Annotated in this window: 42 protein-coding genes and 1 pseudogene; 35 read left to right on the forward strand and 8 right to left on the reverse strand. The window is 31.3% G+C overall.

What is annotated here, in order from left to right; all coding sequences use genetic code 11:
- Positions 1–131 precede the first annotated feature (131 nt).
- Both LFT63_RS00470 and LFT63_RS00475 read left to right on the forward strand, forming a co-directional pair.
- On the forward strand, positions 132–959 hold the full coding sequence (locus LFT63_RS00470; RefSeq protein ID WP_017638285.1) for an alpha/beta fold hydrolase: 828 nt from the start codon (positions 132–134) through the stop codon (positions 957–959).
- A gap of 363 nt (positions 960–1,322) precedes the next feature.
- Entirely contained in the window at positions 1,323–1,724 is a 402-nt protein-coding gene (locus LFT63_RS00475; RefSeq protein WP_017638284.1) for a transcriptional regulator, SarA/Rot family, read from the forward strand.
- Between the two features lie 51 nt (positions 1,725–1,775).
- Here LFT63_RS00475 and LFT63_RS00480 read toward each other — a convergent pair whose 3' ends face one another.
- Positions 1,776–2,345, reverse strand: a complete 570-nt coding sequence (locus LFT63_RS00480; protein WP_017638283.1) for a tRNA (mnm(5)s(2)U34)-methyltransferase — start codon at positions 2,343–2,345, stop codon at positions 1,776–1,778.
- Positions 2,342–3,295, reverse strand: coding sequence for a TIGR01212 family radical SAM protein (locus LFT63_RS00485; RefSeq protein WP_340767744.1), 954 nt, complete (start codon positions 3,293–3,295; stop codon positions 2,342–2,344). The genes LFT63_RS00480 and LFT63_RS00485 overlap by 4 nt, the downstream gene beginning before the upstream one ends.
- A 105-nt stretch (positions 3,296–3,400) precedes the next feature.
- Between LFT63_RS00485 and LFT63_RS00490 the strand changes: the two genes are divergently transcribed.
- From LFT63_RS00490 to LFT63_RS00515, 7 genes and pseudogenes are all read left to right on the forward strand, one after another.
- Positions 3,401–4,582 (forward strand): MDR family MFS transporter, encoded by a 1,182-nt coding sequence (locus tag LFT63_RS00490; RefSeq protein WP_340767745.1) that lies wholly within the window; start codon positions 3,401–3,403, stop codon positions 4,580–4,582.
- 289 nt (positions 4,583–4,871) lie between these two features.
- On the forward strand, positions 4,872–7,286 hold the full coding sequence (leuS, locus tag LFT63_RS00495; RefSeq protein ID WP_029055637.1) for a leucine--tRNA ligase: 2,415 nt from the start codon (positions 4,872–4,874) through the stop codon (positions 7,284–7,286).
- 24 nt (positions 7,287–7,310) lie between these two features.
- Positions 7,311–7,622 carry a rhodanese-like domain-containing protein gene (locus LFT63_RS00500; RefSeq protein WP_017638279.1) on the forward strand — a complete coding sequence of 104 codons (312 nt, stop codon included), beginning with the start codon at positions 7,311–7,313 and terminating at the stop codon, positions 7,620–7,622.
- 318 nt (positions 7,623–7,940) lie between these two features.
- Complete coding sequence (locus LFT63_RS00505; protein ID WP_340767746.1) at positions 7,941–13,712, forward strand: SasC/FmtB family protein; 5,772 nt, start codon at positions 7,941–7,943, stop codon at positions 13,710–13,712.
- 246 nt (positions 13,713–13,958) lie between these two features.
- Positions 13,959–14,046, forward strand: a pseudogene (locus tag LFT63_RS12620) (YSIRK-type signal peptide-containing protein); the annotation flags it as partial.
- A gap of 491 nt (positions 14,047–14,537) precedes the next feature.
- A complete protein-coding gene (locus LFT63_RS00510) occupies positions 14,538–16,838 on the forward strand; it encodes a DUF1542 domain-containing protein (RefSeq protein WP_445684202.1) in 2,301 nt (766 codons plus the stop codon).
- A gap of 18 nt (positions 16,839–16,856) precedes the next feature.
- Entirely contained in the window at positions 16,857–19,532 is a 2,676-nt protein-coding gene (locus LFT63_RS00515) for a DUF1542 domain-containing protein (RefSeq protein ID WP_340768198.1), read from the forward strand.
- Between the two features lie 90 nt (positions 19,533–19,622).
- Here the strand turns inward: LFT63_RS00515 and LFT63_RS00520 are convergent, their stop codons facing one another.
- Positions 19,623–20,885: a BaiN/RdsA family NAD(P)/FAD-dependent oxidoreductase gene (locus LFT63_RS00520; protein ID WP_029055640.1), complete on the reverse strand. Its 1,263-nt coding sequence runs from the start codon at positions 20,883–20,885 to the stop codon at positions 19,623–19,625.
- Positions 20,886–21,205: 320 nt separating this feature from the next.
- Here LFT63_RS00520 and LFT63_RS00525 point away from each other — a divergent pair, with 320 nt between their 5' ends.
- The 10 genes from LFT63_RS00525 to LFT63_RS00570 all read left to right on the forward strand — a co-directional run bounded on the left by LFT63_RS00525 (position 21,206) and on the right by LFT63_RS00570 (position 31,197).
- Positions 21,206–22,867, forward strand: a complete 1,662-nt coding sequence (locus tag LFT63_RS00525) for a putative polysaccharide biosynthesis protein (protein ID WP_017638275.1) — start codon at positions 21,206–21,208, stop codon at positions 22,865–22,867.
- Positions 22,864–23,556 carry a pseudouridine synthase gene (locus LFT63_RS00530; protein WP_046466830.1) on the forward strand — a complete coding sequence of 231 codons (693 nt, stop codon included), beginning with the start codon at positions 22,864–22,866 and terminating at the stop codon, positions 23,554–23,556. Before LFT63_RS00525 ends, LFT63_RS00530 begins: the two co-directional genes overlap by 4 nt.
- Positions 23,557–23,576: 20 nt before the next feature.
- Positions 23,577–24,002 (forward strand): YtxH domain-containing protein, encoded by a 426-nt coding sequence (locus LFT63_RS00535; protein WP_017638273.1) that lies wholly within the window; start codon positions 23,577–23,579, stop codon positions 24,000–24,002.
- Positions 24,003–24,174: 172 nt separating this feature from the next.
- Positions 24,175–25,584 (forward strand): dipeptidase PepV, encoded by a 1,410-nt coding sequence (gene pepV, locus LFT63_RS00540; RefSeq protein WP_017638272.1) that lies wholly within the window; start codon positions 24,175–24,177, stop codon positions 25,582–25,584.
- Between the two features lie 3 nt (positions 25,585–25,587).
- Complete coding sequence (gene dat, locus LFT63_RS00545) at positions 25,588–26,436, forward strand: D-amino-acid transaminase (RefSeq protein ID WP_017638271.1); 849 nt, start codon at positions 25,588–25,590, stop codon at positions 26,434–26,436.
- Positions 26,437–26,795: 359 nt separating this feature from the next.
- Positions 26,796–27,587 (forward strand): phosphotransferase family protein, encoded by a 792-nt coding sequence (locus LFT63_RS00550; RefSeq protein WP_017638270.1) that lies wholly within the window; start codon positions 26,796–26,798, stop codon positions 27,585–27,587.
- 12 nt (positions 27,588–27,599) lie between these two features.
- Positions 27,600–28,265, forward strand: a complete 666-nt coding sequence (gene trmB / locus LFT63_RS00555; protein WP_017638269.1) for a tRNA (guanosine(46)-N7)-methyltransferase TrmB — start codon at positions 27,600–27,602, stop codon at positions 28,263–28,265.
- 247 nt (positions 28,266–28,512) lie between these two features.
- Complete coding sequence (gene scdA / locus LFT63_RS00560; protein WP_046466827.1) at positions 28,513–29,178, forward strand: iron-sulfur cluster repair di-iron protein ScdA; 666 nt, start codon at positions 28,513–28,515, stop codon at positions 29,176–29,178.
- 18 nt (positions 29,179–29,196) lie between these two features.
- Positions 29,197–29,958: a class I SAM-dependent methyltransferase gene (locus tag LFT63_RS00565; RefSeq protein WP_029055643.1), complete on the forward strand. Its 762-nt coding sequence runs from the start codon at positions 29,197–29,199 to the stop codon at positions 29,956–29,958.
- A 402-nt stretch (positions 29,959–30,360) separates the two neighbouring features.
- Positions 30,361–31,197, forward strand: coding sequence for a YtnP family quorum-quenching lactonase (locus tag LFT63_RS00570; protein WP_046466826.1), 837 nt, complete (start codon positions 30,361–30,363; stop codon positions 31,195–31,197).
- Between the two features lie 89 nt (positions 31,198–31,286).
- Here LFT63_RS00570 and LFT63_RS00575 read toward each other — a convergent pair whose 3' ends face one another.
- Positions 31,287–31,601, reverse strand: coding sequence for a PepSY domain-containing protein (locus LFT63_RS00575; protein WP_037555526.1), 315 nt, complete (start codon positions 31,599–31,601; stop codon positions 31,287–31,289).
- Positions 31,602–31,686: 85 nt separating this feature from the next.
- Between LFT63_RS00575 and LFT63_RS00580 the strand changes: the two genes are divergently transcribed.
- From LFT63_RS00580 to ccpA, 10 genes are all read left to right on the forward strand, one after another.
- On the forward strand, positions 31,687–32,763 hold the full coding sequence (locus LFT63_RS00580) for a M42 family metallopeptidase (RefSeq protein WP_029055646.1): 1,077 nt from the start codon (positions 31,687–31,689) through the stop codon (positions 32,761–32,763).
- A gap of 16 nt (positions 32,764–32,779) precedes the next feature.
- Positions 32,780–33,091, forward strand: coding sequence for a thioredoxin family protein (locus LFT63_RS00585; RefSeq protein ID WP_017638263.1), 312 nt, complete (start codon positions 32,780–32,782; stop codon positions 33,089–33,091).
- Between the two features lie 99 nt (positions 33,092–33,190).
- Positions 33,191–34,051 carry a DUF1444 domain-containing protein gene (locus tag LFT63_RS00590; protein ID WP_340767748.1) on the forward strand — a complete coding sequence of 287 codons (861 nt, stop codon included), beginning with the start codon at positions 33,191–33,193 and terminating at the stop codon, positions 34,049–34,051.
- A gap of 36 nt (positions 34,052–34,087) precedes the next feature.
- The gene (gene ytpR / locus LFT63_RS00595) at positions 34,088–34,687 is read left to right on the forward strand and encodes a YtpR family tRNA-binding protein (protein ID WP_017638261.1); all 600 of its coding nucleotides are present in this window, start codon (positions 34,088–34,090) and stop codon (positions 34,685–34,687) included.
- A 20-nt stretch (positions 34,688–34,707) separates the two neighbouring features.
- Positions 34,708–38,634 (forward strand): DNA translocase FtsK, encoded by a 3,927-nt coding sequence (locus LFT63_RS00600; protein WP_340767749.1) that lies wholly within the window; start codon positions 34,708–34,710, stop codon positions 38,632–38,634.
- A gap of 21 nt (positions 38,635–38,655) precedes the next feature.
- On the forward strand, positions 38,656–39,969 hold the full coding sequence (murC, locus tag LFT63_RS00605; RefSeq protein ID WP_017638259.1) for a UDP-N-acetylmuramate--L-alanine ligase: 1,314 nt from the start codon (positions 38,656–38,658) through the stop codon (positions 39,967–39,969).
- A gap of 74 nt (positions 39,970–40,043) precedes the next feature.
- A complete protein-coding gene (locus LFT63_RS00610) occupies positions 40,044–40,535 on the forward strand; it encodes a DUF948 domain-containing protein (protein WP_002467416.1) in 492 nt (163 codons plus the stop codon).
- Positions 40,536–40,612: 77 nt separating this feature from the next.
- Positions 40,613–42,283, forward strand: coding sequence for a smooth muscle caldesmon (locus LFT63_RS00615; protein ID WP_340767750.1), 1,671 nt, complete (start codon positions 40,613–40,615; stop codon positions 42,281–42,283).
- Positions 42,284–42,628: 345 nt separating this feature from the next.
- The gene (locus LFT63_RS00620; protein WP_029055650.1) at positions 42,629–43,720 is read left to right on the forward strand and encodes a bifunctional 3-deoxy-7-phosphoheptulonate synthase/chorismate mutase; all 1,092 of its coding nucleotides are present in this window, start codon (positions 42,629–42,631) and stop codon (positions 43,718–43,720) included.
- A 280-nt stretch (positions 43,721–44,000) separates the two neighbouring features.
- Positions 44,001–44,990, forward strand: a complete 990-nt coding sequence (gene ccpA, locus LFT63_RS00625; RefSeq protein WP_017638256.1) for a catabolite control protein A — start codon at positions 44,001–44,003, stop codon at positions 44,988–44,990.
- A gap of 69 nt (positions 44,991–45,059) precedes the next feature.
- Here ccpA and LFT63_RS00630 read toward each other — a convergent pair whose 3' ends face one another.
- A complete protein-coding gene (locus tag LFT63_RS00630) occupies positions 45,060–46,223 on the reverse strand; it encodes an acetoin utilization protein AcuC (protein ID WP_218047229.1) in 1,164 nt (387 codons plus the stop codon).
- 21 nt (positions 46,224–46,244) lie between these two features.
- A complete protein-coding gene (locus tag LFT63_RS00635) occupies positions 46,245–46,877 on the reverse strand; it encodes a GNAT family N-acetyltransferase (protein WP_017638254.1) in 633 nt (210 codons plus the stop codon).
- A 171-nt stretch (positions 46,878–47,048) separates the two neighbouring features.
- On the opposite strand from LFT63_RS00635, the gene acsA reads away from it, so the two are divergent.
- Positions 47,049–48,758 (forward strand): acetate--CoA ligase, encoded by a 1,710-nt coding sequence (gene acsA, locus LFT63_RS00640; RefSeq protein ID WP_119622806.1) that lies wholly within the window; start codon positions 47,049–47,051, stop codon positions 48,756–48,758.
- Between the two features lie 259 nt (positions 48,759–49,017).
- Entirely contained in the window at positions 49,018–50,685 is a 1,668-nt protein-coding gene (locus LFT63_RS00645) for a formate--tetrahydrofolate ligase (RefSeq protein ID WP_340767751.1), read from the forward strand.
- 52 nt (positions 50,686–50,737) lie between these two features.
- Here LFT63_RS00645 and LFT63_RS00650 read toward each other — a convergent pair whose 3' ends face one another.
- Complete coding sequence (locus tag LFT63_RS00650; RefSeq protein WP_340767752.1) at positions 50,738–51,649, reverse strand: transglycosylase domain-containing protein; 912 nt, start codon at positions 51,647–51,649, stop codon at positions 50,738–50,740.
- A gap of 576 nt (positions 51,650–52,225) precedes the next feature.
- Here LFT63_RS00650 and tyrS point away from each other — a divergent pair.
- The 3 genes from tyrS (at position 52,226) to LFT63_RS00665 (ending at position 55,575) form a co-directional block, all read left to right on the forward strand.
- The gene (gene tyrS, locus LFT63_RS00655) at positions 52,226–53,488 is read left to right on the forward strand and encodes a tyrosine--tRNA ligase (protein ID WP_017638250.1); all 1,263 of its coding nucleotides are present in this window, start codon (positions 52,226–52,228) and stop codon (positions 53,486–53,488) included.
- 61 nt (positions 53,489–53,549) lie between these two features.
- Positions 53,550–54,014 carry a MarR family transcriptional regulator gene (locus tag LFT63_RS00660; protein ID WP_017638249.1) on the forward strand — a complete coding sequence of 155 codons (465 nt, stop codon included), beginning with the start codon at positions 53,550–53,552 and terminating at the stop codon, positions 54,012–54,014.
- Between the two features lie 133 nt (positions 54,015–54,147).
- Positions 54,148–55,575 (forward strand): MDR family MFS transporter, encoded by a 1,428-nt coding sequence (locus LFT63_RS00665; protein ID WP_340767753.1) that lies wholly within the window; start codon positions 54,148–54,150, stop codon positions 55,573–55,575.
- 24 nt (positions 55,576–55,599) lie between these two features.
- On the opposite strand, the gene LFT63_RS00670 is transcribed toward LFT63_RS00665, so the two are convergent.
- Positions 55,600–56,856 carry a S1C family serine protease gene (locus tag LFT63_RS00670; protein WP_017638247.1) on the reverse strand — a complete coding sequence of 419 codons (1,257 nt, stop codon included), beginning with the start codon at positions 56,854–56,856 and terminating at the stop codon, positions 55,600–55,602.
- 171 nt (positions 56,857–57,027) lie between these two features.
- Between LFT63_RS00670 and LFT63_RS00675 the strand changes: the two genes are divergently transcribed.
- The gene (locus LFT63_RS00675) at positions 57,028–57,645 is read left to right on the forward strand and encodes a lysophospholipid acyltransferase family protein (protein ID WP_340767754.1); all 618 of its coding nucleotides are present in this window, start codon (positions 57,028–57,030) and stop codon (positions 57,643–57,645) included.
- The last annotated feature ends 26 nt before the right edge of the window (positions 57,646–57,671 follow it).

The following is a 57,671-nucleotide window of genomic DNA, read 5'->3' on the forward strand; positions in this document are numbered from 1 at the left end:
ATTACAAAATTACATCAAAAGTAAATGGTTTGATACCAAATAAATAAGTTGATTATTTAAAATGGCATTCAATTGTTATGTTTTGCTATAATTATGATACTAAAGACTTTTGATAAAGGGGCAATTATAGAATGTGGAAGTGGGAAACTGAAAATGACGCGAAAGGCGTTGTTGTCATTGCTCATAATATATTAGAACATACAGGTCGATATGCTTATGTCATTACGATGTTAAGAAGAAATGGTTATCATGTTATTATGGGTGATTTACCTGGACAAGGACAGACATCTCGAGCAAATAAAGGTCAAATTGAAGATTTTAATGAATATCATGAAAATGTTCTAGAGTGGATTAAGATAGCCAATGAATATAAAATTCCAACATTTGTACTTGGAGTTGGTTTAGGTGGGTTAATCTTATTAAATTTACTTGAACGTGTTGAATTACCTATTGAAGGACTAATGTTAATTTCACCACTATTAGAATTTAATCAATCAGGCAAAGGTAGAAAGAATAAATTGCTTTCTAATGTTGGTAAAGCATCTAAAGATACTCGTTTTAAAATTGGTATCACAGCACAAGATTTAACACGTAATGATGAGGTCATTGAAGAAACTGAAAATGATGCTTTAATGTTAAAAAAAGTGACATATCATTGGTATAACTTAGTCAGTGAAACAATGAAAGAAACAATGGAACACATTAAAGATATTAAATCACTACCGACATTAATTATGTTTGGTACAGAAGATATTATTTCTGATATTTCTGCCACAAAAGAACTAAAAGATAAGCTTGCTACTAATGAATTATATTATAAAGTATGGAATGGTCTGTATCATGAAATACATAATGAACCAGAACGTGATCAAGTCATGCGTTATGTACTTACATTTTTAAATAATAGTGTTAACACAATGGGCTTCATCGTTGAGGAAGAAGAGATAGAAGATATATAAACACCTACTTAAATAGTAGGATATTAATTCACTTTTTTATAAGGTTGATAGGCAAAAATACGTAAAATGTTTTTTAATTTGTAGTTGCAATTTTATTGTAGTATTGATATATTTTGTTTGGATAAAAAATATAATTTTAATATGTAAAGAGGCTATGTGTATTAAAGTGTTTCTAATTTTTACAAAATTATATTTTTATTTATAACATATGCATATGTCTCAGTTAATCATTTCATTTATTAAGCATTCAGTTAAATTTGTACAAGCTATAAAGCATATTTTTTGATTAACCGATAGCGTCATTTCGGGGATCGGTTACTTTAGGAAATATTAATTTATACTTGTAATTTGGGAGAGTTTACTATGAATCAAAGGGAAAATGAAAGAGTTTACGGTATTTTGCAATTAGACAAACTATTATCAGATGTTAGCTCTATTTTTGAAACAATTCAACGAGAATATGACATGTCAAAAGAAGAAATTTTAATTTTATTAAACCTATGGGAAAAAGGTTCAATGACGTTAAAAGAAATGGATGAGTTTGTTGAAATTAAGCCTTATAAACGAACAAGAACTTATAACAATTTAGTGAATTCAGAATGGATTTATAAAGAACGTCCACAAGATGATGAACGTACAGTAATTATTCATTTCAACGAGAAACTTGCTAAACAAAAAGATGGATTGCTAGATTTTATTGCTAAGACGATTACAGGCAAATCAGAACATATGCAGACAAGTTTAAATTCAATTTTATCAGTTTAACATCTGAATAGTAAAAAAGGGTCCGAAGTAACTTCGGACCCTTTTACTATATTAAACGTTAGCACGTTTTTCTAATGCACATATAAAAGGCGCATTGTTTCTTTGATTAATGAACTGATATTGTAAAACGTGTGCTTGATTTTGATCTATTTGTACTAAATAATCCATTAAGGCATCACGTTCAATCTTACCTTCATCATGTCCATGATATATCACTAAAATAATAATACCTTCGTCACTTAAAATATCAAATATATTATTAATAGCACTAATAGTTGTATTAGGTGTAGTGACTATCGATTTGTCACCTTTAGGTAAATAGCCAAGATTAAATATAGCTGCATCAATTTTACCAATATGTTCAGCCTTAATATATTGTTTTACATTGTTATGACTATCTTTAATTAATTTTACATTAGAAAATGTAGCTACTTTCTGCTCTGTATTTGTGATTGCTAATTGTTGAATATCAAAACCATAAACAAAGCCGTTAGGTACATTTTGTGCAAGGAATAAGGTATCATTACCGTTGCCACAAGTAGCATCTATAACAACACTTGATTCAGTGATATGGCTTTGAATTAAACTTTTAGAAAAAGGTAATATACGTTCTAATTTCATGAATTCACCTTTTGCACAAATTTTTTACCTTGATAAGAATCACGACGTGCTAGTTCATTATCAATTTCATTTAAAACTTCCCATTTATTAACACTCCACATTGGACCTACCATTAAATCAATAGGGCCATCACCGGTAATTCGATGAATAATCATTTCTGGAGGTAAAATTTCAAGTTGATCACATACGAGATTAGTATAATCATCTTGTGACATAAACTCTAACATACCTTTTTCATATTGTTTCACCATTGGTGTACCTTTTAATAGGTGGAGTAAATGAATTTTGATACCTTGAACATCCATTTGTGCAACTTCTCGAACAGTTTCCATCATCATTTCATAATCTTCCCCTGGTAAACCATTAATGATATGCGTACAAACATTGATATTGTGTTTACGTAGCTTAGCTACACCTTCATAATACGTTTGCATATCATGTGCACGGTTTATTAAATCAGAAGTGGATTGATGAACAGTTTGTAATCCAAGCTCTACCCATAAATAAGTTCTCTCGTTTAATTCAGCTAAATATTCTACAACATCATCTGGTAAACAATCTGGACGTGTTGCAATTGATAAACCAACAACACCTTCTTCTTTTAATACTGGCTCATATTTTTCTTTTAATACTTCTACAGGTGCATGTGTATTTGTAAATGCTTGGAAATAGGCGATATATTGACCTTCGCTCCATTTTTCATGCATACGTTCTTTAATTTGTTGGAATTGAACTTCAATTGGGTCAGCACGATTTCCTGCAAAGTCACCACTACCTGCAGCAGAACAGAATGTGCAACCACCATGCGCTACAGTGCCATCTCTATTGGGACAGTCAAATCCACCGTCTAAAGCTACTTTGAAAATTTTGCGACCAAATTTATTTTTCAAATGATAGTTCCAAGTATGATATCTTTTATCTTCAAAAGCATACGGGAAGTAATTACCCATAAGACATTTTCCTTTCTATTTTGTATCTAAGTAAAGATTTTAACATACTTTAATGTTATAGTGTCTATTATAGATTGAGAAAAATATAAATAGGGGACTCAATAAATGAATATACCAAAATCAGTATGGTGGCTTGTAATTGGGATGGCTCTAAATATTACGGGCGCCAGCTTTTTGTGGCCATTAAATACGATTTACATGAAAGAAGAACTTAATAAAAGTTTAACAATTGCTGGTGTAGTTTTATTAATTAATTCTTTAGGTATGGTTGTAGGCAACCTACTTGGCGGTGTATTATTTGATAAACTTGGTGGTTATAAAACAATACTTATTGGTACATTTACATGTTTATTTAGTACGACGTTATTAAATTTATTCCATGGTTGGCCTTGGTACGCTGTATGGCTTGTGTTGCTTGGGTTCGGTGGCGGAATGATTATACCCGCTATTTATGCCATGGCCGGAGCTGTTTGGCCTAATGGTGGTAGACAAACCTTTAACGCAATATATTTAGCTCAAAATATCGGCGTAGCATTAGGTGCAGCGTTAGGTGGATTTGTTGCTGAATTTAGTTTTAATTATATTTTTATGGCAAATTTAATTATGTATCTTCTATTTGCATTAGTTGCAATCACACAATTTAATTTAGAAATAAATGCTAAACTTAAGCGACAAGATAATATTGATTTGAAAAGTCAAGAGAACGTTAGCCGATTTGTTTCATTAATTTTAGTTTGTATTGTCTTTGCTATTTGTTGGATTGGTTATATTCAATGGGAAACAACTATAGCGTCATTCACACAATCTATCCATATTTCTATGTCGCAATATAGTGTGTTATGGACAATAAACGGTATTATGATTTTAGTTGCACAACCATTAATTAGACCAGTAATCGTTCTTTTAAAAGGTAATTTAAAAAAACAAATGTTTGTTGGTATTATTATTTTTATGTGTTCATTTTTAGTTACTAGTTTTGCGCATCAATTTTCTATATTTGTTATAGGTATGGTTATTTTAACGTTTGGTGAAATGTTTGTATGGCCGGCTGTTCCAACGATAGCTAATCAATTAGCTCCAGAAGGCAAAGTGGGACAATATCAAGGTATAGTCAATTCAGCTTCTACAGTTGGTAAAGCACTTGGACCATTATTTGGTGGGGTGTTAGTAGATATGTTTAATATGAGAATAATGTTTTTAACAATCATTTTATTACTTGGTATTTCAATTATTATTTTAAGTTTATTTACTAAAAGTAAAGCAGCCAAAAAATATCTGGATTATTAATATATCTACATTAATTAAAAATTAATAGTAACCTCTTGCAATCGAACGCATAATCACATACTATTAATTTGTAATAACATGTTATTAGACGCTTTTCTACAGAGAACTAGTGTGGTGAGAACTAGTGTTAAGGACTAAAATAACATTATAAAATATAACGAATTTAATTATGACATCTCTTACTATTGAATGAAGTGCGCTGAAAATGCGAAAAAGGGTGGTAACGCGGCTTAGGTCGTCCCTTTATCATTAGTGAGAGGTGTCTTTTTATTGAATAGGAGGAAACGTATTGAATTACAATCACAACGAAATTGAGAAGAAATGGCAACAATATTGGGAAGAGAATAAAACGTTTAAAACACAGGATAATTTAGGTCAAAAGAAATTTTATGCATTAGATATGTTTCCTTATCCATCAGGTGCAGGTCTACATGTAGGTCATCCTGAAGGTTATACTGCAACTGATATTATTTCACGCTATAAACGAATGCAAGGATATAATGTGCTTCATCCGATGGGATGGGATGCATTCGGATTACCTGCTGAACAATATGCATTAGACACAGGTAATGATCCTCGTGAATTCACTCAACAAAACATTCAAACATTTAAACGTCAAATACAAGAATTAGGCTTTAGTTATGATTGGGATAGAGAAGTTAATACAACTGACCCAGAATATTATAAATGGACACAATGGATATTTATACAATTGTATAACAAAGGTTTAGCTTACGTTGATGAAGTAGCTGTAAACTGGTGCCCAGCTTTAGGTACTGTTTTATCAAATGAAGAAGTTGTGGATGGTGTATCTGAACGAGGAGGTCATCCAGTTTATAGAAAGCCTATGAAACAATGGGTACTAAAAATTACAGAATATGCGGATCGTTTATTAGAAGATTTAGAGGATTTAGATTGGCCTGAATCAATTAAAGATATGCAACGTAACTGGATTGGACGTTCAGAAGGCGCTAAAGTTTCATTTGATGTTAAAGGTATTAATGAAAAAATTGAAGTTTTTACAACTAGACCAGATACAATTTACGGAACTTCATTTTTAGTATTAAGTCCAGAACATGAGCTAGTTAATAAAATTACTAGTGATGATAAAGAAGAAGAAATCAAAGCTTATCAAAAAGAAGCTTCAAAAAAATCTGATTTAGAACGTACAGATTTAGCTAAAGGAAAAACAGGTGTGTTTACAGGCGCTTATGCGATTAATCCTATTTCTGGTGACCAACTTCCAATTTGGATTGCAGATTATGTATTATCTACGTATGGCACAGGTGCAGTTATGGCAGTACCAGGTCATGACGAACGTGATCATGAATTTGCTGAGAAATTCGAATTACCTATCATTGAAGTGATTGAAGGTGGAGATGTTCAAACTGAAGCATACACTGGCAATGGTCCACATGTTAACTCCGGTGAACTTAATGGATTATATAATGAAGAAGCAATTTCTAAGGCTATTGAATTATTAGAAAATCATCATGCAGGAGAAAAGAAAGTTAATTATAAATTACGTGATTGGTTATTTAGTAGACAACGTTATTGGGGTGAACCAATACCAATTATCCATTGGGAAGACGGTTCTATGTCTACAGTACCTGAAGAAGAACTGCCATTATTACTTCCAGAAACTGACGAAATCAAACCATCAGGTACTGGTGAATCTCCATTAGCTAATATAGATGAGTTTGTAAATGTTGTTGATGAACAGACTGGAATGAAAGGTCGTCGTGAAACGAATACTATGCCTCAGTGGGCAGGTAGTTGTTGGTATTATTTAAGATATATTGATCCTAAAAACGATAAAATGATTGCTGATCCTGAAAAATTAAAACACTGGTTACCAGTAGATTTATATATTGGTGGCGTAGAACATGCAGTATTGCATTTATTATATGCAAGATTCTGGCATAAAGTACTTTACGATTTAGGTGTTGTCCCTACAAAAGAACCATTCCAAAAATTATATAACCAAGGAATGATTTTAGGTGAAGGTAATGAAAAAATGAGTAAATCTAAAGGAAATGTTATTAACCCTGATGATATAGTGAATTCTCATGGTGCTGATACATTACGTTTATATGAAATGTTTATGGGACCATTAGATGCAGCTATAGCATGGAGTGATAAGGGACTAGATGGTTCACGTCGCTTTCTAGATAGAGTATGGCGTTTAATTGTTAAAGAAGACGGCACTTTATCTGACAAAATTGTTGACACTAATAATAAATCTTTAGATAAATCATATAACCAAACTGTTAAAAAAGTAACAGAAGATTTTGATAGCCTAGGTTTCAACACTGCTATTAGTCAATTAATGGTATTTATCAATGATTGTTACAAAGCAGAAGAAATTTACAAACCTTATATTGAAGGATTTGTAACTATGTTAGCACCAATAGCCCCTCATATCGGAGAAGAGCTATGGTCAAGATTAGGTCATACTGATACTATTACTTATCAACCTTGGCCAACTTATAATGAATCGCTACTAGTCGATGATGAAGTAGAAATCGTGGTCCAAGTTAATGGAAAATTAAGAGCAAAAATTGAAATTCCTAAAGACTTATCTAAAGAAGAAATGCAAGATTTAGCATTAGCAAATGATAATGTTAAAATGAGTATTGAAGGTAAAGAAATTAAAAAAATAATTGCTGTACCACAAAAATTAGTCAACATTGTTGCTAAATAGAATATTTTAAAAGGAGTTTTAATAATGGAATCAATTACAATTGATGAGTTGAAAGAAAAAATATTGGATTCAAATCCAATTAATATTGTAGATGTACGTAATGATAATGAAACTGCAATGGGGATTATTCCTGGTGCAAAGACTATTCCTATGAATGAAATTCCTGATAACTTAAAAGAATTCGATTCAAATCAAACTTATTATATAATTTGTGCTGCTGGCGCACGCAGTGCTAGAGTTGTTGAATATTTAGAAGATAATGATATTCATGCTGTTAATGTAGAAGGTGGCATGAATGAATGGGGAACAGAAGGATTAGAAATTAAAAACATTTAATATTGGAAAGTGATTTTTAAGAGTTAGATTTTGAATGCCTTTTATATTAAGGTATTCAAATCTAACTCTTTTTTTATGAAATCTAATTTGATAACGTTGAAAAATTTACATGACAAATATGTTAAAAATAAATTAAAACGTGTACTATAATATTTAATTTATGTATACTAGAATTTGAATAAAATTGATGATAAAATCAAAGTGAATATCAATTCATTATATTGGTTAAAATAGCAAATTGATTCATTTAATACATATGCATCATAAACGCTCATTAATTATAAACAACAAAGACGATACAACTAGGAGGAACAATTAATGAATTTATTTAGGAAACAGAAATTCAGTATTAGAAAGTTTAACATAGGCATTTTTTCAACTATTATTGGTACTACACTTTTTTTAAGTCAAACTCATCAAGCATTAGCAGAAGAGAATAAATTAAATACCAATAGTGATACGCCAAATACTGCATTAACAGGTGAAACAAATACTAATGAATTAACAACTGTTAATCAAAATAATGTGACAAATACTAATGTCGCTAATACATCAGATGGTACGATAGACAATCAAGTTAATGATAATCAACGTAATGCAAATGACTTACTAGGAAATGAATCTATCTCTGAAACAAATCCTGATTTAAGTAAAGAACAATCGACTGAATCTTCAACAAATAATTTCGACCCTAGCACAAACAATTCAACAAAACTTCAACTCGATAGCATAAGTAATAATATTGTATTACCTGAAAATTTAGTGAATGGAGAAACTCAACAAAATCAACCTAAATTAGTAACAGAATCAAGACCTAAAGCAGATAGACCTAAGAAAAGAAGTCGACGTGCGGCTGTTGATAATAATGCAGGTGGTACAGTTAATTCAACCACTGTGATTGATCCAAAAATAAATAATACTGGTCCTAACGCAATCAACGAGGTTCTAACATTTGATGATATTGGGGTCACTCCAAGTAAAAGTAGAAATAACCCTACAGTTACTATTGTTGAACAATTACCCGGGTTTAATCTTATAAACGGAGGTAAAGTTGGTGTTATAAGTCATACTTTGGTTAGGTCCGGTATGTTTAATTCAAGTGACGAAAAAAATTACCAAGCTCAAAACAATGTCATTGTTTTAGGTAGAGCCAATGGTGCTGATCCTAATGATCATGGGGATTTTAATGGAATTGAGAAGACTTTAACAGTCAATCCAAATTCTGAATTAGTCTTTGATTTTTCTACAATGTTAACTAAAAATAGGCAAGGTGCTGTAAATATTGTTATTAGAAATGCTGATGACGATAATATAATTGGAGAAAAAACAGTATCAACAAGAGCTCAATCAAGATTATTTAAAGTACCTGATAATGTTACGCATTTAAAAATCCAATTTATACCTAATAACGATGCTATCACAGATATTGCGGGTGTTTATCAACTCAAAGATGGCTATAAATATTATGATTTTATAGATAATGTAGGTCTATTTTCTGGTTCGCATATATATGTTGAAAATAGAAATATAGAAACAAAGGCAGTAAATAATAGAGAATTCAATGTTTCAACTTCATTGAAAAACGATGGTGATTTTGCAGCCTCAATGAATACAAACGAATTTGTTTATACTATTCATTTACCAGAAGGTATAGAATATGTCGACCAATCACTTACTACAGAATTGCCATTTGGTAATGGTTCAGGAAATATGTTAAATCCGATGATTACTACATATGACCCAACAACTCGTACAATCACTATAAAAAGTAATGGCGATGAAACGAATTCAAATAACGCATCATTAATGCCTAATAAAAATTTGAACATTAACTATAAATTACGTGTTAATAATGTTCCAACACCAAGACAAGTTACTTTCCAAGACAATTTAGTATATAAAACTTTTGCTGAAGAATATTTCGATACGCCTCCAACACCGAGTGATGTCAATTTAGAACCTTATAATATAGATATTGTTATGAATAAAGATGAATTACAACGAGCTGTAGATACTAAAGTCATAGCTTCGAATTATACCATTGCTTCTGTAGATGAATATAATACGTTAAAAGCAAGAGCTCAAACCATCTTAGATGAATCTAGAAATAATGTTCCAATTAATCAGAGAGTCTCTCAAGCAGACATTGATCAATTAACTTATCAATTGCAACATACTTTAATTAGTAGAGTAGAAGCGGCTCGTGCAGTTAATAACAAAGCCGATGATATGACAGATACTGTTAATCAGGATAATGAACTAACAGATGAAGAAAAAGAAGCGGCAATTAATAAAATTGAACAAGATAGAGATAATGCTATCAATAATATTGATGATCAAACAACTGATGATGGTGTGACAAATGAAAAAAATGCAGGTTTAAATATATTAAATGGAGATACAGGAACACCTATAGCAAAACCTAGTGCAAGACAGGCTGTAAACGATAAAGCTACTGAACAAAGAGCATTGATTAATCAAGATACAGTTGCTACGACTGAAGAAAAAGAAGCGGCACTAGAAGAATTAGATAATGATGTAACTACTGCTTTAGCTAATATTGATAATGCTCAAAACAACGCACAGGTAGAAGCAGCTAAAAATAATGCAATTAATAAGATTAATACAGATAGACCAGCTGATATTTATAAAGCCAACGCAAAAGCTGAAATTAACCAAGCAGCAACAGCGAAACGTCAAGAAATTAATCAAAATAATGAAGCTACTCAAGAAGAAAAAGAGGCTGCACTTAATGAACTTAATCAAACAACTAATCAAGCTATAGGTGAAATTGATAATAGTGTATCAAATAGCGACGTAGATCAAGCTAAAGATAATGGTGTAAATGCAATTAATATCATTAATCCAGTTACCATAGTTAAACAAAATGCTCGTGATGCAGTTGCTAATGTAGCACAACAAAAGAAGGATGAAATTAACGCCAATACAGATGCAACGTTAGAAGAAAGACAAGCTGCAATTCAAGCAGTTGACCAAGCTTTAACAGAAGCTAATACAAATATTACGAATGCAAATACAAATGATGAAGTTGACCAAGCTAAAAATAATTCTATAAATACAATTCAAAGCATTCAACCAGAAACACAAGTAAAAACAAATGCTAAAAATTTATTGAATTTAAAAGCACAAGAACAACTTAATATAATTGCAAATAATAACGATGCAACTATAGAAGAACAACAAGTAGCACAACAAATACTTGATACAGAACTTAATCAAGGTATTCAAAATATAGAAAACGCGGATACTAATCAAGAAGTTGAAAATGCAAAAGATACGTCTATACAAAATATTCAAAGTATTCAACCAGCCACAAAGGTAAAATCAGATGCTAGAACGGCAGTTAATGAAAAAGCAACAGAAGTAATTAATAATATTAACGCCACACCAGGTGCTACTAAGGAAGAAAGAGATGAAGCTATTGCACAAGTAAACACACTATTAAATAGAGTAATAAATGATATTAATACATCAAGTACTACACCTATGGTTGAAGCTTTAAGAGATGCAGCAATTAATGATTTAGGAAATATTCAACCACATGTTACTAAAAAGCAAGAAGCAATAGCGATATTAAACCAATTAGCTACTGATAAAAAACAAGACATAAATCAAAATATTAATGCAACTACTGAAGAAAAAGAAGCCGCAATTAATGAAGTAGATACACAACTAGCAGATGCACTTAATCATATTGATCAAGCAGACACTAACGCTCAAGTAGATGAAGCACAACAAAATGGAACGGCAGCGATTAACAATATACAAGAACAAATCGTTAAAAAACCTGATGCTCGTAATGAAATTAATCAACATTATAATGATAAATTATCTCAAATTAATCAAACACCCGATGCAACGACTGACGAGAAAGCAGCTGCAATTCAATTACTAGACGAGCAAAAGAAACAGGCTCTAGAAGCTATAAATCAAGCACAAACTAACAACGATGTAGATCAAGCCAAAGAACAAGCTATTCAAAACATAGATGCTGTTCAAGTTGATGTAGTGGTGAAACCAGATGCGAGACATTCGTTAGAGTCTGCAAAAAATGCACAACAACAAGTGATTAATGCAACACCTGATGCAACTGTTGAAGAAATTAATACAGCATTACAAAAATTAAATCAAATATTCAATCAAGCAAATAATGCTATTAATCAGGCGCAAACAAATCAACAAGTAACAGATGCTACTCAGCAATCAATTGAAATGATTCATAATACATTACCTGAGACAACAGTGAAAACTAATGCAAGAAATAATATAGAAAATCAATCTAATAAACAAACTCAGCTCATTCAAAATAGTGATGAATCCACGGTTGAAGAGAAAAATGAGGCACAAGAATTGGTGAATCAAGCCAAAGAACAATCAATTAAAAATATAGATCAAGCTCGTACAAATCAAGAGGTGGAAACGGCATATAATAATGGCATACAAAGTATACAACAAATATCGCCATCTACTGCTATTAAGACTAATGCAAGACAAACTATATCTAAAGCCATTCAAGATAAAGAGAAACCAGTACTTGAAAATCAAGAAGCTACACAAGAAGAAAAAAATCAATTTATGACTAAAATGAATACGTTATTAAATGATTTGAATCAACAAATTACAAAAGACACTACAAATCAAGAAGTAGCAAATACTAAAGATAATGGATTAGTAAGTATTGAGCAGTCTGTTTTTCAACCAACTGTAAAACAAGATGCAAGAATTAAAATACAAGAATTTGCTGAAAAGCAAACGGAATTAATTAATCATAGTGAAGATGCTACAAATGAAGAAAAAAATAATGCTTTAGAAAAACTTAAAGCTACTGTTGAAAATATTATTAACCAAATCAATACTGCGACAATGAATAGTCAAGTTAATCTGGCACAAAATAATGGAGAATCTGCAATTTCTATTATTTTGCCTAAAATTGTAGTTAAAGAAGAAGCAAGAACTCAAATTAACCAAGCCATCAATAATCAAGATGAAGTTATTAGAAAAGTTCAAGATGCAACGCAAGAAGAAAAAGATGAAGCTAATGATGAAGTTAATCGTTTGGCAAATCAGGCAATCAATGACATCAACAATCTAAGAAATAATAATCAAGTAGAAGTAGCAAAAGATGAAGCTATCAATAAGATCCAACAAATATTGCCATCTACTGCAGTTAAAACTAATGCAAGACAATTATTAAATGAAACTAGTCAAAATAAGATTAAAAATATAAAAGAGACGTTAAACGCCACTACCAATGAAATTGAAGCAGCAATTTCAGAAATCGAGAAAATTTTAGAACAAGCATTAAGTCAAATTAACCAAGATATAACGACACAACAAGTAAATAAAACAAAAGAACAAGGGGTTCAAGCTATTAATGATGTTCAAGTTAAAGTGGTTAAAAAACCAGAAGCAAATGAACTTCTTTCACAAGTTGCGAATAATCAAGAACAATTAATTAACCAAATAAATGAAGCGACAAAAGAAGAGAAAGAATTGGCTATTACTAAAGTGCTAAAAGAATTAGAAAAGGCTAAAGAACTTATTAATAATGCATTGTCAAACAGTGAAGTGGATCAAGTTTATATAGATGCAGCTAAGATCATTGAATCAATTAAACCTAATATAGAAGTTAAACCTCAAGCAAATAAAGATATCAATCAAGTAGCTGATGAAGTTAAAAATCAAATTAAACTTTTAAAAAATGTTGATTCCAATGCTGTAAATAATGCTATGAGAAAAATCGCGTCAATATTAGAAGAAGCAGATATAAGAATCAAACAAGCAAAAACAAATGATGAAGTTAGCCAAATTGTTATTGAAACGATAGAAAAATTAAAAGGAATTAAAATATCGCCACTTAAATCTCATATCAAAATAGATACGGTTAGAACAATGACTAATTGTAAAAACTATATAGAAAAACAGATTTCAGCACCTGGTTCTAACTTAAATAGTGAATTACCAGATACTGGTTTAAGTCATAATCATTTACCTTTAGCTGGAATCACATTTACTTTTGGAATTTGGTTATATTTAAGAAGTTTAAAACTAAGAGATTATAAAAAATAAAAAGTTTGATACTTCATCAATTAATTGTGATAAAGATAGATAAAACATACCTAATTCTTCATGCTATAAATATTTAATTCTTATTAAATAAGTATATTTTTATACTAGATTTATAATTAGGTTGATGATAAAATAATTATTAAATTTAATAGGTTGTGCATATTACAAAGGTGTGCAACCTATTTGAAATCTAAATATAATTCTAATGTTTTACATCATGAAATTACACCTAGGAGGACAATCATTATGAATTTATTTAAACAACAAAAGTTTAGTATTCGAAAATTTAATGTTGGTATTTTCTCAGCATTAATTGCTACAGTAGCATTTTTAGGCGTAAATACTAATAGTGCTGAAGCATCAGAAGTAGAGAATGGGGTTGCTAATAACCAAGTCGATAACGCTGTCGTTAATCAAGAGCAAACTAATAATGTAGACAGCCAATTCAGTGACACAAATCAAGTAGTTGATCCTAACGTTAATCAAGCTACTACTGAGAATAATAACCAAGACGCAACAACTGAAAATATTAATAATCCTGTTGTGAATAGTGGGGAAGGCGTTAGTAATCAAGATAATACTACTACAAATGATGAAGTTAATACCCCAGCCGTAGAAGTTGTACAACCTGCTGTTTCGTTAGATGACTTACAAACACCAAAATTACCAACTGAATTAAATAATGATAATCAAAATAGTAAAGTACCAACGGAAGGTTTAAACAAACCTGTCGCAACAGTAGAAACAAATCAGTCTCCTAAGAAAAGAAGTAAACGTGACGTGGGAGATAGTACAAACGATAATAATGTAGTAGCTAATAACCAAGTGGATAATGCTCAAAATCAAACATTAAATAATGCTAAACAAGTCGCTACTAATGAAATTAATCAAAAAGCTACTGAGAAAAACCAATCAATTAATACTACTGCAGAAGCCACACAAGAGGAAAAGCAAGTTGCATTAACAGACGTTGAGCACCAACAATTTAATGCTAATAATAATATTCAACAAGCTGCATCTGAAAACGATGTTACTACAGCAAAAAATAATGGTTTAACTGCTATTGATAATATTACTGTACAAACACATGCTAAAGAAGCTGCACGTAATGCGATTGTTCAAAAGGTAGCTGATCAAATCTTAAATATTAATAATAACCAAAATGCTACAAATGAAGAAAAAGCAGAAGCAGTAAACCAAGTTCATAATGTTGAACACCAGGCCTTAAAAAACATCAATGGTGCTAATACACAAGATGAAATAAATAATATTCAAAATCAAAATGTTACATCAATTGGAAAAGTTGAACCTACTACAACTGTGAAACCAACTGCTATTTCTGAAGTTAATCAAGCTGCAACTGAACATAATAGTACTATTGATGGAAATAGTGGTGCTACAACAGAAGAAAAAGCGAAGGCAAAAGAAAAAGTAAATGGATTAGTAGGCATTACAACTTATAACATTAATCAGTCTTCTTCAAATCAGGAAGTTAATCAAGCTAAAGAATTTGGTATAAATCAAATTAATGCAATTACGCCAGAAACGGCCGTAAAAGATTCGGCGAATGACGAAATTAATCAAGCAGCACAACAACAAAAAGAAAATAATAATAATAACTATGCAGATGCTACGACAGAAGAAAAAACAGAAGCTAATAATTTAGTAGATAGTTTAGCCAATGAGGCACATACTGACATTGCAGCTGCTAATACAACAGACGAAGTAAATAATGTGAAAAATAATACTGTACAAGCCTTACAAAATGCTAGCACTGTTGTTGCAAAGAAACCAGCTGCAAGAGACCAAATTAATCAAGCACTAAGTGATAGAAAACAAGCGATTAATAATTCAAATCAATCAACAACAGAAGAAAAAGCTGACGCAATTAATCAATTAGATCCGAAAAAAGCTGAAATTGATAATAATATCAATCAAGCTACAACTAATGGTGAGGTTTCAACTGCTGTAACAAATGGTTTAAATGAACTCAATAATATTGAACCTGCAACTGTTAAAAAGCAACAAGCAAAAACAACTATTGCTCAAGATGCAGATAATCAAAAGCAACTTATCAATCAAGATACTAATTCAACTACTGAAGAACATGATGCAGCTAACGCTAAGATAGATCAAGCAGTTGCAAAAGCCAATAATGATATTGACCAAGCAGCTACTAATAATGATGTAGATAATGCTGTTGCAACTAACCAAACAGAGATTAACCAAATACAACAAGATGCTCAAGTCAAACCTGCTGCAAAAGCAGAAATTGCTCAAAAAGTTACTGAACAAGAAACAGTTATACAAGCAACTCGAGGTACAACTACTGAGGAAATTAATGAAGCGCTTCAAGCTTTACAAACAGCTAAAACTCAAGCTGACCAAGCTATAGATGCAGCACAGTCAAATGCGGATGTAGAAAATGTTAAAAATGAAGAAATAGCTAAAATAACTTCAATTTTACCATCACAAGAATACAAAAATAATGCTATGGCTGAAATAGAAAATTTAGGTGAACAACGCAAAGTAGAACTAACTCAAAATCCTGATATGACTAAAGAAGAACGTGATGATACTGTTGATTCAGTAGATAGAGCAGTAGGTCAAGGTACTAATAATGTTTACCAAGCTTTGAGTAAACAGTCCGTTGATAATGCTAAAAATGATGCGATTACTAACATCAATCAAGTTAGAGCATTTGTGAATGTAAAACAAGATGCGAGAGACGCAATTAGCCAAATAGCAGAACAACGTAAACAAACTTTCCCTAATGATGTTCATGCAACTGATGAAGAAAAACAAGAAGCTTCAAATAATGTTGATGCAATTGTTACAAAAGCAAATGAACAAATTAACCAAGCAACAACTGATGCACAGGTAGCGCAAGTTAAAAATCAAGCAATTCAAGATATAGATTTAGTAGTACCACAAAGTAATGCTAAAACGACAGCTTTATCAAATATTCAAACTAAACAAGAACAACAAACATATATTATAAACAACGAACCTAATGCTACTTCAGAGGAAAAAGCGATTGCTTTACAAGAATTAAATCAAGCAGTTACTAACGCCAATAATGAAGTTAATGCGGCTACTACAAATGCACAAGTGGCTACAGCTTAACAAAATGGTATAACAGCCATTAGTAACACACTTCCAGCAACACAAACTAAAGGAGATGCTAAAGCTGCATTAGACCAAGCTGCTACAAATCAAAAAGCATTAGTAGGTCAAAATCAAGATGCAACTACTGAAGAAAAAGATGCAGCAAATCAATTAATCGATCGAGCTCTTAATAATGCGAAACAATCTGTTACTGATGTAGATAGTGCTATAGATGTTGAAACTAAAAAGAATGAAGGTATCGACAATATCAATCAAATAACTGCAGATACAGGTGTTAAAACTGCTGTAAAACAAGATTTACAAAACCAAGCTAATGCTAAAAAGCAAGAAATTGCTAATAGTCCTTTATCTACTGAAGAAGAAAAACAAGCAGCAAATACAAAAGTTGATAATGCATTACAACAAGGTTTAACTGATGTTACTAACGCTCAAAGTATCGTAGACGTTAATAATGCAGTTAAAGCTAACGATGAAACAATTCAAGCCATTCAACCAGAAACTACAGTCAAAGATAATGCTAAAAAAGAAGCTTTAAACATCTTGAATCAACAAAAAGATACAATTTATCAAAATGCCAATGCTACTGCTGAAGAAAAGCAATTAGCTGGTGATAAATTAGATCAATTAGCTTCTAAAGTTATCAATAATATTAATCAATCAAACACTAACAATGATGTAGATCAAGCTAAAACAAATGCAATAACAGAAATCAATCAATTTACGCCATCAATTGTTAAGAAAGAAAATGCTAATGAAGAATTAACAGATACGGCAGATTTAAAACAAGCTGAGTTAGATAAATCTCAAAATAATAGTCAAGAAGATATTGATGATGCTAAACAAACAGTACAAGCTATTTTATCTAAAGCTAAAGAACAAGTGAACCAAGCACAAACTAATCAACAAGTTGATGAAGCTAAAGCTAATGGAATTAATGCTTTACAAAATGTTCAACCAATAGGTGGATTAAGACGAGATGCATTAAAAGAAGTTAATGATGTTTACAATGATAAAGTTAATGAAATTCAAGATGCTGTGAATGGTACACAAGAAGAAATTACAGCTACATTGAATAATTTAAATAACATAAAAGCTCAAGATGACACAGCGATTAACCAAGCTACAAATGTACAACAATTAACAACTGCCAAAGACCAAGCTTTAAGTGATATTAATGGTTTTGAATTCACATTTACTAAAAAGGCAGATGCTATTACAGAAATTCGTGATGCTTTATCAGCTAAAGAAAATTCTATTAATGAAAATAACAAAGCAACTTCTCAAGAAAAAGATAATGCTATAAATAGCGCTAGAGAACAAGCAAATATTGCATTTATTAATATTAATAACGCTGATACAAATCAACAAGTTGATGATGCGGTGTCAAACGGTAAAGCAGAAATTGATCAGGTCACTCCAGAAGTTGTAACTAAACCAAATGCGATTGAATCTATCAATCAACTTGCTGATCAATTAAAAGAAACATTTGGACAAACATTAGGCGCTACACTTGATGAATCTGAAGAAGCTGCACAAAAAGTAGATTCTATTGTTAATAATGCTAACAATGAAATTGAAAATGCAACATCTGACATTGATGTCGCTCAAATTAAAGCGAATGCTATGAATGATTTAAATCAAGTTGTCATTAATGTTGAACAAATTTCTAATGCAGCAAAAGCATTAAGAGAAGAAGCGGATAAAGTTAAAGAAACAATTGATTCAAATGAAGATGCAGTAGAAAGTGAAAAATTAGCTGCTAAAGAAAATTTGAATAATATTTTAGAAAAAGGTTTAGCTGTATTAAATGTACAAAATACTAATGAAGAAGTAGCGAATGCAAAATCAAACTTTATCGATCAAATTAAAGCTATCAAAGTGGATACAGTTGTTAAACCTAGAGCTATATCAGAAGTAACGAAATTTGTTAATAACCAAGTTGCATTAATTCAAAGTTCAACAAAAGCTACTACTGACGAAAAAGAAGACGCAATTAATAGAGTGAAAGCAATTGAAGATGAATCATTAGCATCAATAAAAAATGCCAATAATAGTAATGACATTAACGAAGTGGTTGAAAATGCTCAATTAAAATTAGGATCAGTGAATGTTAAAGCTATAATTAAAGAAGAAACAATCAAAGCATTAGATGATAAGATTGCAGAACAAAAAGAAAAGATTAATAATTCACAAGCAAATCAAGAACAAAAAGATAAAGCATTGAGTCAATTAGGCCAGCTTACTTCTAAAATTGGTGAACAAGTAGATCAAGCCCAATCAAATGAAGATGTGTTAAAAGTTAAAGAAGAAACAATCAAACAAATTGAAGCGATTGTTCCAAAAGTAACTCAAAAAACACCTCAAAAAGATCCAAACCAAGAACCGGTAAAAACACCTCAAAAAGACAAAGATAATGATAATGATGTTCCAACTCAACAAACAACAGTCACTGGAAGCAATACTGATGAAGATAATACTCCTATAAAAAATGGAGAAAACATCGATGAACAAGTTACTTCATCAACAGTTGAACAAAGTGAAGAGAACGACAATAACTCAACATCAGAAGCTAAACAATTACCAGAAACTGGACAAAACGATAGTCACATACCAGTGGCAGGAATTGCCTTTGCGGCTGGTGCTGCTATAGTTAGCAGACGACTAAGTCAAAAGAAAGATAAATCAGAATAAAATAGTTAAACTGTAAGTTTGATCCAATAAAATCATAAATAAAACAGAGTTTAGGTATTAATCCTAAACTCTGTTTTTATATACAAATATTTATAATAAATTATCATATTTTCCAGCATTTAAACCTGCTACGTGACCAGTAACTAATGCACTTGTAATATTATATCCACCAGTATAACCGTGGATATCTAACACTTCACCACATAAGAAAAGGCCTTTAGACAATTTCGACATCATAGTCTTAGGTTCTATCTCTTTTAAAGAAACACCGCCACCAGTTACGAACGCCTTATCAATAGGTAAAGTTCCATTAACGTTAAATGAAAATCCTTTTAATAACTTAACTATTGTATTTAATTGTTGATTTGAAAGATGATGTGATGTTGTTTCATTATCAATTTCAGCTTGTTCTAAAATAAATAACAAATATCTTTCTTCAATTAACCCATGTAGACTGTTTTTAATATATTTATCAGGTTCATCTTTTAATAATTTTATAATATGTTGTGAAAGTTCATCCTCGTTCATAGTTGGAAAAACATCAAGTGCCATTTTTATATCTTGTTTCTTTTGATTTTTTTGTTCTTTATAAACAAATTGACTACATCTTAATGCAGCTGGTCCACTGACACCAAAATGTGTAAAAATCATATCCATTTGATGACTAATTCTTTTTTTGCCATTCTTTTTTAATACGGATAATTCTACATCTTTGAGACTTAGTCCTTTCAATGTTTTATCTTTAATAAAACGTTCAGGAGAAGTGATAGGTACTTCGGTAGGGAACAATTCTGTAATAGAATGGCCTAGCGATTTTGCAAAAGTATATCCGTCACCAGTCGAACCTGTTTGAGGCACACTCGTACCACCAGTTGCTATAATTAAACTTTTAGATTTATAAGTTTGTTGTGCAGTTTCAACTGAAAAAATACCTTCATTATCTTGTGATACATTAAGAACAGTGGTTTCTTCCTTAACTGTAACATTTTGTTTATTAATCGTATCAACTAAAGTATCCACGACGTCTTGTGATTTATTTGATACAGGGAACATGCGCCCATGATCTTCTTCTTTGAGTTTTACGCCGCGACTCTCAAAAAAATGAATAATAGATTCATTATCAAAAACAGAGAAAGGACTATATAAAAATTTTCCATTTCCTGGAATGTTTTTAATAATTTCTTCATAAGGTAAGCGATTGGTTACATTGCAACGACCACCACCTGAAATTTTTAATTTTCTACCAAGTCCTTTCTTTTTTTCTAACAAGAGAACTTGGTTACTACTAGAGCTAGCGGCAACAGCAGCCATTAGTCCGCTGGGGCCACCACCGATGATGATTGTTTGATACATTTTAACTGCCTCCAATAAATATTCATCACTATTGTATCTGAATAGAAAAATATATGCTATAGAAGTTGTATAATTAGATGACAATGAATAAAATGAGAATTATAATAGGAAACTTGAAGTATCATACATAAAAATCGACTAGCTAAGATTTGAGATTGCTTTTTATTTTATCAAAAGCGTGTTTACTAATAAAAATATGATAAAATCAATTAACACAAATAGTTTTTGTGATATATTTTATATTAATGTAAGCTAATAATAATGAATAAGATATGAAGTTAAATAACTTTAATAAACTTTTAAAGATAGGAAGATAGTTAATGAGCGAAAGTAAAGAAATGGTTCGTGGGACCTTCTTAATTACATTTAGTATATTAATTACGAAAGTTCTAGGTGTTCTATTTATTATTCCGTTTAACCATTTAATTGGTGGACAAGAAAATATGGCACCGTTTACTTATGCCTATGCGCCATATAATATTGCAATAGCTGTAGCAACAGCTGGTGTACCGTTAGCAGCTTCAAAATATGTTGCTAAATACAATGCTTTAGGTGCATACAAAGTAAGTCAGAAGTTTTATAAATCAAGTTTTATAGTGATGAGTATAACTGGTATTCTAGGATTTTTACTATTATACTTCCTAGCACCATATATTTCAGAATTAACACTATCACGTAATGCATCAGATAAAAACGGTTGGTCAGTTGCTGATATTACATGGATTATTAGAATTATAAGTATGGTTGTTATATTTATACCAGTACTAGCAACTTGGAGAGGTATATTCCAAGGTTATAAATCTATGGGACCAACAGCAGTATCAGAAGTTACAGAACAAATTGCACGTGTAATATTCATTTTAGTTGGAAGTTATTTAGTGTTAAATGTCTTTAATGGCACTGTATTAATGGCTAATGGTATAGCTACGTTTGCAGCAGCTATTGGTGCGATAACAGGTATTTTCACATTATGGTATTACTGGAGAAAACGTAAGAAACATATTGATAAAATGGTTTTATCAGATAACACAGATATAAATGTATCTTACGGAAATATGTATAAAGAAATTATAAAATATAGTATTCCATTTGTAATTGTGAGTTTAAACTTCCCGTTATTTAATTTAGTCGATCAATTTACTCATAACGGAGCTTTATCTATTGTAGGCGTATCTTCACAATTACAAGATATTTTCTTTAATATGTTGAATATGTCAACAAATAAAATAGTAATGATTCCTACATCTTTAAGTGCTGGTTTTGCAGTAAGTTTAATACCTTATATTACTAAGACATACGAAGAAGGTCGATTGCATGAAATGCATAGACAGATAAGAACATCTATTGGAGTGCTTATGTTTATTACTGTTCCTGCTAGTATAGGAATTATGGCATTAGCTCAACCATTATTTACAGTTTTCTATGGCTACGATCCAGTTGTTCAAGGTCATGACCCTAACTTTGATGGTAGTAGATTGTTATTCATATATGCTCCAGTAGCAATTTTAATTTCATTATTAAGTGTGACGGCTTCAATGTTACAAGGTATTGATAAACAGAAGTTAACTGTATATGTGATCTTGGGTGCAGTGGCTATTAAGTTGATATTAAACTATCCTCTAATTATGTTATTACGTACACCAGGTGCAGTACTTAGTACGTCAATTGCATTATTATTCGCAATTGGTTGCAACTTCTTTATCTTAAAGAAATATGCCAAATTTAAGTTCAGCTATAGTTGGATTCATTTTGGAAAAATATTCTTGTATTCATTCATTATGATGATAGGTGTAGAACTTGTCTTCTTTATTGGTAAGCTATTCTTAGCACCAAGTAAAGTAGGATATCTAATTATTATTATTGCTGGTGTTATCGTAGGTGCTGCAATTTATGGTGGAATTACAATAAAAACTAAATTTGCTGATGAATTTTTAGGAGAAATACCTGAAAAAATTAGACGTAAAGTTGGGTTCTTACGATGAGAATTGATAAATTTTTAGCTAATATGGGGATTGGCACACGTAACGAAGTTAAACAAAACTTGAAAAAAGGTCATGTGAAAGTTAATGATAGCGTGACTAAATCACCAAAAACCCATATCAATCCTGAAGTAGATATAGTTAAAGTTAATGAGGAAGTTATTAAATATATTGATAAAATTTATATTATGTTAAATAAACCAAGTGGTGTCATTTCTGCCACTGAAGATGACAAAGATAAAACCGTCATTGATTTAATCCCTGAGTATCAACACTTGGGGATTTTCCCTGTCGGTAGATTAGATAAAGATACAGAAGGTTTATTGCTTATTACTAATGATGGGCAATTTAATCATGATTTGATGAGTCCTCATAAACACGTTCCTAAAACTTATGAAGTTGTGTCTCAAAATTCCATATCGGAAAATGATATTAAATTATTCGAAAAAGGTATAGAACTTTCTGATGGAAAGGTGAAGCCAGCTCAATTAGAAATAATTGAAAACAAGCTCTCACGTGTTACCATATATGAAGGTAAATACCACCAAGTAAAAAGAATGTTTCATGAGATAGAAAATGAGGTATTAAAATTAAAACGTATTAAAATAGCTAATTTAGAGTTAGATGAAACACTCGAATTAGGAGAATATCGTTTATTAACAGAAAATGATTTTAAATTATTGTTAAACTAAAGAAAGAGAAGGTGTAATTTATGGCAAAAGGTACAAATTTATTTAGAGTAGTTCTAGGTTTAGGCGGCGCTGCAGCAGCAGTATTATTATCTCGTAAAGAAAGTAGAGATAAATTAAAAGAACAGTATAATCAATATAAAGAAGATCCAGAATCATACAAAGCAAATGCTAAAGATTTAGCTAATCAATTAAGTACGAAAGCTAATGAAACAATTCAAGACGTGAAAAACGATCCTAAAGGTTATGCAGAAAGATTAAAAAATGACCCTAAAGCTTTCTTAGAAGAAGAAAAAACTAAATTCACAAACTTAGATGATAAAAAAGAAGACGACCTAGACGAAGGTAAGTTTGATGATGAAGGTGGCGCAACAGTAAATAATAATTTACGTGTCGTTTCAGAAGATGACTTAAAAAATAATAAAAATGCGTTAGATGATAACAAATAATATTGGTTAACTTGAAACCCTATGTACTATTTCCAATAAGAGATAGTACATAGGGTTTTATTTAGTTATAAAAATTTAGAAAATTTCGTAATATTTCTGACGTCTTACTGTAGTTTCCTTGTAACTTCATGTAAAATAGTAAATAACTTATAAAAAAGGAAGTCGAATTCGAATGTGGAAAGAAAAAGTTCAAGAATACGAAAACCAAATAATTGAAGATTTAAAAGGTTTGTTGTCGATTGAAAGTGTAAGAGATGACAGTAAAGCTAGTGATGATGCGCCTGTAGGACCTGGACCTAGAGAAGCATTAGACTATATGTATAAATTGGCTGAAAGAGATGGATTTTCTACTCATGACGTAGAGCATATTGCCGGACGTATAGAAGCGGGTAACGGTGACGATCTCTTAGGTATTCTTTGCCACGTCGACGTAGTACCTGCTGGTGACGGTTGGGATTCAAATCCATTTGACCCAGTTGTTACAGACCAGTCAATCATAGCAAGGGGTACACTAGATGATAAAGGACCTACAATAGCAGCTTATTATGCAGTTAAGATTTTAAATGATATGAAGGTCGACTGGAAGAAACGAATTCATATTATTATTGGAACTGATGAAGAATCAGATTGGAAATGTACAGACCGTTATTTCCAAACGGAGGAAATGCCTGCACTAGGATTTGCACCAGATGCTGAATTTCCTGCTATTCATGGTGAGAAAGGTATCACTACATTTGATTTAGTTCAAAATGAAATGGCTGAAGATGTAGATGAACCAGATTATGAATTAATTTCATTTAATTCTGGACAACGTTATAACATGGTTCCAGATCATGCTGAAGCTAAAGTTTTAGTTAAAGAAAACATGACTGATGTTATTCAAAACTTTGAATATTTTATAGAATCAAATCAATTACAAGGTGAAAGCACAGTTGACAGTGGAATTCTTATTTTAACTATTGAAGGTAAAGCTGTTCATGGTATGGATCCTTCATTAGGTGTAAATGCTGGCTTATATCTATTAGAATTTTTAGCTACATTAAACTTAAATAAAAGTGCTAAAGACTTTGTAAACTTTAGTAATCAATATTTACATGTTTCTCATTTTGGTGAAAAAATGGGTATGAAATTCCATACTGATATTATGGGCGAAGTTACTACTAATATAGGTGTTATCAATTATGATAATGAAAATGCTGGCCGATTTGGAATAAATTTAAGATATCCGCAAGGTTTTGAATTTGAAGAAGCTATAGAACGTTTTACTAATGAAATTAAACCATTAGGATTTAGAGTAGAAATGGGTAAAGTTCAAAAACCACACTATGTAGATAAAAATGATCCTTTTGTTCAAAAATTAGTAACTGCATATAGAAACCAAACTGGAGATATGACAGAGCCATACACAATAGGTGGAGGCACATACGCCAGAAACCTAGACAAAGGTGTCGCTTTTGGGGCAATGTTTAATGATTCAGAAGACTTAATGCATCAGAAAAATGAATACATCACGAAAAAACAACTATTTAATGCAACGAGTATATACCTTGAAGCGTTATACTCATTATGTGTGGAGGGATAATTTATGACAAAAGTTTTTATTAATGGTGAATTTTTAAATCAAGATGAAGCTAAAGTATCATACGAAGATAGAGGATATGTTTTTGGTGACGGAATTTACGAATATATTCGTGCTTACGAAGGTAAACTATTTACTGTAAAAGAACATTTCGAGAGATTTTTAAGAAGTGCTAACGAAATTGGATTAGATCTTACTTATACAGTTGATGAATTAATTGAATTAGTTCGTAAACTCTTAGAAGTAAATGATGTTAAAAATGGCGGTATTTATATTCAAGCTACACGTGGTGTTGCACCTCGTGAACATTCATTCCCAACACCACCAGTAAAACCGGTTATCATGGCATTTACGAAAAGTTATGATAGACCATATGAAGATTTAGAAAATGGTATTTATACTATGACAACAGAAGATATTCGTTGGTTACGTTGTGATATTAAAAGTTTAAACCTATTAGGTAATGTTTTAGCTAAAGAATTTGCTGTTAAATACAATGCTAGTGAAGCGATTCAACATCGTGGAGAAACTGTAACAGAAGGTGCTTCAAGTAACGTATACGCCATTAAAGATGGAAAAATATATACACATCCTATAAATAATTTTATTTTAAACGGAATTACGAGAAGAGTCATTAAATGGATTTCTGAAGATAAAAATATTCCATTTATTGAAGAAACGTTTACTGTTGATTTCTTAAAAAATGCAGATGAAGTTATTATTTCAAGTACGTCTGCTGAAGTTATGCCAGTAGTTAAAATTGATGGGGAAGATGTCGGAGATGGTAAAGTAGGCACTGTTACGCGACAATTACAAGAAGGATTCAATCAGTATATAGAAACACATAGTATATAAGTTGAATATTTATCAAAATTTCCACAACTATCTCACTCTAAATATGTTATAATCTAATTCAAAGTAGTTTTATAAATATTTAATGAGCGGACTAGTAAAATGTGTCTTTTAGTTTCTCATTTTTAGTTGAAATATGATGGTAAAAATTATAAAATCTTCTATGAGTGATATTAAATGAGGACGCAATTTTCAAGCGTATTTTTAGGGACAAAAATATACGAAATAGCCAACTCACAAAAACTGTAAAATAAATTTTAACAAGCGTGTAGAGCGACTATACGGTTTATATAAATTAGAATATATGGCTCTTGAAAACATATTTCTGGAGCCATTTTCTAATTGAAAGTGAGGTGAACGTGTTGGAGCAGTTTTATCAGTTAGGGTGGACATTAGATTCAGCTGGAGGCGCTTCTGGAGAGGCCTATATGGCTGAACAAGATGGACAAAAGTTGTTTTTAAAACGAAATACGAATCCTTTTATTGCAGCTTTATCTGCAGAGGGTATTGTACCTAAACTTGTTTGGACAAAAAGAATAGAAACCGGCGAAGTAGTTACGGCGCAGCATTGGAAAAACGGTCGCGAATTAAGTGCGAACGAAATGCATCAACCTAGAGTAGCCAAAATATTAAAAAAAATCCACAATTCTAAACCATTACTTACAATGTTAAAAAGAATGGAAATGGAACCTATTACGCCAGAGATTATGCTTAATAAAATTAATGCCTCTTTATCTAGAGAAGTGTTAACACATCATGTTGTTAGAAAAGCATTAACATATTTAGAAGAGCATATACCAAATTTAGATTCTCGTTTCTTTACTGTCGTACATGGTGATGTTAATCATAATAATTGGTTGTTATCTGATAGAGACGAACTATTTTTAGTAGACTGGGAAGGTGCAATGATTGCAGATCCAGCTATTGATATCGGAATGCTGCTTTACAATTACGTTCCCGAGAAGAAATGGTCTAAATGGTTCGAAACTTACGGCGTACAAGAAAGTTTGAACTTGAATAAACGTATGAAATGGTACACTGTGATTCAATCAATTGGTATGGTTCAATGGTATGAAGAACAGAAACGTTTTAAAGATATGAATACATGGCTTGAATTTTTAAATGAAGTTATGAATAGTAACTTATTTATTTAAGGAGATTTGATTATGAGAGTTCGCTACAAACCATGGGCGGAAGATTATTTAAAGGACCATCCAGATTTAGTAGATATGGATGGTTCACATGCTGGACATATAGAAGAATGGTTTGATAAGAAGCAACCTATTTATATAGAAATTGGCTCCGGTATGGGACAATTTATCACTACACTTGCCGCACAACATCCAGAGATTAACTTTATTTCAATGGAACGTGAAAAGAGTGTTATGTATAAAGTGCTTGATAAAGTAAAAGAGCAAAACTTAACAAATCTCAAAATGATTTGTAATGATGCGATAGAACTTAATGAATATTTTAAAGATGGGGAAGTTTCTAGAATATATCTAAACTTTTCTGATCCTTGGCCAAAAAGACGTCATGCTAAACGTAGATTGACTTATCATACATATCTAGCGCTTTATAAACAAATTTTAATTGATGATGGTGAAATTCACTTTAAAACTGATAATAGAGGTCTTTTTGCCTTTAGTTTAGAAAGTATGTCTCAATTCGGAATGTACTTTACAAAGATGAATTTAAACCTTCACGAAGAAGACGATGAGGATAATATCCTTACCGAATACGAACAGAAGTTTTCGGATAAGGGTTCTAGAATATATCGAATGGAAGCAAAATTTCATAATAATATTCAGCCAAATACTGATAATATATGATTATAAGCCTGAGACATTTATTGATGTCTCAGGTTTTATTTTGTCCAAGTTTAATTATTCAAATTAATACTAGCGACATTATTTTAGTTATTAGGATAAATTTCATTAATATTATTTTAACTTTTTAAAAAAATTGACTTTCAAAATTTTGTAATATCTTTTCGACAAATAAGTGAATAATTTCACAAAAGTAATTGATAATGATTATTATTTAGTATAATTAAAAGTGATCAAGGGAGGAATAAAAATGATTAATAAAGATACAATTGTTGCTGACGTCGTAACCGACATGCCATTAAGTTCCGATATTTTCAGAAAATATGGTATCGATTTTTGTTGTGGAGGCAATATTTCAATTGAGCAAGCCGTTGAAAATAAAAAAGTTGATGTACAAACTATCTTAGATGAAATTAACCAGTTACCTAATGAATCACAAGGTAATATCAATGTTAAATATCTTGATGTGCCATCATTAATTCAATATATACAGTCTCGTTATCATGAAACGATGCGTGAGGAATTTAAAAATCTATCTCCATACGTTACAAAAGTAGCTAAGGTACATGGACCTAACCATCCATTTTTAATTGAATTGCAAAATTTATATCGTCAATATAGAGATGGAATGCTTGAGCATATGGATGAAGAAGATAATCACGACTTTCCAGCATTAATCAAAATTTCACGAGGGGAACACGTTGATGATGCTTCGAAAATTATAGAAAGCCTAGTTAATGACCATACACAAACTGGACAATTATTAGAGGATATGAGAGTACTAACTAATCAATATCAAGCACCTAGTGAAGCGTGCCAAACTTGGAGACTCGTATATGATCGTCTTGAAAATTTAGAGCGTGAAACACATGAACATGTTCATCTTGAAAACCATGTCTTATTTAATAAATTTTAATTAAAGAAAGGGTGTTTAATATATGGTAAAAAAGTAGCAGGTCACACATTTTTAGCTCAACTCGGGAAAAAACGTTTACGTCCAGGTGGAATTTTAGCTACCAATTGGTTAATTGATAAAGGTTGTTTTTCAAATGATAAACGTGTTTTAGAAGTTGCATGTAATATGTGTACAACGTCTATTGAATTAGCTCAAAAATACCAATGCCAAATTGAAGCAGTTGACTTAAATAAAGCAGCATTACAAGTTGGCCAACAAAACGTAGATAAAAACGATTTAAATGACTATATTCATCTAACACAAGCAAATGCGATGGATTTACCTTTTGAAGATGAAAGTTTCGATATTATTTTAAACGAAGCAATGCTAACAATGTTACCTTATAAGGTTAAAGAAAAAGTATTAAAAGAATATTATCGTGTACTTAAACCTAATGGAATTGTACTTACACACGATATTGCTATTATAAATCGAGATAATGAGGACGTTATAGTTAATGAATTGAGTAAAGCAATCAATATGAAAGTGACGCCTTTAACGCCAGAAATTTGGTATAGTTTATTTAAAGATGCAGGATTTTCACAAGTTGAATCAAAAATAGGACCATTATCATTGATGTCACCAGTTGGCATGTTAAGAGATGAGGGTTTACTAGGAACTTTAAAAATTTTAAAAAATGCATTTAAAAAAGAAAACCGTCATATGTTTATAACTATGTTTAAAACAATGCGCAAACATAAATCAAATATGAATTATATTGTTCATGCTATTAAAAAATAGTTAAAATTAAAACGATTGATAACCTTAACATAGATAAAGATGTAAGGTTAAAGAAATCATTTAAAATAAGACAAAACCCATCAAAAGGGTCTTGTCTTATTTTTTACTTTTTAAGAACATCATACTTATGAATGGTATTAAATTGGACAAGATGATGATGTTATAACCTAAATTTGATGAAACAATTGACGTTGAATAAATAAGAATGAGTTCAATAATAATAAAAATTGTCGTAAACAACAGAATAATCTTATTATGTTTATATTGCATTATTGTCCTCCATATATTTAATTGCTTTAAAATGCGCAATAAGAACTTTAACATTAATTGCTATATATACGTTATTGTATTAAATTTGTTAATAAGAGTAAATTTAGTAAATGAGTGGGAAGGTGTCTTTTTATGAAATTAGGAGAATTAACTATTAACGATATTAATGGGGGTAATACTCATATTGATGGAGGTGCCATATTTGGCGTTGTACCTAAACCATTATGGACTAGAAAGTATAGTGTGAATGATAAGAATCAAGTTCATACACCAACACATCCAATTCTTATTCAACATCCTCAATATAATATTTTAATCGATGCAGGTGTAGGTAATGGTAAATTAACTGACAAACAAAAAAGAAATTATGGCGTAACTCAAGAAGGCTTTATAAAAGAAGAATTACAATATTTTGGTTTAACGCTTGATGATATTGATATTGTGTTAATGACACATTTACACTATGATCATGCTGCTGGACTAACTGATTCAAATGGAAATGCACGATTCAAAAATGCTACTCATTATATTCAACAAGATGAATGGCATGAATTCTTAGCGCCTAATATACGTAGTAAAGCGACGTATTGGGAAAAGAATCAAGGTGATTATCAGGACAATATTATTTTATTTGATAAAGAGATTGAACCGGTATCAGGAATTAAAATGATACACACTGGTGGTCATAGCTTTGGTCACTCTATAGTTACTATTGAAAGTGAAGGAGAAAAAGCTGTGCATATGGCTGACATCTTCCCAACAGTAGCACACCAAAATCCATTATGGGTTACCGCGTACGATGATTACCCAATGACTTCAATTCGTGAAAAAGAAAGACTCATACCTTATTATGTTTTAAATGATTACTGGTTCCTCTATTATCATGACGAAAACTATTTCGCAGTTAAATATAATCACAAGGATCATTCAATTACATCATCTATCAAACGTTCATATCGTCAGTATTAAGTTGAAAAAAGGTTATAGTTTAGTTCATTAAGAAAAGTGATACTATAATGAACTAACTATAACCTATCATTTTTATGTAAATTTTAATTTTATAATTCGATAATATTTAAAACTTCACCAGTATATGCATCAGCATAAAAATCATAATCTACTAATTTACCATTTTTAGTTGCGGAGATACCGCCAAGATAAATAGGTTTATTAGCATTAATATTAGGATCGTTAAGAGGTTGTTGTACAATATATGAACCTTTGACATCCATAAAGTATGTTTTGACTTCTTCTAATAACTTATCGGGATTATAAAATTTTTTCTTATTTAGGTAAACAATTACGCCAGTTGATAAAATGACTACCGTACAAGCACCTACAATTAATATATTTTTACAATTTAAACATTTCATTAATGTATCTCCCTTTTCCATGATTCATATTATTAGTTTACCATAATGAAGATGATATAATAAATTATAAGGAGTGAAACATCAAATGACTATTGAAGAGAGTAAAACATTAGAACGCATGGAATATCTGACAGAATTACATGGTGCACCAGGATTTGAAGATGATGTTAAAACATATATGAAAGAACAAATGACACCTTATGTAGATCATTTTGTAGATAATAAAATGGGTGGGTTTTATGGTGTGAAAAAATCACCTAAAGCTAATGCTAAACGTGTAATGATAGCAGCTCATATGGATGAGATTGGATTTATGATTACACATATCACAGATAATGGTATGATCCAATTTACTAATTTAGGCGGCGTAGCAAATGATATATGGCAGGGACAAAGATTAAAAGTAAAAAATAGAAAAAACGAAGAAATTATTGGTGTCGTTGCCAATATTCCAAAACATTTTAGAACTGGTAATGAAGCAGCACCTCAAATTAAAGATTTAATGTTAGATATAGGTGCAAGTTCGAGTGAAGAAGTTAGACAAAAAGGTATTGAAATTGGCGACACAATTGTACCTGCTACGCCATTTACTCAGTTATCAGAATATAGATATAGTGCAAAAGCGTGGGATAATCGATATGGTTGTCTCATTGCTATCGAAATATTAGAATTACTGAAAGATACAGAATTAGATGTTGATTTATATGTTGGTGCCAATGTACAAGAGGAAGTAGGTTTAAGAGGCGCTAAAGCATCAGCAGAATTAATTCAACCGGATATTGCATTTGTAGTAGACTGTTCTCCTGCAAATGATATAAAAGGCAAGCAACAATTATCTGGTGCGTTAGGGGAGGGGACATTAATTCGTATCAAAGATGGTACGATGATACTCAGACCTACTTTTAGAGATTATTTATTAAATTTAGTAAAACAATATGATATTCCGCATCAATATTATATGTCACCAGGAGGAACAGATGGCGGTGAAATCCATAAAGCAAATGATGGTATTCCTACAGCAGTAATAGGAGTATGTGCACGTTATATTCATAGTACAGATGCTGTTTTTGATATCCGTGATTATTATGCCGCTCGTCAATTATTAAAAGCATCAATTACGAATTTAAATGAAGAACAAATACAACGATTACAATATCAGTAATATAGGAGTGAAAAACATGATACAACTTGAAACAGAACAACAATTTGAAGAATTAAAGCAAGGAAATACAGTTTTTGAATTTACAGCAGGATGGTGTCCTGATTGTAAGATAATAGAACCAGAATTGCCACAATTAGAAGAGAAATATCAATCTTTTAAATTTGTATCAGTAGATAGAGATCAATTTTTAGATATTTGTATAGAAAATGGTATTATGGGTATCCCAAGTTTCTTAGTTTATAGAGACGGAGAATTACTAGGAAGTTATATTGGTAAAGAAAGAAAATCCATTGAACAAATAGATCAATTTTTAGCACAATATATTTAATTGAATAGTTGAAAAATATATTTAAAAACTTGTTTTTTTCTGTTACTATCCTTTGATTTATTGTAAACTATTAAAAGGTGCGAAATAGGAGTGATATGAATGAATGTCTTTCAAATGAGAGATAAAATTAAACAGCGTTTGAATCATTTAGATGTAAATTATAAATTCGATCGTGAAGACGAAACATTAAGAATTTATAGAAAAGACAATCATAAAGGTGTCACAATTAAATTAAACGCTATTGTCGCAAAATATGAAGAAAAAGAAGAAAAAATTGTAGATGAAATTATATATTATATAGATGAAGCAATTGCTCAAATGGCTGATCAAGGTATAGAACAACTTGATGAAATTAAAATTATGCCGGTGATTCGTGCTACAAGTTTTGATAAAAAGACTAAAGAAGGCCATGCATTCATTTATGAAAATCATACTGCTGAAACTAATATCTATTACGCATTAGATTTAGGAAAGTCATATAGACTTATTGATGCAAGTATGTTAGAAACATTGAAAATGACAGAACAACAGATTAAAGAAATGTCACTTTTTAATGTAAGAAAGCTTGACAATAAATATAGTACCGATGAAGTGAAAGGTAATATATTCTATTTTATTAATTCTAATGATGGTTATGATGCAAGTCGCATACTTAATACATCATTTTTAAATGATATACAAGATCATTGTGAAGGCGAAATGTTAGTAGCAGTGCCTCATCAAGATGTTTTAGTCATTGCTGATATACGCAACAAAACAGGCTATGATGTGATGGCTCATTTAACTATGGAGTTTTTCACAAAAGGACTTGTCCCTATTACTTCTTTATCTTTTGGATACGACAAAGGTCATCTTGAACCAATATTCATATTAGGGAAAAACAATAAACAAAAAAGAGACCTTAACGTCATACAAAGATTAGAAGCTAATCGTAAAAAATTTAATGATAAAAATAAATAATAATAAAAATAAATAATGATAAAGGAGATATATACAATGAATTTATTCTTTAATCCAAATGGTGTAGGAGATGTTGCATTCTTACAAATCGACCCTACAGAAGGCGAATTCAATTATAAAAAGAATAACGACGTAGTAGAAATAACTAACGAAGATAACGAAGTAGTTGGGTATAATTTCTTTAATATATCTACTCATATACAATTAGAAGGTAATGGACACATTAAATTAACTGAAGAAATCGTTAATCAATTACAACAAATGATTAAAAATAATGGTTTCACATATGAATTGAATGCTGATTTATCCCCAAAATTTGTTGTAGGTTATGTAGAAACAAAAGAAAAACATCCTGACGCTGATAAATTAAGTGTACTCAATGTCAATGTAGGTAATGATACATTACAAATAGTTTGTGGCGCACCAAATGTCGAACAAGGACAAAAAGTAGTTGTAGCAAAAGTGGGCGCAGTAATGCCAAGTGGTATGGTAATCAAAGATGCAGAACTTAGAGGCGTTGCATCTAGCGGTATGATTTGTTCAATGAAAGAATTAGATTTACCAAATGCTCCTAAAGAAAAAGGTATTATGGTGCTAGATGATAGCTATGATATTGGACAAGCATTTTTTGAATAACAAAGGAAGGTCGTGAAAGTATGAGCTGGTTTGATAAATTATTTGGCGAAGATAATGATTCAAATGAAGATATATTAAGAAATAAAAATAAAAGACGCCAGGCAACTCAATCGAATGATTCTAATCATGACTCATTACTGCCACAAAATAATGATATCTATCATCGACCAAAAGGTAAATTCCGATTTCCTATTAATGGTTTTGAATCAGAAAATGTGGGGTCTGAATATACATCTGTGAATGATGGGGAACAATCTTATGTGAAAAATGATGATAATGAAACTTTAACTTCTCAAGAAAGTAAGAGACATCGTCGTAGAAGGAATCATGCCAATGACGATGAGTATGTGAACTCGTCTCGACAATCTAATTCAAATAAAACTAGAAGAAAACAAGTAACAAATCCTTATGTCACTAAATCAACTCACCGCCAAATTTCTCCTACTTCATTAGGAGATAACAAATCTAATAATGGTGCTACATCTTCAAAATCACAACCAAGAATGAAATTACAATCCGAACGTTTTAAATCAAATTATAAAACGCAACCGGAGTATACATATCACAAAAGTGATTTTAAAGCTTCAGAAGTACCATCAGCCATTTTTGGTACGATGAAAAGACGACCAATTGAAAACGGCATGATACCTCCTAAAGACAATGAAGAAGAAACTAATAATAAAATGAGTTCAAATGTTAATCATTCTAGTGACAACGATGGATACACTGCCGAAAGATCCCAAAGCAACTTTAGAAGTAATCAACAATCGAATGATGTAAAAGAAACTAGTACAAATAGTAATTCAAAACATGATGAGAATATAAATCAACAAACATCGTCAGTGGGAGATGAAAAAGCAATTAACTCAACTCCTAACCATTCAACTAAAGATAATACTATTAATATTAACAATATCTATGCATCTCAAATTGTTGAAGAAATTCGAAGAAAACGTGAACGAAAAGTGCTTCAAAAGCGTCGATTTAAAAAAGCATTGCAAGAAAAAAGACAACAAAATAAAGAGACCAATGAAGATAGTATACAAAAAGCAATTGATGAAATGTATGCCAAACAAGCACAACAATATGTTGGTGAAAGTTCATTAGATATGGAATCTCAAGATGATAGCAATGCTATGATTGACGAGCATGACAACAATGAAACAATAAATCAAACAGATGCAATTGAAAATTCAGACCTAGATCAACAAGAAACATCTCATTACAATTATGAAGAAATCGATTTATCTGATATTAAACCAAGACATCAAGTAAATGATGACGATGTTACTGTGACTGATGTAACAGAACAAGATGAAGGCTCAGAAACAACTGATACTAACTATGTTTCATCTCAATCCATATATGATGATCGAACAACTACCGTCCAGAAAGACTCTGAATCTAGTCAAAGTGACTCTACAATTAGTTCAGAAAATGCAAAACATCATTACAGTGATAAAACATCAATATCAGAAAATGAAGATAATAATATAGATGATGCAGATTATCGAGAATTAGATGATAGTGAGCAACCAACAACATATTCTACTTCAGAACATACATCTTCATCTCTATATGATAGTGAGACATCACAACTTAATGATCATAAGCACTTGAATAGAAGAAGTGGTCATAATGCAGTTACTCAAAGCGTCGATCATGAAACGGAATATGCTAAAAAGCGAAATCCACATATTCAAGATAGCAATTTAGGTAATAGTGATAAAACAATGTCAACATCAGAATCAGTATTAGAAAGTGATGAATCATTAAGTGATAGTTTCATCTCTAATAATAGTAATGAAACATCTGAATTTGTCGCTTCATCTTATGATAATACTCAAAACTTAAGTAGTTCAGAAAATAGCTATTCTGAATCTATAAATGATAATCAATCAGAAAGTTCTGATCAGAAGTTTGATAAAGTTAATAGTGAAAATAAAGGTGTAGAAACTAATCAGCATCTACATTCTGAACAAACTAGCAAGCCATTAAAAGGTAGTAAGCCATTTAATGTTGTTATGACGCCTTCAGATAAAAAACGTATGATAGATAAGAAAAAATCTCGCACAGTTCATGTTCCAAATCTAACGCCTGAACGTCAATCAAATTCGACACAATCAAATAATATTAAGCAAGCATCGTCAGAGCAATACAATACATCAGAACACTCTGAATCAAATCAACAATCAAACAATATAAGTGAAAGTGAAGCGCCTTCAGCTGATCGTACAAATGAACTAAATCAAACAACATATGAAAGTGACTCAAATTCAACTGCAAGTGAACATAGCCTAAGTGCAAATGACGTTGTCAATAATGAGAATGTGCAAATGGCTCAGAGCGATTATAATGTTGGAATTAATCAAAATATGGAAGATGATAGTTCGTCTATGCAACATGCTTCCAATGATGTTAATGAAAATGATTCAGATAATCGCAATGAAGACAAACGAGAGAATACTCATGCATCTACATCTAAGGTTACATCTGGAGAAGTGGATAATAATAATGAAAATATTAAAGTTCAAAAGCCCACTATAAGAAAAGGTCCAAATATTAATTTACCTAGTATGGAATTGCTTGAATCACCAGAACCACATGAAGTAAATGAAGAGTGGATTGATGATAAAAAGCAAGAATTAAATGATGCATTATATTATTTCAATGTTCCTGCAGAAGTTCAAAATGTTACTGAAGGTCCAAGTGTGACCCGTTTTGAATTATCAGTTGAAAAAGGTGTTAAAGTATCAAGAATTACTGCTTTACAAGACGATATTAAAATGGCGTTAGCAGCCAAAGATATACGTATCGAAGCGCCGATACCAGGTACAAGTTTAGTAGGTATCGAGGTACCTAATCAAAACCCTGCCAAAGTCAATTTGAGATCAATTGTAGATTCAGATCAATTTAAAAATGCTGAATCTAAATTGACAGTTGCAATGGGTTATCGCATCAACAATGAACCATTACTTATGGACATTGCTAAAACACCTCATGCTTTAATTGCAGGTGCAACAGGTTCAGGTAAATCAGTGTGTATTAATAGTATTTTAATGTCGCTATTGTATAAAAATCATCCGGAAGAATTAAGATTATTATTAATTGATCCAAAAATGGTTGAATTAGCACCATATAATGATTTGCCACATCTTGTGTCACCAGTAATTACAGATGTTAAAGCAGCCACACAAAGTTTAAAATGGGCTGTTGAAGAAATGGAACGTCGATATAAATTATTTGCTCAATATCACGTTAGAAATATTACAGCATTCAATAAGAAAGCTTCTTATGAACAAAGAATGCCAAAAATTGTTATAGTAATAGATGAATTAGCCGATTTAATGATGATGGCGCCACAAGAAGTAGAACAATCCATCGCGAGAATAGCTCAAAAAGCGCGTGCATGTGGTATTCATATGCTTGTTGCCACACAAAGACCATCAGTTAATGTTATTACCGGTTTAATTAAAGCTAATATCCCAACTAGAATTGCATTTATGGTATCATCAAGTGTAGATTCTAGAACTATTCTTGATAGCGGAGGAGCAGAACGACTATTAGGATATGGCGACATGTTATATCTTGGTGGCGGTATGAATAAACCTATCCGTGTTCAAGGTACATTTGTTTCAGATGAAGAAATTGACGACGTTGTAGATTTCATTAAACAGCAACGTGAACCTGATTATTTATTTGAAGAAAAAGAATTATTAAAGAAAACACAAACTCAAGCACAAGATGATTTATTTGATGATGTGTGTGAGTTCATGATTAATGAAGGACATATTTCTACTTCGTTAGTACAAAGACATTTCCAAATTGGGTATAATAGAGCAGCGAGAATCATAGATCAATTAGAACAACTAGGTTATATATCTGGAGCGAACGGTTCTAAACCTAGAGATGTTTATATTACTGAGGCGGATTTGAATCAAGATTAAAAATTAGTAAGGAGTTTTATAATGACACACTATCATTTTGTCGGAATTAAGGGTTCTGGCATGAGTTCATTGGCACAAATCATGCATGATCTTGGGCATGAAGTGCAAGGCTCAGATATTGAAACTTATGTTTTTACAGAAGTTGCTCTAAGAAATAAAGGTATAACTATCTTACCGTTTGATAGTAACAATATTAAAGAAGATATGGTAATTATACAGGGTAATGCTTTCCCTGATACACATGAAGAGATAGTCAAAGCACATCAACTTAAATTAGATGTGATTAGATATCATGATTTTCTTGGCCATGTAATTAACCAATATACTTCGGTAGCAGTTACTGGTGCACATGGTAAAACATCAACAACTGGATTGTTATCTCATGTGATGAATGGAGATAAAAAGACTTCATTCCTTATAGGTGACGGTACAGGAATGGGTTTACCTGGCAGTGACTATTTTGCATTCGAAGCTTGCGAATATCGACGTCACTTTTTAAGTTATGATCCTGACTATGCAATTATGACAAATATTGACTTTGACCATCCTGATTATTTCAGAGATGTTGATGACGTTTTTGATGCATTCCAAGAAATGGCTCAAAATGTTAAAAAAGCTATCATTGCATGGGGCGACGATGAATATCTTAGAAAATTAGAAGCGGATGTACCCATTTATTACTATGGTTTAAAAGAAACTGATGACGTATATGCTAAAAATATACAAATCACTGAACAAGGTACACAATTTGATGTTTATATTAATGGAGAATTTTATGATCAATTCCTATCACCACAATATGGTGACCATAATATTCTAAATACATTAGCTGTTGTAACTATTAGTTATTTAGAAAAAATGAACGTTGATAATATAAAAGAAGCATTAGAAACATTTGGTGGTGTAAAACGTCGATTTAATGAAACAAAAGTATCAAATCAAGTATTAGTAGACGATTATGCTCACCATCCAAGAGAAATTAATGCTACAATTGAAACAGCTAGAAAAAAATATCCACAAAAAGAAGTTATTGCTGTATTCCAACCACATACATTCTCAAGAACTCAAGCATTCTTAGAAGAATTTGCAACAAGTTTAAGCGCAGCTGACCATGTTTTCTTATGTGAAATTTTTGGTTCAATTAGAGAAAACACTGGTGAATTGACGATTCAAGACTTGATTGATCGTATTGATGGATCAGCATTAATTGATGAAAATAGTATAGATGTATTAGAGAAATTTGATAATGCTGTAATATTATTTATGGGCGCTGGAGATATACAAAAAATCCAAAAAGCGTACTTAAATAAATTAGGTATAAAAAAAGATTTCTAATATGTTTATAATGATTTCTCAAGGGTATTAAATATTAATGAATTTTATAATTAGGTATTTAGGAGGCGTTTTTAATGGATTGGATTTTACCAATTGCTGGAATTATCGCTGCGATAGCGTTCTTAATTTTATGTATCGGTATCGTTGTAGTGTTAATTTCTGTTAAGAAAAATTTAGATCACGTGGCTAAAACACTTGATGGTGTTGAAGGTCAAGTACAAGGTATTACAAGAGAATCTACTGATTTACTTCATAAAGTTAACCGTTTAACTGAAGATATTCAAGGTAAAGTTGATCGTTTGAATTCTGTAGTTGATGCTGTTAAAGGTATTGGTGACTCAGTTCAAACATTAAATGGTTCAGTTGACCGTGTAACTAATTCTATTACACACAACGTATCTCAAAATGAAGATAAAATTTCTCAAGTAGTACAATGGTCAAATGTGGCAATGGAAATTGCTGACAAATGGCAAAATAGACACTACCGTCGAGGAAGTGCAAATTACAAAGCAAACACAGTAGCAAATGATACAGATCATAGCTATACTACACGTGTTGACAAATAATTAATAAGAATGAACTAAATGCACTTAAATGAGGTTGTTACTTGTTTAAGTGCATTTGTTATAGGGAGGAATAAATCATGGAACACTATAATCGTGATGATTTTGAAAGAAATAATACTGGAAATGATTTATACAGCCGTCATACTCGTATAAATAATCAAACACCACAACGTAAAGATTTTGTTGTAAGCTTTATTACCGGTGCTTTAGTAGGTTCAGCTTTAGGGTTATATTACAAATTGAAAGTTTTCGAAAAAGCTGATCAAGCAATTGCTAAAGAAAAAGAACTACGTGAAAAAGCATTAAATTACAAATCTCAAGCAGAACAACGTTTTGAATCTGTTAAAAACCAAGTTGAAAACTTCAGAAATAAATCAAAAGATGGTATCTCATCTGATGAATTATCAGCACAAAAAGTCGCAATCCAAAGAGAAGTAAGCGACAATAATTTAGCAGATCAATCACCAGAAGCTAGAGATATTCAAGAAGCAAAATTAGAAGCAGAAGGAAATTCTGGATCAGATGCTTCAGCTACAGAATTAGCAGCACAACAAAACGCAATTCAAGCTGAAACAAATAAAGATAGTTTAGCAGATCAGTCACCACAAGCACGTGAAATACAACAAGCCAAACAAGAAGCGCAAAATGAAGAGCAACAATCTAATGCAACGCCATCAGCTACAGAATTAGCAGCACAACAAAATGCAATTCAAGCTGAAACAAATAAAGATAGTTTAGCAGATCAGTCACCACAAGCACGTGAAATACAACAAGCCAAACAAGAAGCGCAAAATAAAGAACAACAATCTAGTACAACGCCATCAGCTACAGAGTTAGCAGCACAACAAAATGCAATTCAAGCTGAAACAAATAAAGATAGCTTAGCAGACCAATCACCACAAGCACGTAAAATTCAAGAAGCTAAGGAAGAAAGTCAGAATGAGGAACAACAATCTCATATAAATAGTAATCAACACGTATCATCTGAAGAAGTTGTAATGGCAAAATCTGCTATTAAAGAAGAATCTTCACTATCTGATCCATCAAAAGAAAAAGCTAGCAAATCAACACAATCTAATGCAGATAAATTAGCAAGTGCAGCTAAAACGAAGAAAACAAAATTAGATAATGATGCTAATGTATCAGCTAATACTAAAGCTTTAACAAAAGAACAGGGTGTAGCCAAAAATAATAAACAATCTACACCAAATTTAGTAACTAAAACTGAAGAACAATCAACAAAAAATAATGATGGTTCATTTGCTAATAGACTAGCAAGTGCAGCTAAAACTAAAAAAAGTAAATTAACTAAAGGTTCTAAAGAATCTCAATTAACTAAAGCATTACTTGAAGAAGCACCAATTGCAAAATCAACGATGACTAAAGTACCTAATTTAGTTACTAAAACAACAACAAAATCTAACCAAAAAAATAAATCAGCACAATCATCATCTAAACAATCTAGTACTAAGCAACCAACAAAAAAACAAAGTAAAGCACAGTTTGATAAAGGTGTCGTAACAAGACAAAATAATAATCAATCAACTAAAAAATCTAATAGTCAAGCTAAAGCAACAACAAAATCAACTAAAAAAAATAGTAATCAAACAACAGCACAAACAAAATCAACTAAGAAAACAACAAAATCATCTAATCAAAATAAAGCACAACAAGATAAAACAAAATCTACTCAACAAAAAGTAGAAAAAACAACTAGTAAAATCGAAAAACGTACTTTTAATGACTAATTAGTTTGTATTTAATATAAGTTAATATTATGATATTAATATAAGCACTCATTGGTTAGTATTTGATTTTAGTGGTTAAAATTAAATGTATAACATATTAGAGTGGAACCCATCATTCATTTACAGTAGGATGTATGACGTTCTGCTCTTTTTCTTTTTTAAAATATGTGTTCATAAATGGAAATATGGTAATACTATCATATTTTTAGAAAATTTAATCAATTCCGACAATTATAACTTGAACAATAAAATGTTAATTGTTAGAATGATTCGTAAATACATTTATTTTATCGCTTTAAAGTGATACATATAATGTGCAACTAATAGTATAGAGGTGGAATGACTATGGGTAATAAATTAGATAGCTACAGACAAGAAATTGTCTCATTAAACGATCAGATTTTAGAGTTATTATCTCGACGTGGTGAACTAGCTCAAAAAATTGGAGAAGAAAAAATTAAACAGGGTACACGTGTATATGACCCTCAACGTGAAAAGGAAATGATTAACGATCTTTTAGATAAGAATAATGGTCCGTTTAATGATAATGTGATTAAACAATTATTTAAAGAAATTTTTAAAGCCTCTACAGATTTACAAAAATCAGAGAATGAAAAACATTTATACGTATCTAGAAAATTAAAACCTGAAGATACAATTGTTCATTTTGATAATGGAGGTAAATTTGGAGAAGGTTATAAATCATTTGTTTTTGGTCCATGTTCAGTAGAATCGCAAGAACAAGTAGATACAGTTGCTGCTGATTTACAAGCAAAAGGTGAGAAATTTATACGTGGTGGAGCGTTTAAACCACGTACGTCCCCATATGATTTCCAAGGTTTAGGTGTTGAAGGTCTTAAAATCTTAAAAAATGTTAAAGATAAATATAATTTAAATGTCATTAGTGAAATCGTAAATCCAAATGATTTTGAAGTTGCAGATGAATATCTTGATGTTTTCCAAATTGGTGCACGTAATATGCAAAACTTTGAACTTTTAAAAGAGGCTGGTCGTACAAATAAACCAATTCTGTTAAAACGTGGATTATCAGCAACAATTGAAGAATTCACATATGCTGCAGAATATATCGCATCTCAAGGTAATAGAAATATTATCTTATGTGAGCGTGGAATTAGAACATATGAAAAAGCAACTAGAAACACATTAGATATTTCTGCTGTACCAATATTAAAACAAGGTACACACTTACCTGTGATGGTCGATGTAACACACAGTACTGGTAGAAAAGACATTATGTTACCGACTGCAAAAGCTGCACTTGCTGTAGGAGCAGATGGCGTTATGGCAGAAGTACATCCAGATCCTTCAGTAGCATTAAGTGATGCAGGACAACAAATGGATTTAAAAGAATTTAATGAATTTTATAATGAATTAAAATCACTAGCAGACTTATATAACCAAAAGAAATTAAAATAATCGATAATGAAATTAAAGCTACTTCATTGAACAAAAGGTATTTTGTAATGAAGTAGCTATTTTTGGTTTGAATTTAATTTATTTGTACAAAATATATCTTTTAATATGCATCATTAGAAATTTTGTTTTAAAGTGAATATAATTTAAATCTACAATTTTTCTGACAGAAATGTGAACAACAAAACAAATTTATTTCACTGCATCTTTAAATATGGTAAACTTTGAAAATAATATGAAAACACGGTATAATAGCGTATAAAACGCTTGCAAGGAGGAAATTATGACAGTAACAATTTATGATGTGGCAAGAGAAGCCAGAGTGTCGATGGCAACTGTTTCTCGTGTTGTTAATGGTAACCAAAACGTAAAGCCTGAAACTCGAAATAAAGTGAATGAAGTAATTAAAAAATTAAACTATCGTCCAAATGCAGTTGCACGTGGGCTTGCTAGTAAACGTACTACGACAGTAGGTGTGATTATTCCTGATATTTCAAATGTTTATTATTCACAACTTGCACGTGGTTTAGAAGATATTGCTACAATGTATAAATATCATTCAATCATTTCAAATTCAGATAATGATCCTGAAAAAGAAAAAGAAATTTTTAACAATCTTTTAAGTAAACAAGTAGATGGTATTATATTCTTAGGAGGTACAATTTCAGAAGAAATCAAAGAATTAATCAACCAATCATCAGTACCAGTCGTTGTATCAGGTACGAATGGTAAAGATGATCATGTTGCTTCTGTTAACATTGATTTTGAAAAAGCTGCTCAAGAAGTAACACAACATTTAATTGACCAAGGTGCTAAGAAATTTGCATTAGTTGGTGGTGATTATTCTAAGAAAGCCCAAGAAGATGTTTTAGATGGTTTAAATACAGTGCTATCTGATAATAATCTAATATTAGAAGATGCGCTTCATTTAACAGGGGCTGAAAGTTACAAAGAAGGCATGAAAGTTTTTGATGAAATGAAAGATAACTTACCTGATGCTGTATTATCAATCAGTGATGAACAAGCGATCGGTGTGTTACACGGCGCATTAGATTCAGGTATAAAAGTTCCTGAAGATTTACAAATCGTTAGTTTTAATAATACGCGTTTAGTAGAAATGGTTAGACCACAACTTTCAAGTGTAATACAACCATTATATGATATTGGTGCTGTTGGAATGAGATTATTAACTAAGTATATGAATGAAGAGGAAATTGAAGAACCTAATGTGATTTTACCTCATAGAATTGAATATCGTGGTACGACAAAATAATTAAATAATATACGTACTATGTAATAAACACCCCATAAATTAGACTGATAACTAATTTATGGGGTGAAATTATTTGGATGTAAAATCATACCAACTTGCTATTAAATCTGCTACACGTGCATTTTTTTCTGAAATTTCATCAGTTCTAGGTATATACGTATAATCATTCAAACGGTCTTCCCATCTTTTTGGAAGTGTCACTGAGCTATAATGTTTCCATTTATTAATCCAAGTTAATGGTAAATAACCTTTTTGAATAGGCTCATTAATTAAACTTAAATATAAATGACTCCAGGCACGAGGCACAACTCTCCATAAATTATAACCTCCGCCACCAAACATAATTATTTTATTATGAGTATATTTTTCAGCAAGTGCTTTAATTATATAAGGTAGTTGATATAAAGAATTTAAAGTACAACTTATATGTGTTAGCGGATCTCTGTAATGAATATCCACTCCATTGACGCTTAAAATGATATCAGGTTTAAATGCTGCAATGACAGGTTCAACTGTAGATTTAAATGAGCGCAAGAATGATTCATCTTCTGTATAAGGTTCTAATGGTACATTGACTGAATAACCATAACCGATATCTTCACCACGTTCAGTATAATGTCCAGAACCAGGAAATAAAAACTTACCAGTTTCATGGATAGAATAGGTTAATACATCATTGCTCGTATAAAAACTCCACTGAGTACCATCTCCATGATGTGCGTCTGTATCAATAATCATTACTCTTTGATTATAATGATTAACTAAATATTGAGCAGTTATAGCTACATCATTATAAATACAAAAGCCATTTGCACGACCTGGTAAAGCATGATGCAAGCCACCACCTAAATGACAACCATTTGTATAAGTACCGTCCATAATCTTATCTGCTAAGTTTAAAGCACCACCTACAATACGAGAACAATGACGATGCATATGTCTAAATGGAACTGTATCATCATTAAAACCATATTTTTTAGCTTCTTCAGAACTTAAGATGCCATGTGATGCATGTTTAATCGCTTGTATATAATCATAACGATGTATCAAAGCGAGTTCATCTTCTGTAGCAATTCGAGGTGTTAAAATATTTTCATTAGATAAAAACTGTGCATCTATTAAAAGTTCAGTTGTTAATTTTAAACGCATTTGATTAAAAGGATGCTCATTATTAAATCTATATTTTAAAATTTCATCTGAGTATACATAACCTGTTTTATTTTTATTACTCATAAGCTCATTCCTTTCAATCTGCTAATAAAAGAAGCGGTTTTGAAATCTAATATCGTCGAAAGCATGTTGTTGATCTAAACTAATTCTTTTACCAATTCTAGCCATTAAACAATTTGCTGGATGACTTGTAATTTCTGGATCATCTGTAGCAAAGACTTCTAAACCGCCTTTTTGCATTAATTTTTGCATTAACCGTTTATATTCAAATACATCTAGTTGGGCATGTTTTAAGTCCCAATGCCAATAATATTCAGTTGTTAAGACAATATAATCTTCAAATTCATCAGCTGATAAACTGATTTGAATTAATCTCCCACCTAAATGTAAATGACGGTAACCTTTGCTTAACTCGATTGCACCAAGCTCAATTAAATAGGGGAGTTGGCCAGTAGACCATCTTTCTAATTCATCTGGATAATGATACGTAACATAACCTATAATATGTTTGTCTCTCCGAATAATATAAACTCTACCTTCAGGTAACGTAGTAATTTCTAATAAAGCTTCAAATTGTTCATTGTAGGATCTAAATGCATTTAATCCATCGTCGAAAGTAAGCGTTTTCAAAAAAGAATATGAAACAGGGCCTTCTATTATAAAATGCTGATCTTCTAAGTATATATTCTCTTTAATATAAGATTTTATATGTTGCATATCTTCACCTCCTAATTAAAACCTCCTTGTTCTTTATACTTATTATACTTTTCTTGATGTAAAATGACAAAAATGATGTCAATTATAATTAAATGTTTTGAATAATGTGACAATTATATGTATAATTCACTATAAAGAAAGCGATTTCATAAATCGAAGGGGGATTTTCTTATGAAAGTTGAAGTATATAAAAGTGAACCTGGAAATTATAATTTGCAAGATTATGAACAAACGTATAATAACTTTGATTGGAAAGATGTTGAAAAGGCATTCTCTTGGAATAAGACAGGAAAAATCAACATGGCGTATGAATGTATAGATAGACATGTTGATGAGGGTAAGGGAGAAAAGATAGCATTAAACTATAAAGACGAACGTCGTCATGAATCATACACATTTGAAGAGATGAAAAAATACTCAAATAAAGCAGCCAATGTTTTAAAAAATAAAGCTAATGTTCAAAAAGGGGATAGAGTATTTATTTTCATGTCAAGAACACCAGAATTGTATTTCGCTTTCTTAGGTATTTTAAAAATTGGTGCAATTGTTGGACCACTATTTGAAGCATTTATGGAAAAAGCTGTGGCAGACAGACTTGAAAATAGTGATGCTAAAGTCATTGTTACAAATAAAGCATTATTACCACGAATTCCAAAAGATAAATTACCTAACTTGGAAACAATTGTTGTAGTAGATGACGATGTGGATGAGGCATATGTTGACTTTAATACTGAATTTAAAAAAGCTAGTGATGAGTTTGATATTGAATGGTTAAATGAAGATGATGGCTTAATTTTACATTATACATCTGGCTCTACCGGTCAACCTAAAGGTGTGCTACATGTTCAAAAAGCAATGTTAGTTCACTATATTTCTGGAAAATATGTATTAGATTTACAAGAAGATGATGTTTATTGGTGTACAGCAGATCCAGGTTGGGTAACTGGAACGTCATATGGTGTCTTTGCTCCATGGTTAAATGGTGTTACAAACTGTATTGTTGGTGGTCGATTCTCTCCAGAACAATGGTACAAAATGATTCAAGACTTTAAAGTAACAGTTTGGTACACTGCACCAACGGCTTTACGTATGTTAATGAGTGCTGGTGACGATATTGTAGAAAAATATGATTTGTCATCATTACGTTCAATCTTGTCTGTTGGTGAACCACTCAATCCAGAAGTTATCAAATGGTCTAAAGACGTTTTCCATAAACGTGTCTTAGATACTTGGTGGATGACTGAAACTGGTGGACATATGATTGTTAACTATCCTGCCATGGACATTAAATTAGGTTCAATGGGTAAACCATTACCTGGCATCGAAGCAGCTATAGTAGATGATGAAGGTAAAGAATTGCCACCTAATAGAATGGGTAACTTAGCAATCAAAAAAGGATGGCCATCTATGATGCATTCTATCTGGAAAAATCCAGAAAAATATGATTCTTACTTTATCGGAGATTGGTACGTTTCAGGGGATTCTGCATATAAAGATGAAGACGGGTATTATTGGTTCCAAGGACGTGTAGATGATGTGATTATGACTGCTGGTGAACGTGTAGGCCCATTTGAAGTTGAATCTAAGTTAGTAGAACATGAAGCAGTGGCTGAAGCAGGTGTCATCGGTAAACCAGATCCTGTACGTGGTGAAATTATTAAAGCATTCGTAGCACTGAGACAAGGGTATGAACCAACTGATGAATTAAAAAATGATATTCGCCAATTTGTAAAAGAAGGACTGTCTGCACACTCTGCACCTCGAGAAATTGAGTTTAAAGATAAACTACCTAAAACTCGTTCAGGTAAAATTATGAGACGTGTATTAAAAGCTTGGGAATTAGATTTAGATGCTGGTGACTTAAGTACAATGGAAGATTAAAAATTGACATTTGAAAAATGAATTTACAAAACTCTATTTTCATACATTAACGTCAATAAGTAGCGAAAAGGACCTAATTATTTTTAGGTCCTTTTTATGTGTAGAATTTAATGGTATTTTTGAAAACGCTATCAAATATTCGACATCAATAAATAAGTCGGTTATTATTAAAGATGTAAGAGCAACTGAATCATGTACATAACTGATTCTTACACTTATTTTTATAATTTTATAAATATTTATAAGGGGTTGAAATAAGTTGGAACATTTATCAGATTTAGAAATTGCAAACCAATCAAAATTAAGACCTATTAGTGAAATTGCTAATGAGGCAGGAATTTCAGATGAAGCTTTAGAACAATATGGACATTATAAAGCTAAAATTGATATAAACCAAATTAAACCTAAAGACAATAAAGGTAAAGTAGTATTAGTAACTGCTATGAGTCCAACTCCAGCTGGAGAGGGTAAATCAACAGTAACAGTAGGATTATCAGATGCTTTCCATGAACTAAAGAAAAGTGTCATGGTAGCTTTACGTGAACCTGCTTTAGGACCTACTTTTGGTATTAAAGGTGGCGCAACAGGCGGCGGTTATGCACAAGTATTACCAATGGAAGATATTAACTTACATTTTAATGGTGATTTCCATGCTATTACTACTGCAAATAATGCTTTATCTGCTTTCATAGATAACCATATACACCAAGGTAATGACTTAGGCATAGATCAACGTAGAATTGAATGGAAACGTGTTCTAGACATGAATGATCGTGCACTACGTCATGTAAACGTTGGTTTAGGTGGTCCAACTAACGGTGTGCCACGTGAAGATGGATTTAATATTACTGTTGCCTCAGAAATTATGGCTATTTTATGTTTAAGTCGTAATATTAAAGATTTAAGAGAAAAAATAAGTAAAATAACAATTGGATATACACGCGATCGTAAACCAGTTACCGTTGCAGATTTAAAAGTTGAAGGCGCATTAGCTATGATTATAAAAGATGCAATTAAACCTAACTTAGTACAGACAATTGAAGGTACACCTGCATTAGTTCATGGTGGCCCATTCGCTAACATTGCACATGGTTGTAATTCTATTTTAGCTACAGAAACAGCGAGAGACTTAGCTGATATTGTTGTCACAGAAGCAGGCTTTGGTTCAGATTTAGGTGCTGAGAAATTTATGGATATCAAAGCCCGTGAAGCTGGTTTCGAACCTTCAGCTGTCGTCTTAGTGGCAACAGTTCGTGCTTTAAAAATGCATGGCGGAGTCACTAAGGATACCTTGAAAGAAGAAAATGTAGATGCAGTTAAAGCTGGTATTGTTAACTTAGAACGACACGTTAATAATATTAAAAAATTTGGTGTAGAACCAATTATTGCAATTAATGCATTCATTCATGATACAGATGCTGAAGTAGAATTTGTTAAATCATGGGCAAAAGAAAATGGCGTAAGAATTGCTCTAACTGAAGTTTGGGAAAAAGGTGGCAAAGGCGGAGTTGACCTCGCTAATGAAGTTCTAGAAGTTCTAGATCAACCACAAAATTTCAAACCACTTTATGAATTAGAACAACCACTAGAAGATAAAATTGAAACAATTGTTAAAGAAATTTATGGCGGTTCAAAAGTAACATTCACTAGTAAAGCTCAAAAACAATTAAAACAATTTAAAGATAATGGTTGGGATCATTACCCAATTTGTATGGCTAAAACACAATACTCATTTAGTGATGATCAAACAGCATTAGGAGCACCAAGTGATTTCGAAATCACAATCCGTGAATTAGAAGCTAAAACTGGTGCAGGATTTATCGTTGCATTGACAGGTGCAATTATGACAATGCCAGGTTTACCTAAAAAACCTGCTGCATTAAACATGGACGTAACTGATGATGGACATGCAATAGGATTATTCTAAAATATATAGTTAACCCCTTGATAATTTATTGAATATTATCAAGGGGTTATTTTTAATTTGATGATTTTTTAGGTTTAGTTAATAAATGAGTTTTAATATTATATTGTTTTGCTTTTTGATATTCTGCCTTTGTAATTTTTTCTTCTACTAGCATACGTTTTAGAACATAATGTTGTCTTTTTATGCTATATTCAATTTCATTTGCAGGTTTTAAGTTACCATTTTCGTCATAGGGTGTATAACCATATGGACTTTGTAATAACCCAATAAGATAAGCGGATTGAGCGATATTTAAATGTTCCGCTGAAACACCGAATAAACTATAAGATGCAGATGAAATACCAGTGATATTAGCACCGTTATAATCTCGTCCAAATGGAACAATATTTAAATAGGTGTAGATAATTTCCTTTTTGCTTAATATATCTTCAAGTCGTTGAGCTAGTATAATTTCATTAGCCTTACGACTATATGTTTTTTCATTAGTTAACACTTGATTTTTAACTAATTGTTGTGTAATGGTGCTGCCACCAGAACTATGTTCTTTCTGAGATAAATCTTGAAACATTGCTCTTAAAATGGCTTTTGGAAGAATGCCGTTATGCTGGAAAAATAAAGTATCTTCTGAAGACGTTAGCGCTTTAATAACATCTGGATTCACATGTTTAGGACCTACTATTAATGGATTAAGTGAATGATCATATTCATATAAGATGTCCTTGTTTTTATAATTAATTAAATCATCTCCAGCAAAGTGAATGACTTTATGTTTTAATGCATTATCACTTATTGATGATGCTTCTTTAGTTAGTTGGTGAAAATAAACTAGGGCAGCTAATAAGATAATAAGTGTAAACACTACACCGATTATAAAAACTGAAACAATGATGTGTTTAATTCGTTTATATAATTTTTCAAATCGAAACAAATTATCATGTTGCCGATGTTGTTTCATATTATCCATAGCAAACCTCCTTATTTTAGCTTATTATATCATACTCGGTAAGTTGACTTTTAAAATAATGTTAACTATAATTAGATTCAAATACATAGGTTTCAGATGAAGGACAAGTAACTTTGTAGAGAATTTCAGAGAGTTAGTGGTTGCTGTGAACTAATATTTTCTATTTTGTGAATACACCTTTTTATTACAAGTCTGACGTTTGATTAATGAACGTATCATTAAGAGAGATATTAGGTTAAAGAATATCCAACAATTTTGGACACTTAGATAACTAAACGTTTGAGTATTATACCAAATGAATTAGTTTTAGAATTGTGGATGATTCACTTATGAAGCCTAAATTTAAGTATGGTGGTACCGTGCAAATGCGCCCTTACATTGATGAGATGTAGGGGCATTTTTTTGTTTAATTGTATATCTAATACACTTTTGATTATAGTAACTTTGAAAGTTATTGATATTTAGATATTCAGTAAAATATGATATGAACCATTTAAACTTAAAAGGCTTATCTTTCAATCACACTTACATCTAAACTTATGATAATAAAAGAATATTTTTAGGAGGAATTGAATAATGTCAAATGCATTAATTGAAGATTTAAAATGGCGTGGACTTATATATCAACAAACTGATGAAGCGGGAATTGAAGAATTATTAAATAAAGAACAAGTAGCTTTATATTGTGGTGCAGACCCAACAGCAGATAGTTTACACATTGGTCATTTGCTTCCATTTCTAACTTTAAGACGTTTCCAAGAACATGGTCATCGTCCGATTGTATTAATCGGTGGCGGTACAGGTATGATTGGTGATCCATCTGGTAAATCAGAAGAACGTGTATTACAAACCGAAGAACAAGTAGAAGCTAATGTACAAGGTATTAGTCAACAAATGCATAAACTATTTGAGTTCGGTACAGATAAAGGTGCAACTTTAGTTAACAATAAAGATTGGTTGGGGCAAATCTCGTTAATTAGCTTTTTACGTGACTATGGTAAACATGTTGGTGTTAACTATATGCTAGGAAAAGATTCTATTCAAACAAGATTAGAACATGGTATTTCTTATACAGAGTTCACATATACTATTTTACAAGCAATTGACTTTGGTCATTTGAACCGTGAATTAAATTGTAAAATCCAAGTAGGTGGTTCAGATCAATGGGGTAATATTACAAGTGGTATCGAATTAATGAGACGTATGTATGGACAAACTGAAGCATATGGTTTAACTATTCCTCTAGTAACTAAATCTGATGGTAAGAAATTTGGTAAATCAGAATCTGGTGCTGTTTGGTTAGATGCAGAAAAGACAAGCCCTTACGAGTTTTATCAATTTTGGATAAACCAATCAGATGAAGATGTAATAAAATTCTTAAAATACTTTACTTTCTTAAGCAAAGAAGAGATTGATCAATTAGAACAATCTAAAGAGGAAGCACCACATAAACGTGAAGCACAAAAAGCATTAGCTGAAAATGTAACTCGTTTTATCCATGGTGAGGCTGCTTTAAACGATGCCATTAGAATTTCACAAGCATTATTTAGTGGAGATTTAAAATCATTATCAGCTAAAGAATTAAAAGAAGGTTTCAAAGATGTACCTCAAGTTGAATTATCTAAAGAAACTACAAATATTATTGAAGCATTAATTGAAACAGGAATTGCTACTTCAAAACGTCAAGCGCGTGAAGATGTTAATAATGGCGCAATTTATATTAATGGTGAACGTCAACAAGATGTAAATTATGAACTTTCAGATCAAGACAAAATCGAAGACGAATTTACTATTATTCGTAGAGGTAAAAAGAAATACTTTATGGTTAATTACAAATAACTTATTTAAGATCATGAATCAATTACCTAAAGATCTAAATTGGTGTGTGGGAGGTTAAAACTTGAATAAAGAAGAAGTCATCATGATAGGGTTGAGAAACATGTTTAATAAAATTGCTTGGCTAAATAAAGATGAAATGCAAGAAGCTCTAAAAGAATACAAATCAAGTGAAGTTCATTGTATTGAAGCCATACATGACTTAAAAAACCCTAATGTTAAAAGTTTAACTGAACAATTATTTATGACAAGAGGTGCCATAAGTAAATTGACAAAACGTCTTCAAACAAAATCGTTGATTGAAAGTTATCGAAGCGATAGTAATAAAAAAGAAATATATTTTCGACTTACACCAAAAGGTCAACAAGTTTATAACACACATCAGCAACTACATGCTAAGTTTGAAGCAAGAGATCGAGTGGTATTCGACAATTTATCACAAGAAGAATTTGATAGTATATATCAATTTATTGAAAGATATAATAACCATTTAGATGATGAAATTAAGAAAAATGAATTACAACTTTAAATAAATTTAGAAAGTTATAGTTTCGAGAATGAGGCATTATTGATGCCTCATTTTTATTTTTCAAATTTTTATTGTTGACAAGGAAACAAAATAGGTGTAAATTTGTTGACGTAGAAACAAAAAGGAGTCACTTATGTCAGAATATAAAGCACAAAGTCAACAAATTCCAAAAGAAACGAGGTATGCAGCATGGGCTATTGCTATAGGTGCTATCGCTCCAATGTTAGATTCAACGATGATCAACATTGGTATCAAACAATTAAACCAAACATTTCATACTAGTATTGATATTGTTCAATGGGGAATTACAGGATATATTCTAGCTTTAGCTATTGCTATTCCATTCTCTGGTTGGTTAATGAATCAATTCAATAGTAAAAATGTATTTATAATAGCAATGTCATTATTCGGTTTAACTTCATTAATGGTTGGACTTAGTAATTCAGTTAACGTATTTATTCTATTTAGAATTGTTCAAGGTTTTAGCGCAGGTGTTATCACTTCTCTTATGTTTACTTTATTAGTTAAGACTGCAGGTCAAGAACATATAGGTAAGGTAATGGCTATTGTAAGCACCCCAATGATCTTTGGACCTATATTAGGACCTACGTTAGGTGGTTTTATTATTCACTTTGCATCTTGGAGATGGATGTTTTTTATTAATATATTAGTAACTGTTATTTCGGTACCACTTATGATGAAATACGTACCATCTTTTAAACCATTTAACAAAGATAAATCGTTAGACGCTATTGGAATTGCTATGTTAGGAATTATTAGTACAAGTTTAATATATGGTATCACCGAAGCAGGAGATAAAGGTACATTTTTGGATCCTTTAGCAGTCTTTTGTATAACTGTAGGTGTGATATTTATTGTTGGTTATGTCATTTATAATTTAAGAAATCAATTTAATACGATATTACCTATTAACTTATTTAAAAGTAAAACTTACTCAGCTTCAATGTTAGGATTACTTTTGGCTAATATAGGTATTATGGGACCAATGGTTATACTGCCGTTATTCTTTCAATCTTTTAAACATTATTCTGCAATCGAAGCAGCTTTAGCATTAATACCTCAAGGGGTAGGGATGTTGATCACACGTCCATATATAGGTAAATATATTGATAGAATAGGTGCAAAATACGTTATTATGATAAGTATTGTGATTGCTATTATCGGCACTTTACCATTAGCTTTTGTAGATCAACATACATCTATCTGGTGGATATCTCTAATATTATTTATTCGAGGATGTAGCGTGGGTGGTATAAATCTTGGATTGATGGCAGATGCATATAAAGGTGTGTCAGAATCACAATTATCAGAGGCTGGTGTTGGCATCAATATGATAGAGAATGTTGGTGCTAGTTTTGGAACAGCCATTATCGCTACTGTAGTCGCTTCTAACATTTCAAAATCTGCTATGCATGATGTTATCAGTAAGCAATTAACAGGATTTCATGAAGGATTTGTGGTTTCTGTGATAGCTATTTTATTTATATTAATTCCAGCCTTATTTTTAACTAAAAATAAACAAGGTATTGATGAATCTTAATTTCATCAATACCTTGTTTTACTATTATTGTGCAAATTGACTTTGTCTTTCTGAAGATGACTGTGTAGATGTTTGTGTTTGTTTTTTTAATTTAACATCAATACTTTTAGTTTTACCATCTCGGATAACTGTTAATTTAATATGCTCTCCGGGTTTCTTATGTTCATATAAATAAGTTCTTAGATCAGTATCTTCTTTAACAGTTTTATTATCAACTTTTGTTATAATATCACCTTTTTTAAGGTTACTATCATGACTCACTTTAGCAACATAAACACCAGATTGACTATCGGTATTCATTTCTTTTCTGTATGATTCAGGGATATCTTGTAAATTGATTAATCCTATACCAATAGATGGACGTTCGATTTTCCCATGCTTAACTAATTGCTCAATTGTAACTTTTACTTCATTACTAGGAATAGCAAATCCAATTCCTTCGACTTGTTCAGATGCAATTTTCATTGAGTTGATACCAACTAAATTACCATTAATATCTACAAGTGCACCACCAGAATTACCTGGGTTGATCGCTGCATCAGTTTGAAGTACATTTACTTTTGTATTGCCACCAGTCGTATTAGCATCAATTGTGCGTTCATTTGCAGAAATAATACCAGATGTGACTGAATTTGCAAATTCTAAACCGAGTGGGTTACCCATTGCAAACACGCTATCTCCTGTTTGAACTTTTGATGAATTTGCAAAATCGATTGATTTGATACCTTTAGTATTATCTATTTTTAATACAGCAATGTCTGTAACAGCATCTTTGCCGACAAGTTTAGCTTTAACTTGTTTTGAATTGTGTAATTGTACTTTTATCTCAGATGCACCATCAATAACATGGTTATTTGTTACGATATAAGCAGAACCGTCACTAATTTGATAAATAACACCTGAACCTATACCAGCTTCTTCTGGTTTAGAAGTTTTTCCTTTTAATAAATCATCAAGGTTATTTGATTTTTGCATATTAATAACTCCAACAATAGCTGGAGAAACATCTTTAATCATCTCATGGACAGAATCATATTTATCACTTTTTCCATCTAATTGATTACCGCCTTTACTATTTGACGCTTCATTAACCGTTGCACCATCATGATTTAATACAGTTTGATTAAGTATCTTACCAATTCCAAGAACGAGTAAGGCACCAATAATACCTGCAATTAATGCAACTAAAATGGTTTTAAACCACGGAAACTTAGGTTTATTATATCGAGATGGTTGTTGTTGAGAATCATAAGATTGATTCGATTGTGTATAATCTGACATATTTGACCTCCAATTTTAATAATCTCTACTCTTAATTATGTAATTTTTTTCACAAAAACGCTAGTCTTCTGCTATCAGACTTTAGACTTATTTAGAAGTTATCTTGTTCATATTGCAGGTAAATGATAAAATCTATATGTTAAATAGAAAACTATATAAGTAGGTGTAACGATGTATAAAGTGATAAGTAGTATTTTATATTTTATTTTAGTTAAATTAGGCAAATCACTATTTGTTATTGGTAAAGAAAACATTCCCAAAGACAATAATTATGTTGTGACTTGTACACATGAAAGTTATAACGAGGTTATAATGTTAGGTATGGCAATTTATCCAAATCAAATTAACTATATGGCTAAGAAAGAATTATTTAGTAATAAATGGGGCGGGAAATTCCTGAGCTCATTAAATGCGTTTCCTGTTGATAGAGAAAACCCAGGTCCAAGTACATTGAAACGACCAATTAAATTACTAAAAGAAAATAAAACTGTAGGCATATTCCCAACAGGTCATAGAACATCAATGGAAGGTGCACCATTAAAAAGAGGTGCAGCTACAATAGCTATGTTAGGTAAAGCACCTATTTTACCAGCTGCATATGTAGGACCTAAAGCATTACATGGATTAGTGACTGGGCAAGCTTTACTTAAATTTGGAGAGCCAATTGATACAAGTGATATTCCTAAAGAGTTAAAGAGAAATGAAAAAGTAGAATATTTAACTAAAGAAATTGAACGTAGAACAACTGTGCTTCAAAAAGAATTAAATGAAATAGCTAAAAATTTATAGTAAAACAATAAAGGTTGGATAATGAT

Source organism: Staphylococcus sp. FSL H8-0121, from assembly GCF_038008425.1.
Classification (GTDB): domain Bacteria; phylum Bacillota; class Bacilli; order Staphylococcales; family Staphylococcaceae; genus Staphylococcus; species Staphylococcus pasteuri.

Coding starts and splice junctions, on each gene's coding strand:
- ytpR (WP_017638261.1), top strand. CDS start 34,088: ATGAATTTATTCTTTAATCCAAATGGTGTAGGAGATGTTGCATTCTTA.
- LFT63_RS00490 (WP_340767745.1), top strand. CDS start 3,401: ATGAATATACCAAAATCAGTATGGTGGCTTGTAATTGGGATGGCTCTA.
- LFT63_RS00480 (WP_017638283.1), bottom strand. CDS start 2,345: ATGAAATTAGAACGTATATTACCTTTTTCTAAAAGTTTAATTCAAAGC.
- trmB (WP_017638269.1), top strand. CDS start 27,600: ATGAGAGTTCGCTACAAACCATGGGCGGAAGATTATTTAAAGGACCAT.
- LFT63_RS00500 (WP_017638279.1), top strand. CDS start 7,311: ATGGAATCAATTACAATTGATGAGTTGAAAGAAAAAATATTGGATTCA.
- LFT63_RS00635 (WP_017638254.1), bottom strand. CDS start 46,877: ATGCAACATATAAAATCTTATATTAAAGAGAATATATACTTAGAAGAT.
- LFT63_RS00610 (WP_002467416.1), top strand. CDS start 40,044: ATGGATTGGATTTTACCAATTGCTGGAATTATCGCTGCGATAGCGTTC.
- scdA (WP_046466827.1), top strand. CDS start 28,513: ATGATTAATAAAGATACAATTGTTGCTGACGTCGTAACCGACATGCCA.
- ccpA (WP_017638256.1), top strand. CDS start 44,001: ATGACAGTAACAATTTATGATGTGGCAAGAGAAGCCAGAGTGTCGATG.
- LFT63_RS00615 (WP_340767750.1), top strand. CDS start 40,613: ATGGAACACTATAATCGTGATGATTTTGAAAGAAATAATACTGGAAAT.
- LFT63_RS00505 (WP_340767746.1), top strand. CDS start 7,941: ATGAATTTATTTAGGAAACAGAAATTCAGTATTAGAAAGTTTAACATA.
- LFT63_RS00485 (WP_340767744.1), bottom strand. CDS start 3,295: ATGGGTAATTACTTCCCGTATGCTTTTGAAGATAAAAGATATCATACT.
- LFT63_RS00530 (WP_046466830.1), top strand. CDS start 22,864: ATGAGAATTGATAAATTTTTAGCTAATATGGGGATTGGCACACGTAAC.
- pepV (WP_017638272.1), top strand. CDS start 24,175: ATGTGGAAAGAAAAAGTTCAAGAATACGAAAACCAAATAATTGAAGAT.
- acsA (WP_119622806.1), top strand. CDS start 47,049: ATGAAAGTTGAAGTATATAAAAGTGAACCTGGAAATTATAATTTGCAA.
- LFT63_RS00580 (WP_029055646.1), top strand. CDS start 31,687: ATGACTATTGAAGAGAGTAAAACATTAGAACGCATGGAATATCTGACA.
- LFT63_RS00675 (WP_340767754.1), top strand. CDS start 57,028: ATGTATAAAGTGATAAGTAGTATTTTATATTTTATTTTAGTTAAATTA.
- LFT63_RS00590 (WP_340767748.1), top strand. CDS start 33,191: ATGAATGTCTTTCAAATGAGAGATAAAATTAAACAGCGTTTGAATCAT.
- LFT63_RS00475 (WP_017638284.1), top strand. CDS start 1,323: ATGAATCAAAGGGAAAATGAAAGAGTTTACGGTATTTTGCAATTAGAC.
- LFT63_RS00665 (WP_340767753.1), top strand. CDS start 54,148: ATGTCAGAATATAAAGCACAAAGTCAACAAATTCCAAAAGAAACGAGG.
- LFT63_RS00650 (WP_340767752.1), bottom strand. CDS start 51,649: ATGGATAATATGAAACAACATCGGCAACATGATAATTTGTTTCGATTT.
- LFT63_RS00470 (WP_017638285.1), top strand. CDS start 132: ATGTGGAAGTGGGAAACTGAAAATGACGCGAAAGGCGTTGTTGTCATT.
- LFT63_RS00525 (WP_017638275.1), top strand. CDS start 21,206: ATGAGCGAAAGTAAAGAAATGGTTCGTGGGACCTTCTTAATTACATTT.
- tyrS (WP_017638250.1), top strand. CDS start 52,226: ATGTCAAATGCATTAATTGAAGATTTAAAATGGCGTGGACTTATATAT.
- LFT63_RS00620 (WP_029055650.1), top strand. CDS start 42,629: ATGGGTAATAAATTAGATAGCTACAGACAAGAAATTGTCTCATTAAAC.
- dat (WP_017638271.1), top strand. CDS start 25,588: ATGACAAAAGTTTTTATTAATGGTGAATTTTTAAATCAAGATGAAGCT.
- LFT63_RS00570 (WP_046466826.1), top strand. CDS start 30,361: ATGAAATTAGGAGAATTAACTATTAACGATATTAATGGGGGTAATACT.
- murC (WP_017638259.1), top strand. CDS start 38,656: ATGACACACTATCATTTTGTCGGAATTAAGGGTTCTGGCATGAGTTCA.
- LFT63_RS00520 (WP_029055640.1), bottom strand. CDS start 20,885: ATGTATCAAACAATCATCATCGGTGGTGGCCCCAGCGGACTAATGGCT.
- LFT63_RS00535 (WP_017638273.1), top strand. CDS start 23,577: ATGGCAAAAGGTACAAATTTATTTAGAGTAGTTCTAGGTTTAGGCGGC.
- LFT63_RS00600 (WP_340767749.1), top strand. CDS start 34,708: ATGAGCTGGTTTGATAAATTATTTGGCGAAGATAATGATTCAAATGAA.
- LFT63_RS00585 (WP_017638263.1), top strand. CDS start 32,780: ATGATACAACTTGAAACAGAACAACAATTTGAAGAATTAAAGCAAGGA.
- LFT63_RS00670 (WP_017638247.1), bottom strand. CDS start 56,856: ATGTCAGATTATACACAATCGAATCAATCTTATGATTCTCAACAACAA.
- LFT63_RS00575 (WP_037555526.1), bottom strand. CDS start 31,601: ATGAAATGTTTAAATTGTAAAAATATATTAATTGTAGGTGCTTGTACG.
- LFT63_RS00630 (WP_218047229.1), bottom strand. CDS start 46,223: ATGAGTAATAAAAATAAAACAGGTTATGTATACTCAGATGAAATTTTA.